Source organism: Halalkalibacter nanhaiisediminis (assembly GCF_007830185.1).
Taxonomy (GTDB): Bacteria; Bacillota; Bacilli; order Bacillales; family Bacillaceae_D; genus Halalkalibacter; species Halalkalibacter nanhaiisediminis.
Map to the genome: position 1 here is coordinate 1 of NZ_VLKZ01000013.1, position 57,608 is coordinate 57,608.

Consider the following 57,608-nt stretch of genomic DNA (forward strand, 5'->3'; position numbering starts at 1 on the left):
ATTAGCTCAAAATGTATCGCTAACGATACTTCTTAATAATTGACGAGATATCATGTATCTCTATTTCGCTTGGCTTTTGTTCAGTTTTCAAAGAACTCGGCGTCGCTCATTGGCGACATTTAATATAATAACACATAGAAAAATCACATGCAATAGTTTTCTTAATAAAATATAAAAATTTCTATTTTATATAAAAAATTTAAATCAACATACGGTCAACCAATTGATTCTAATGATCACTTCTAATTTCAATAGAAGAATTATAAATATAACATGTGTACAATAAAAAAACAATAACAATCGAGCCTCTTTAAACTAACAGATGAAGAAGGAACAAAGTATCACAAGTAAGATATATAGGAGACACCCTTGACTACATATCATGCAATAGAGGTTTAGCATCCGCTAAACCTCTATATGAACATTCATAAAATTCCTTAAGCCCACCACATACCTGTTTGTTTTTCTTCAAAAATTACATTCTTTAATAGTTTTACCGCTTTTCCTAAACCTTCATCAGTAGATGCTAAAATATCTTCATGCTCAATAGACAACACATCATCATAGTTAATAGCACGCAAAGCACTTACGATATCTTTCCACATCTTCTCGTCACTACCATATCCAACAGTCCTGAACGTCCAAGCTCTATCTAACACTTCACTATAGTGCTTTGTATCAAGAACACCATTCTTCTTAATGTTCTCATGATCTAAGTAAGTATCCTTCGCATGGACATGGAAGATTGCATTCTCTCTTCCAAGTAATTTAATTGATTCAACTGGATCAATTCCTTGCCACACTAAATGACTCGGATCATAGTTTGCACCTATCATAGGTCCAACAGCATTCCGTAACTTCAATAATGTCTCTGGATTATACACGACAAATCCAGGATGCATTTCAAAGCCAATTTTGTTAATTCCATGATCTGTTGCAAACTTTGCTTCTTCTTTCCAATACGGGATTACTACTTCATTCCACTGCCACTCTAATACCTCAAGATACTCTGGTGGCCAAGAACACGTTACCCAGTTTGGAAATTTCGCTCCTGGATGATCGCCCGGGCATCCTGCGAATCCATTTACAACTGAAACATCTAACTTAGCAGCTAACTCAACTGTTTTACGCCACGATTCATGAGATTGCCTTGCGATCTCTTTATTCGGATGGAGTGGGTTTCCATGAAAGCTTAAGCCACTGATCGTTAATCCTTTATCTTGAATTATTTGTTTCAGCTTGAAGATTTCATTTTCATTCTCTAGTAAAAAAGCTGGATCACAATGGCTTGTCCCAGGATAAAAACCAGTCCCTAACTCGACAGATTGAATACCAAAGCTCGCTACCTTATCAAGCATCTGTTCAAAAGGGAGGTCTTGAAAAAGTACTGTAAATACACCTATTTTCATCGTAATCCCTCCTCTTTAATATCTACCCAAGATCTTGTACGGTTACTTTCTAGGATCGCTTCAATAATTTGCATAATATGATGACCATCAGCAATCGTAGCAAAATCACCAGCTTGCGTATCATTCTTCGAAACCGCTTCATAGAAGTTTAAGAAGAGATTCTTTAAGCCATCTGGCCAACCTTCTTGATGTCCACCTGGAAAATGCGCCATTTTTGAAGCATTCTCGGATAAAAGGGAAGGATCCTTCACTAATACCTCATTAGCCTTGTCTCTTCTACCTATCCATAATTCATTAGGCTTCTCTTGATCCCAAGCAAGTGTTGCTTGATCAGTTACTAAATCAAAATGAAAATTATTTTTTCTTCCGACACTTACTTGCGACACCGTGAAGACACCTTGGATATTGTCTTCAAATCTTACAAGAACACTGCCATAATCCTCCGTATCAATCGGAACCTCAACCATTTCTGTATCTTCTTTAGCTTGAGAGAAAGTAGTGTTTCCATCCTTTGATTTATATCTCACCTTATGAACGGTTCCAAGATCGGCACAAACACTAACAATTCGTTTTCCTAGAATATGCTCAACCGTATCACACCAATGTGATCCAATATCAGCAATTGCACGTGATTCTCCGTTTAGCTCTTTATCCATTCTCCAGCTATAATCAGTCACATTTGAGCACCAATCTTGAACATATCCGCCATAAACAAGGTTAGCTTTACCGTGTTTTTTTGTACGAATATCTTCTCTCATTTGCGCCACTAATGGATAAAATCGGTAATTAAAACAAATGCCACTTATAACATTGCTCTTTTTCGCAAGTTCCACTAATTCCTCTGATTGCTCACTATTGATTGCAAGTGGTTTCTCCGTCATTAAATGTTTTCCTGCTAAAAGAATCTCTTTATTAAATTGAAAGTGCAAATGATTCGTCGTGCAATTATGAATGACTTCTATATCTGGATCATTGATTAATTCAGTTGCATCAGCATATGCTTTTGGAATATGATGATGAGCTGCAAATTGCTCTGCTTTTTTTAGCTCTCTAGAAGAAACCCCTACTATTTCTATATTGGGTATTCTTCTTAGCGCTTCAATGTGTGAAGAAGCTGAAAATCCAGTTCCTAAAATTCCTACTTTAATTGTACGCATAGTTACCTCCCACTCCATTATTACTTATCGTTTTGCAGCTTTACGTCCAAACGCTACTGCTAGGATAATGATTAAACCACTAACCATCATTTGTTGACTGACATCTAATCCCATAATGATTAAACCGTTGTTAATCGTTCCAATTAGGATCGAACCAAAAATGGTTCCAACTACTGTACCTACACCACCGAATAAACTTGTTCCTCCAAGAATAACCGCAGCAATTACAGAAAGCTCTGCACCTTCACCAAATGTGAAACGCCCCGCTTCCAAGCGACCTGCAAATAACATACCTGCAAAACCAGCCATCATTCCTGAAGCCATTAACGCATACAGTTTTACTCTTGCAGTGTTAATTCCAGAAAATCTTGCCGCACTCTCGTTTCCACCCGCAGCAAGTGTCTGTCTACCAAACGTTGTTTTTCTTAGGACAATATGTCCAATAACAGCAATGAAAATCGTCCAAATGAAAAGCATTGGAATTCCAGCAATTTCTCCTGATCCAAATAAGAAAATAAAATTTTGGTTTAAGATAGGTACTGGAGCCGTTGCTGTAATCCACATTGCAAGACCTTTAACAATCCCCATCGTCCCAAGTGTCACTAAGAAAGATGGTATTAATACTTTTGTAACGAGTAATCCATTAACCAAACCAATAATTGCACCTGTTCCTAGACCTGCAACAATACCACCGAATAGGCCAAATGATTGAATCGCTAGCGCCGCAGTTAATGAAGATAGAGCAGCAATCGAACCAACTGATAAATCAATTTCCCCAGTCGAAATAACAAATGTTACTGCTACAGCCATAATCGAAATCATTGCTGTTTGCCTAACAATATTTAATATGTTGTTTAATGTTAAAAATCCATCTTCATAAAGAGTGATTGAAAATGTAATAAAAACCCCAATGAACGCGATATATACGATATAATTTCTCCAATCAAATGCAGGAGCTTTTGATGTTGTATTAATTGCTTTGGATGGCATGTTCTAAATCCTCCTCTGATTGAATCTCTTCACGTTTCAATTGACTTGTCACTTGTCCATTTCTTAAAGTAATAATGCGATCTGAAACCGCTAACAGTTCTGCTAACTCTGAAGAGATAACAATTATTGATTTTCCTTGATCAGCTAACTCTCGAATGATTTCAATAATCTCTGATTTTGATCCGATATCTACTCCATTTGTTGGTTCATCAAGAATTAAAATATTTGGTTCATTTGCTAACCATTTACCAAGTACAATTTTCTGTTGATTACCACCAGACAATAAATTAGTAGCCTTATAAATACTGTCTGTTTTAATATTCAATTTATCCACAAATCTTTCAGACAACTCAGTTACCTTGCTCTTGTTAATAAATCCAAATTTCGATACTTTTGATAGCACAGGTAAGATCATATTTTCTTTTACTTCCGTCCCCAACACTAATCCTTGAACACGTCGGTCTTCTGGCACTAGTGCTATTCCAGCCTCAATCGCATCTTTTGGCTTTTTAATACTAACAACTTTATTATTAATCACAATTTCTCCTTGGTCAGCTGAATCTACACCGAATAAAGTTCGTGCCAATTCAGTACGTCCACTTCCCATTAATCCAGCAATACCAAGTATTTCACCTTTATTTAGTGAAAGGTTAATTCCATTCACCTTTGAACCAGAATGCAAATTTTTCGTTTCTAACACAACTTCGGGATCTGGTAATTGTCTCGGCTTCCATTGAAAGCTATTTTCCATCGATTTACCTACAATGTGCTGAACAAGTTCTTCCATCGTTAGATCTGAAGAAGGAGACGTTATGACATTTTTTCCGTCCCTAAGAACTGTGATTCGGTCAGAAACCCGGAAAATTTCATCCATTCGGTGAGAAATATAGATGATGGACATTCCTTCTGATTTTAATTTATCAATTAGTTTAAACAACGTTTCCGTTTCATTTTTCGAAAGGGTCGCAGTTGGTTCATCCATAATTAAGAACTTTGCATTTTGTGCGAGCGCTTTAGCAATTTCGGTCATTTGCCAATAACCTACGATTAAATTTTCAATCAATGTATTTGGACTTATGTTTACGTTCAACTGTTTTAGTAAACTTTCCGTTTTTTTATACATGGCACCTTCATCTAATAAGCCATTTTTCTTCTTGATTTCGCGATTCAGAAATACATTTTGCGAAACCGTCATTGACGGTATTACACTAAATTCTTGGAAAATCATGGCCACGCCATTTTCTTGTGCATCTTGAGGTTTTTCAATCTGAACCTCTTTATCCTCAATAACGATCTTTCCTGCGTCTAATTGATAGACACCCGTTAGAATTTTCATAAGCGTAGACTTACCCGCTCCATTCCCACCCATGAGAGCATGAACTTCGCCTTTTTTCAATTCAAAATCTACATTATCAAGTACTGTTATTCCATTAAATGCTTTTGAAATTCCTGACATTTGTAATGCCATCTTATCCATTAAAATCACCCTTTTTTAAAAAGGGGTAAACACGTTACCCCTTTTCATTTTCTGTAAGGATTTGCAACTTATAGCTTGTTTACTTTAACCCACTCGCCTTTTTCTGATGACTCTAAAATCGCGTCACTAATGACACAAATTTGGTAGCCATCATCGAAATTAGGGTATACATCAATATCTTCTACAATCGCTTTTGCAAAATCGTATACCTCAATAATCTTTGTATCACCATAACCAATTCCTAGTGCTGGGATTGGCCATAGACCTTCTCCGTACGGATGAGCTGGACCAGTATAAACCGTTCTAAACCCTCTACGATCTGCTGGATCATCTGCGAAAAATACTTGCAATTCATCACGACGCTCGTAGTTAAACACAATTGATCCTTTTTCACCATGAATTTCAAATGTTAAGAAGTTATTGCGACCAAATGCATTTCTTGTCGCTTCGATGCTACCTACTGCGCCATTATCGAACTTAATAAGCGCCATTAGTTCATCATCAACGTCAACTTCTCCTTTAGGAACGCTTGCATCTGCTTTAACTGTTCCTAATTTGTCAACACCGCCAGTTTGAATTGGTCTTTCTTTTACCCAAGTTTGAGTTGTTGCCATAACATCAGTGATTTCTCCTACTAAATATCTCGCAAAATCAACAACATGTGTTCCAATATCACCTAGTGCACCTGAACCTGCAATTTCCTTATTAAATCTCCATGAAAGAGGAGAGTTTGGATCAGCAGACCAATCTTGAAGATACGTTCCACGGAAGTTTAATACTTTTCCGATAGCTCCCTCTTCAATATATTTCTTCGCAAGAGCTACTGCAGGTGTTCTACGGTAGTTAAATGCCACCATATGCTTAACTCCTGCTTCTTTAACTGCATCTAACATCGTTTTAGCTTCTTGTGCATTACGCGCTAATGGCTTTTCAGAAATAATATGCTTTCCTGCTTTCGCTGCTGCAATCGCGATCTCAGCATGCGAATTATTAGGAGTTACGATATCAACAATATCAATTTCAGGATTATTAATGATGTCCATCCAATTAGACGTGTACTCGTCATAGCCAAGTCTTGCTGCAGCATCTTTCGCTAGTGCATCTGTTACATCTGCTACCATTTTTCTATGTGTTAAAGCTGGAGCTGGCCAGAAATACATTGGCATACCCGCATATGCTAGTGAATGTGCTTTAGCCATAAATCCTGCTCCGATTAATCCTACGTTTAAAGTTTTCATGAAAAATTCCTCCTAAATAGTTACTAATTAGTTATTGTTGATTAGCTACGTCTTGAATTTCTTGAGGTGCTGAAGTTTGATAAACCATTTCCCATGCATCAAGAATATTATCTTGTGTTACTGTTAAAGCTGGAACCGCAACATATGAAGGCGCTTCTTTACCAAGTAAAGCATAGCCAGCTAAAATAGCTTCAGCCGTCCCTTGGTCATAAGGAAGTTGTGCACCTAGACCTTTAATCGGACCACCTCTTGCAATATCTAACCCTACGTTTGTACCTAAATCAATTGTTGTAATGACTAAATCATCTCTACCCGCAGTTCTTGCAGCTGCTAAAATTCCTTCTGTTGGTACATCCCACACCCCGAAAATACCGTCTAAATCAGGGTTTGTCGTTAACATTGCAGATGCTACTTGTAATCCATCATCAGGACCCATGATGCCTCCACGAGCTACAATTTCAATATTTGGATATTTTTCAGCCATAGTTGCTTCAAATGCTTCTGTTCTTTGCTTTGTTACAAAGAAGTCTGCGTCATGATAAACCACACCAACTTTACCTTCACCACCAAGTTGTTCAGCCATGATGTCGGCCGCAGCAACTCCATTACCGTAGTTATCAGCAGATACAACACTTACATAATCTGTACCATGTTCTAAGTTACTTGGAACATTATCCATAAACACTAACTTAACACCTTGTTCTGCAGCTCGCTTATATGCTGAAGCTGTTGAAACAGGATCTGTCGGGATACTTACGATAATGTCAGGATTTCTTGCTAGAACTGATTCAAGGTCTGACACTTGCTTCTCTGCACTAAATTGCGCATCTGTTACAGAAATAACCTCAATGCCCATCTTTTCAAATGCAGCTTGTAAGCCATTAATTTGTGCATTTGACCAGTCATTACCTGCATAGTGCATAACAAGGGCTGCTTTGTAATTTCCTTCACGAATTTTCTCAATATCTTCGACCGTTAATTCAAGTGTTTTTGCTGAAACAGCCTCTTCTCCGTGTGGTCCTTTACTGAGAATTTCTTGATCAGAAGGAATGTCTTGATTAATGGTCATTGGCTCAGTTACTGCTTCTGTTGCTGTTTCTGAACTTTCTGGTGTTGTTTCAGCACCATTTTCCCCATTTGGTGCACTCTCCGAGTTACAAGCAGTTAATACAAGCAGACCCGCCAATAGTGTAGCCGCTAAAATTCTTTTTGATTTTTTCATCTAAATCGTTCCCCCTAGATTTTACTTATCGTATTTTTTTAAGAAGTCAAAGCTTGTTTGTGCCCCTTGTTTTGGATCTTCGTAACTATCTAATTCAACAGTAATCCAACCATCGTAACCAAAGCTTTGAAGCGCTACCATCATTTCATCAAAATTTTGCTTTCCATTTCCTAATGGTAGAAACTCTCCATCTTTGTAATCTTTTAAGTGAACGTATTTTATTCGATCTTTATACATTTTAATGAATTCAATTGGGTCACCGCCACCAGCTTCAATATGGGCAGTGTCAGGACAAAAATCAATCGTTGTAAATTGAGCCAACTTTTCCACTTGTTCAGGTGTTTCACCCAATGAACCTAAGTGTGGATGATAACTTGCTACTAAACCATGTTCTTTAGCAATTTCCATGACTTGATTTAAGGCTTGTCCTAATTTTTCATAGTCGCTTTCTAAAATGCCACTTCCTCGTATCGCACCACCACCGACAACTAAATGTTCAGCACCAAATTCAGCTGCAAGCTTTGCTACTTTTGAAATCTTTGCTAATTCTTCATCAAGGATTTCATCAAAGACGAAGTTCCCACCTGTGTAGACACCGATTAATTTTAATTGTAATGAATCGAGTAAGCTTCGGAATGTTTCTTTATTATTTTCATATTGCATTAAATTCCCATCAAACAATTCAAAGCCAGTGTAACCAACGCTTGAAATATCTTTAAGTGCTTCTTCTGTTGAACCATTTGCCATATAGTAATTGTCTTTGAGCGATGTTACTCCACCTGGATGTCCAACAACCCCACCCCAAGTATTTGTTTGATAACCTAATTTCATTAAGAATCACTCCTTATATATGTTTCATTTATGTTCATTGGTATGCTTTGATAATTGTCGTGAAATATGCATCACCCTTTCACAAAATGAAATCGATTACATTAATAGTTAAAAAATCAATCCTTTTTGATTCAAAAGCTAGATTGTTGAATTAACTTTTCCACCACATGATTCTCTAATAATTAATTCATCTGCAAGGACAAACTGTTTTCTTTTTACCTCTTGACCATCTAATATTTTCAAAAGAAGCTCCATCGCTACGTTACCCATTTCAAATTTCGGTTGAGAAATTGTGGTTAATGCTGGTTCGAAAATTGATGAAACCTTAATATTATCAAAACCAACAATCGCAATGTCCTCCGGAACTTTCAATCCTTGTAATTTAACAGCCTTAATCGCCCCTATTGCCATCTCATCATTTGCAGCAAAGACTGCTGAAGGTCGGTTGTTCAAAGCTAGTAATTTACTCATTTGATTAAATCCAGATTCGTATGTGAAATCTCCTTCTTGAACAAAAACTTCTTCATAAAATAAATCATTTGTTTCAAGTGCTTGCTTATACCCTTTAATGCGATCTCTACTTAAGATGACGTTTGTTGGTCCAGTAATATGAGCAATTCTCGTATGGCCTAATTTAATGAGATGCTCCGTAACTTTCCTCGCACTACTAATATTATCAATTGAGACAATTGGGATATCCGATCCTTCGATATACTCGCAGGCTAACACAACTGGATAGTCTTGAGAAATTTCAAGCAGGGAATCTTTATCCATTCTTGCTGTTAACAAAATCATTCCATCAGCTAGACGTTGCTTTAATATTTCCAAATAACGCTGTTCTTGATCAATGTTATTAGACGTATCACCAAGTAGTACTTGATAGCCCTTTTTATGAGCTACAGATTCAATCCCCCGCAGCACTCTTGAAAAAAAAGGGTTCGCTATATCGGGTACAACAACCATAATGGTTTTCGTTTCATTAGTACGAAATTGCCTAGCTAACATATTAGGCTTGTAATTAAGTTCTTGAATTGCTACCTCTACTTTTTTTCTCGTTTCTGGCTTAACTGTCTCTGGTTTACAAAGAGCTCTTGAAACTGTTGCGACAGAAACACCAGCTTTTTTTGCTACATCACTCATTTTAGCCATGGCATTACCCTCTCCAGTGTAATCGATTACATTATAGAATCAATTAATACCTTAAAATTGAAGTATAGGAATACGTTACCAATCAATTGAAAGGGGAATCTGACAATCTTCGACACCTGAATGTAATCGATTACAATCAGACGCGGTAATAAATCAAATAATATTTTGTAACTGCTTTCATTATATTATATTTAATAAAAAATGCAATGGTTTTTTTAAAAAAAATTATTGCTTTTTAATTCACTATTTAACAACCTTGATATGGCGTTGTTTAGTCAATAATGATTTTATATTGTATGACCTTACCGCACTTCAGAAAGTTATGGTAAGGTCATAAACATTCAACATTCAACTACATATCCCTTAATGTTCCTTCTAAAGGACTCCTACCATTTGAAAGAGAGGAAGCATCGTTGCTAAAAATAGTAGAAACACAACTCCTCCAACCATAATAAAAAACGTTGGTTGAATAACTCGAAGAGCTCTCTGGAATGACTCATCAAGCTCTCGAAACAACATTTCACTATAATGGACAAGATCATTAGCAAGATAGCCTGTTTTTTCACCATTTTCAATGACAAATGATAGCTCTTCTCTATAGTAAATCCTGTCATGAATCAATCTTGCCAATGAATGACCTTGATGCAATTCGTGAGAAAGTTGCGTGCACTCTTGTTGAAAAAATGGTAGATAATCTTGTTCATTAAATAAATGCAGAGCCTGTTGTAAAGTCATCCCTACCCCTAGCATCCTTCCAAGCTGCAAGGAAAAATAGTACGTAATGATCGTTTGGACATATTTACCGAGAAAAGGTAAAGATAATAACTTCAACACCCTCTTATATGGTGACCATGACTTCATCTTGTACCAATAATATAGTAATCCGATGAAAAGGAAAAAGAAAATCATTAAGAAGAAGTAAGGAGAATATTGAAGGAATATCAGCAAGAGCTTTGTTAATAATGGTAATTCAGTCGTTGTCGCGAAAAAGGAACGAAAATGAGGAACAACAAATTGGTACATTAAGACAAGAAGCAGAAGGCAAAACCAAAGGAGCAAGATGGGATAACGGAGAATCTTGACTAATTCTTGTTTCATTTTTTCTCTTTGTTCTAATATAGTACCAGCACGGATGAAACCTTCAGCTAACTCACCTTGTTGCTCATAAAAATAGAGAAATGATTTAAGACTTGGGGGAATATCAAATAAGTGAAAAGCTTCATAGGCAGGGTGTCCTGATTTCAAACTTTCGAGAACATCGGAGATTTGTTTCTTTGTTGGGTTCGATACATGGAGTTGAATAAACGTAAGAGCAGCGTTTAAGGGATATCCTTGTTCTAATAATCGACCAATCCTGACAAAGTGATTCGCTGTTTTCTGTAAGTGCCTATTTTTTCGTCGTTTCAATCTTATTTTTTTATTCATTAATAACCCTCAACATTTCATCATCTGATAAATAACCTAGCGCCCAAGCTTTTTTCGCTGCTGCTTTGAATCCCCATTCTGCTCCCGCTTTTCGACTCACAAATGCTTCACTCAAAGCCTTCCCTTTCAGTACTTCAAACAATGCAGCTCTAGATCTCGTTCGATAACGCTCACAGTGTCGATCACAGAATCCTTGGCAAATCGGACACTTTATCTGAACTAGTTGCTGAGATAAAACCATTTTACAACATTCAGATAAATCTAATTTTGAGACACCTAAGTCAAGCATACGTAAAAGGGCGGCATAACAACTGCTCGCATGAACGGTTGCCAGCACTAGATGACCAGTCAAAGCAGCACGTACCGCAAGGGAAGCGGTAATTTCGTCTCTTATTTCACCAATTAAAATGACGTCTGGGTCATGCCGTAGGCTCGCTTTTAGAACCGTGTCAAAGCTCATTCCTGCCCTCATGTTCACTTCTACTTGTATAATGGTAGGAATCGGTCGTTCGATAGGGTCTTCTATTGTAATAATTGACCTCCCTCCTTCTCTTATGATTTGTTCAATTATTGCATATAAGGTTGTTGATTTACCTGAACCAGTTGGACCAGAAAGAAGACAGAGACCTCGGGGCATTTTACTAACCTCAAATAGCGTATTACGAGAATGCTGAAGGACTGATAAGGAAGGCAACGCTTTAGAAGATAAATGAGGGAGAATTCGAATTGCTAAACTTTCTTTATCTTTTGTGGGTAATGTCGACAAACGCAGAGAAAAAGAAGAAGATTTTGTGAGGTGGATCATTGACGAACTTTGGGGTTTACGACGTTCACCTATATCCATCCCAGACTGGTATTTAAAATGACTAATTAAACGATCAGCTAGACTTGGTAAAAGCTCTTTCCAATGTTCTAGCTTACCATTAAGGCGATATGTCATAAGACACTTATTTGGCATTGGAACAAAGTGAACATCTGTCGCTTTCATCTGAATCACCTCATCAATAATAGACCGACTATATTGTTCAATATCGTACAACTCAACTCTCATCTCCTTACATATTAGTTAAGGGTTGGCTAACTAGAAATTGCAGCCGCCCTTTTATAACTTACCTATTCAACAGAAATAAACAATTTCCTTCTTAAATTTGCATAAATCTTTATATTTAGGTTACAGTATAAATAAGATCGATGGGCTATCGCCAAGCGGTAAGGCAACGGATTTTGATTCCGTCATGCGTTGGTTCGAATCCAGCTAGCCCAGTAACCTTTTAATTAGCCAAGTGGAATTTCCCCATTCCCCTTGGCTTTTTTATTTGTAGAGCATCTCATCTGGATTTCCGTATTCGTTCCTTTGATTTTCTCATTTTAATTAATGTCATAGCAGGCTGCTTTCTAATCCATTGAATAAATTTCTTCATTTGTTCATCCTCTCTTAAACGTTCAATTGTCATCAACCTCTCTGCTAATTCAGCATTTGTGTATAAGGCATGGATTTGTTTATGACAAGGGATACATAATTCCGCAGTAGGAAGATGTGCTCCTCCTTCCTCCCTTGGTGTTAAATGATGTCTCGTGAGTTCGACTTCTACCCTAGCACACAATTCACATTGACCGATTTTATGCTTCACCTTAAATCCCTTCCATCCTAGTTGATAACTAGCCTCTTTTCTTCCTTTCTTCAATTATTGTTGTTTAATTCCTCTTTTTTCTGCAAAAAGAAACACAAATTATAGTCGAAATTTGCTACGATAGGGATTGATGTATGAACGAGAGGAGAACTTTGCATGCAAGTAGCTTACTATCAGGACAAGCTGATCCATCTTCCTACCTGCGAACGTGATAAATGGCAACAATTATATATGGCTAGTATGAGACAAGAGGTCACTTGTATACATTGTCATACTCCTTTGCGTATGGAAATTGGTATACATGCTCCTGCCCAATTCTCTCATTCTCAAATGACACAAGAATGTCAGACTGTAGCTAGCCTTATGGAAAGCAAGCTTCAAATAAAAGAGCAAGCAGATGAAAATCAGAACCATTCCAACAATGACTCTAGTATTCACCTTCCTAAGCGTAGGGCAATATCGGATTCAAGCGTCAGTGAAGACCGAATTTGGAAGGAACCCGAAACAATCAAAGCCATTCCAACTTTCCATGACAAACAGACTCATGAGAATTCTAAAGATCTTAGTGGTTATCGTCTTACACTGAAGGAAAAAGGCATTTATCTTGATGATAATCAATGGTCAGCCGTAACAACAACAGAAGGACCACTCCTTATCCTTGCAGGTGCTGGTAGCGGAAAGACCCGCGTACTCACAACTCGAACAGCCTATATGTTATCTGAGTTGGACTACTCACCTAAGGAAATGATCCTCGTTACCTTTACAGCAAAAGCTGCAAAAGAAATGAAAGATCGTATGCGTATTTATCCAGGACTTGACCCAGCGATTCTTCAACAATTAGTTGTCGGTACATTTCATAGCATTTTTTATAAAATGCTCTTGCACCATGAACCAGAACGCTGGGATGCAGCCAATTTATTAAAACTGGAATGGCAACGTCAGGCGATGTTAAAAGAAGCTGGTCGAGAAATTGATCTCGATGAAAAAGATTTCGCATTTGATCAGGCTCTCACTCAAATTAGTTGGTGGAAAAATCACCTTCTATCACCAGAGCAGGTTAAAGCCAAGGATATTTGGGAAGAGCGTGTTTCCTATTTGTATAAACGGTATGAACAAATGAGACAAGCCAAGCGTTTATTCGACTTTGACGATATGCTGCTTGGTACCCATCGTCTTCTAAGTGAAAATCCACGACTATTGAAACGTTATCAACAACGCTTTTCTTATGTGTCGGTTGATGAATTTCAAGATATTAATAAAGTACAAGTTGAATTGATTACCATGTTAACAGAACCTACAAAGAATTTATGTGTGGTTGGTGATGATGACCAGTCCATATATGCGTTTCGTGGAAGTGACCCATCATATATTCTTTCCTTTAAAGAACGCTATAAGAATACGAAAGTCGTTGTACTGGATGAGAATTATCGCTCTAATCATGAAATCACTTCATCAGCGAACAATGTGATTACAACAAACCGAACTCGTTTTCAAAAAACGCTTCGTGCCCAAACGTCTATTGATCAAGCTCCTCTCCTTTTTTATCCGTATGATGAAGAAGAGGAAGCGACCATGATTGTTACTGACGTGAAAAAACAACTCGAAAATGGGGCATACCCTCGAGAATTTGCTGTCTTATTTCGCACAAACAGTTCAGCTAGAGCATTGCTTGAACGATTTATCTCTTCAAGTATTCCATTCCAGCTTGATGCAGATGGCGAATCCTTTTATCGCCGAAAATCAGTTCGGAAAATCCTTGCCTATCTTCGTTTAGCTATGAATCCTGACGATAGCCAAGCCATGTCCGACTTAGTCGGAGCACTATTTTTAAAGCAACATGTTATTCAAGACATAAAAGCAACGAGTATAATGGAAGATTGTACACTTGTTGAAGCCCTACCACATATTCCTGGACTCCAAGCGTTTCAAACGAAAAAACTCGCTTCATTGCCTGAAAAATTTAATCAGTTAAAAACAATGTCCCCTGTTGAAGCCATCTCTTTTATTGAATCTAGTATGGGATTTAATGATTACGTTAAAAAGCAAGGAAATGAAGGGAACAAAATGGAACGAGGTTCGGATGATGTTCGTGACCTAAAAGTGGCAGCTAATCTCCATACTTCCATTCATGCCTTTTTAGAGCACACAGAACACATGGTTGCAAAATATGATGAGCTGCGTAAACAACGTGGAAACATAGAAGCCGTCCAGCTAATGACAATTCATCGAGCTAAAGGTTTAGAATTTAAACATGTATACATTATTGGCGCGGCAGAGGGCGGTTTACCTCATGATTATGCACTTGACGCTTGGCGTGAAGGCGATGACAAACCACTCGAAGAAGAACGACGTCTCATGTATGTTGCGATGACAAGAGCAGAGGAGAGTTTAAAAGTTTCTACACCAATGATGAGACGTGGAAAAAAAGCATTTCGCTCTCGGTTTGTACGTGAAATGCAACGTTTTGCTCCAAAACAACAACTTAGCCAATCAGAAAGGAGTAGATAACGTGAAGCAAACAGAGATGATTAATAAAACAAAGCAATGGGTAAAAAATCAGTTACTCGAAGAGAAAACTGGTCATGACTGGCAACACATTCGACGTGTGACAAAGCAAGCAGAGGAAATGGCAGAGGTGGAGGGGGCAGATAAGCTAGTTGTTACACTAGCAGCACTTACTCACGATCTTATTGATGATAAAGTCGTCGAAAGTGAAGAGCAAGGACTACAGATGGTGAACCAATGGTTTAGTGAAATTGGCCTATCTGATACAGAACGGAATCATATTATCAACATTATTACATCAATGTCCTTTAAAGGAGGAAACAACAAAGCAATGACAACCCTTGAAGGAAAAATCGTCCAAGATGCCGACAGATTAGATGCCCTTGGTGCAATTGGAATTGCCCGTACATTTATCTATTCTGGGAGTAAAGGACAACCGATGTATGACCCGGCACTATCTGTTCGTGATTCGATGACACTTGAAGAGTATCGAAATGGTCAATCAAGTGCGATTAATCACTTCTACGAAAAGCTTTTAAAGCTAAAGGACCTGATGAATACAGAGGAAGGAAAAAGAATAGCCAGTGTGCGCCACACATTTATGGAAGAATTTCTTGAACAATTTTACGATGAATGGGGAAATGAATAAAACGATGAGCAGTTGCCCTTGTGGGTACTGCTCATTTTTTTAATATCAATTGAGCTACGGATTCACTACTTTAATAGCCGTTACTTCATTTAGATTAAGCTCTATGTTGTGAGGTGGGGCTTCCATTCTTAACATTATTTTTTCATTTTCAATCTTCTCGATTAGCCCAATATACGTCATTCCTTTTACTTGTAACTCTGTATTCGGCTTAATCGTATCAGGCATCGATTGAATGTACGTTATTTTCTCTGAAATGGATCGTTCTTCTACATCGATCTGTTTATTTACGAGATTTACTTTAGCTACTTTTGTCTCCCAAACCTTAACTTTATCTTTTTGCACCTGGTCTCTTGCTTCACGACTAGTGTCGGATTTTGTTTCTTCTCGTCTCCCTACTATTTCTTGCTGCACTTCTTTATCAAGCTCTTTTTTCCGATAAAAGAACTCCTGGTTATCCACTTCTACTTCTGTTTCTTTTGCTTGATGAATATAAAGCAATGGTAGTGTTCGCTTTGGCATTTATATCCCTCTTTCCATAAATAAGTATAGTTATTTTTATTGTTAAACTAATTGATCTATGCTTTTATTTCAATTTATCCTGGCGGCCAAGGGAGCGGTGGCGGCTATTCCGTGGAGGACAGGGAGGTGGCTTTTGGCCTTGGCTCTTTTTGCAAACTGACTGGGGATATAGTTGTGGTTCAAGCTCGGGATTTAGCTCAAGCTCTGAATGGAGAACTGGTCGCTAACATTTCCACCGACGGCCAATACACCCTAGAGGCCGCTAAAGTTCACTACTAAAATAGCACCTTAAATACATGTGATGTTCTAGGAAAATAAAAAGACTAACTCAATTAGGTATAATAAAACCTTTTTGAGTCAGTCTGTTGTTCTCGTTATTATTTAAGACATTGACAAAATATTATAGCCACTGTCAACGTGAAGCATTTCACCTGTAATTCCCCTTGATAAATCACTCATTAAGAATAGTGCTGTATCGCCGACCTCTTCTTGCGTCGTTGTACGACGAAGTGGCGCGCGCTCTTCAATTTCCTTTAATACATCGTTAAAGCCACCAATACCTTTTGCAGCAAGTGTTCGAATCGGGCCTGCAGAAATGGCATTCACCCGAATATTCTCTTTTCCTAAATCATTCGCAAGGTATTTTACACTTGCATCAAGTGAAGCTTTTGCCACACCCATGACGTTGTAGTTACGAACAACTCTTTCGCCCCCTAGATATGTAAGAGTAACAATGCTTCCACCCTCAGTCATAAGTGGACGTGCTGCTTTAGTAACAGCTGTTAAAGAGTACGCACTAATATTATGAGCTAAAAGAAAGCCTTCACGAGTTGTGTTTAAGTACTCTCCTTCTAACTCCTCTTTATTTGCAAAAGCAATACAGTGAGCGATACCGTGAATCACTCCGACCTCATCTTTAATACTTGCAAATGTCTTATCGATTTCAGCATCATCCGTTACATCACAAGGTAAAATCAGATGATCTTTTCTCTCTAGTGTTCCCATTAAATCACGTACATTTTTTTCTAATCTCTCACCAGCATAAGTGAAAATAAGACGAGCACCTGCATTCGCTAAAGACTGAGCAATTCCCCAGGCAATACTTCGCTTATTTGCCACACCCATGACAACGTATGTACGATCAGTTAAAGAAAGTTGTATCATTTGTTCTCCTCCATTACGAGTTGTTATTAATACCAAGTACTAATAATTATAGCATATCTCTTTATTCTTTGTAAGGTTCAACACAAACATCGCTTATCCCTTCTTAGTTGGAATATTACGCTTTTCATATTGGCATGTTGGACATGTATAGATAACATTCTGATTCGATTGTGCCGTTAATAAGTTCGTAATCGGCTGCTCACTACGACACATGGGACAAACAACTAGAACTTCAGACATACGAGTAGCCTCCATTTTTTTTGTTAGTTTCTCCAGTAACATAGTAAAGGATACATAGCTCGTTAGATCATAATTCATTAACATCTCTTTCGTGCTATAAGTCATGCTAAAACCCCAAACAAAAAGCTCCCTTCAACAAACAAGAAGGGAACTTTTCTAGTTACTCGTACGACTTCTTGCTTAAGAATGTTTTTGGTACATCTGTCCCTCTCGTTCCTCGTGAATCAACAGGCTCATTTTCTGGTGGATAGAATATAATGAAGCTTTTTGGTCCAGATTGAGCAAGAATCCGTGGTAAACTTTCTAACTGTGGATGCCAAGCAAGCGTACCTCTTCTTGCACTAAAGACAACAATGACGTCATCTTGACGCAGAAATGGCATATAAGTTTGGTGCCACTCATTCCAAGATTCTAGTCGTGTCATTGTCACTTGAGCCTCTGGTTTAATAGCTTGAAAATCTTTTTCATAGCTAATTGTTTCATCTTTAATAATATAACAAGCAATGGCAGCACCAAGCCGATTAGCTAACTGCTTTACTTTTTGAATTGAGTCATAATAACCAGCTTTATGGTCAAAGCCAAATGGGATAAGAATCACAATTCGTTTTGTAATGTTTAATGGGTGACCAAGCTTTGAAACAATGATCATTTGAGTAGAATTCTCAAGTAGCTTATCGAGTACACCTCCAAAGATTTTTTGAGGTGTTGATAGCTTTCCGTTCCAACCAATAACAGCGGTTGTGATACGTGATTCATCCATTGCACGGATCATTCCTGTTGTAATATTAGAGTCGATTCTCGTAAGCATATGAATAGGAACTTCAGCTCCTGCTGCATAGCTTACAGCATGTTGCAGTAACTTCTCTGCTTCGACAATGCGCGCTTGTGATCCTTCCCTGTTACCTTGAGCAACGGACAATGTGTATAGAGGTTGTGGCGATTGTCCGCGAATAATAAAAGCTAAATCCATAAGTGATTCCATCGTTTTCGGGTTAGCAATCGGTACCATCACTCTCTCAGGTGCCGTTGAAGGCTCATAAGGCTTTTGCGCTTCTTTTAGCGCAATGATTCTTGAAAATTTTTCAACTGTATAAGGGCCAATCATACAAGTAATCAAAATCATAACAATTACGCCATTTACAGTTGCTTGATCAAAAAAGCCAAGGTCATAGCCTACGAGTGTTGCAGCCAACGTAGCTGCAGCTTGTGGAATCGACAAGCCAAAAATTAATTTAATTTCCTCTATTGAATAATGATAAATTTTACCAGCAATCCACGCAGCTAAAAATTTACCAATGATAACAAGTATTACAACTATCGATGCCATTACCCATGCTGAGGGATCAGATAAAAGAATTCGTACATCCATTAACATCCCCACTGATAAAAGGAAAAATGGAATGAAAATTGAATTTCCAATAAACTTAATTCGATTCATTAATGTCCCTTGTTCAAGAATAAAACGATTTAGGGCAAGCCCTGCTAAAAAGGCACCAATAATTGGTTCAAGACCAGCAACCGTTGCAAAATATGCAGAGACAAATAAAACAGTCATAACAAAGATATATTCTAATGATCCTTCACTACTCAATGTCCTAAAGAAGAATTTCGCTACAATTGGAACGATAATAAAGACTCCAGCTACATATAAGCCAAGCGATACAATGAGCATGAACCAAAAATCAGGAGTTAATTCTCCTTGAGTCGATCCCGCAACAATAGCAAGGATCAACAAAGCGAAAGTATCTGTCATAATTGTCCCACCAACAGCTGTGGTGACTGCCTTATTTTTCGAAATACCTAAACGACTCGCAATTGGATATGCGAGTAATGTATGAGAACCGAGTAATGAACCTAACAAAATAGCAGCTCCAATGGAGAATCCATAATAGAAGGTAACGATTATTCCTAAAATGAAAGGAATGGAAAATGAAAGAGTTCCAAACACTAAGCTTCTTGAACGATACTTTTTAAAACCGTCTAAATCAATTTCAAGACCTGCAATAAAAATAATATAGAGCAATCCAACAGTTCCTAGCAGGATAATTGTTGGGTCACGATCAAGTAATCCAAGCCCATTAGGTCCAATAATAACACCTGAAAATATTAGGCCAATAATACCAGGTATCCTTAGCTTCGCCATAATAAGCGGAGCAACTAAAAAAATAATCATTGCGATTGCAAATATTAAAACTGGATCTGTAATGGGTTGAGAGAACAAACAAGTTCACACCTTTATTTATATTTTGCTTACGATTTATTTATCGTAATGAAAAAAATCACAGGATGTCAATTAGTAACCTTGATGTATACCCTTTCAATTTCATTTCTATGTTTTTTTGCCATCATGTATGTAAATTCAAACGTAAATGGCAATGTATCTATAGAGTGATCAATTGCATAAAAAGGCTCCATTCGCTAAAATGTGAATCATCTTAAGAATATTTTTCCAACCTTAATGGAAAGGAGCAAGTGAATGTATGACGAAAATTGATATTATAGGAGACATTCATGGATGTTATGATGAACTTATTGCTTTATTATTATCACTTGGCTATCAAAAGTTCGATAATATATTTGTTCATCCCGAGGGGAGAAAACTAGGTTTTGTCGGTGACTTAACAGATCGCGGACCACGATCATTAGAGGTCATCAACCTTGTTGCATCCTTAGTAGAGAATAATCAAGCTTATTATGTACCAGGAAATCATTGTGACAAGCTGTATCGCTATTTCTTAGGGAGAAACGTACAAATTCGTCACGGCTTAGAAACAACAGTCGCTGAACTACAACAATTATCAAAAAAGGAATATGAAGATATTCGCCATACATTTATGAGCTTAGTTGAACACTCTCCTCATTATCATGTTCTAGATACCGGAAATCTCGTCCTTGCCCATGCTGGTATTCGTTCCGAAGATATAGGAAAAACGACTAAAAAGGTCAAATCCTTTGTCCTTTATGGTGATATTACTGGAGAAACCAATCCAGATGGGACACCTGTACGACGTGATTGGGCAAAGCATCATCAAGGTCAGCAATGGATCGTTTATGGACATACCCCTGTAAAAAAGCCACGCTTTGTTCATCATTCAGTGAACATCGATACAGGTTGTGTGTTCGGGGGAAATCTAACTGCATTACGTTATCCAGAAATGGACACAGTTCAAGTGCCTTCAATGCAGCCTTTTGTTGCAGAGAAGTTTCGGTCTTTTGATGAAGAGTAGAGGGGATTCCCCCTCTACTTACTCCATTGACCACTTTTTGAGATAAGCTCTCATATCTTCAGGCAAACCCTGCTCAAATGTTGTTACTTTACCATTAAACGGATGCTCAAATTCAACTCGGTAACAGTGCAGAGCTTGACGATTCATTTCATCCAGGATTCCACCATACAAATCATCACCTAATAACGGATGTCCCAAGTGCGAAAAATGAACACGAATTTGATGTGTACGCCCAGTCTCTAAATTAATATCGACAAATGTCGCATGCTCTGTTGTTGCCTTTACTTTATAGTGCGTTACAGCACGTTGTCCGCCTTCCCTTACTTCACGAGAAATAATACTGTCCTTACTTCTAGCGATTGGAGCATCGATTGTTCCTTCTTTTTCTGCCACAGCCCCTTCAACTATTGCTTGATAGTATCGTTTTAGCTTTCCAACCTGTTGAAGCTTTGAAAGTCGATCATGGGCAAGCCTATGCTTAGCTACAACTAGTAATCCAGATGTGTCTTTATCTAAGCGATTAACTGCATGAAATGTAGCAGGAATCCCCTTTTCTTTGTAATAACCTAGTACGGCATTTGCAAGTGTATGATGCGGATGTTCACGTGAAGGAATGGTCGCCATTCCTGCTTCTTTGTTCATGACAAGTAGATGTTCGTCTTCATAGACAATATTAATATCTACCTTTTCTGGTTGAACAGCATTACTTACTGTTTCAGCAGGTAGCATAATGATGACTTGATCTCCTTCATGAATCATGGCTCGAACAGTGACCTCTTGACCATTTAAGAAAATCCTTCCACCATTGAACTTTATTTCGGCTAATGCCTTCTTAGAGATCTGACAATGTTCACGTAAAAAAAGCCGAAGCAACTGCTTATCGCAGTCGCTTCCGACAATCCATTTCAGTGTAGCAATCCCATTATTCACGAATAAACGACTCCTTCACTCGCTTCCAAAATGGAAAAGGACGAAATCTAGCAAAGCGAATCTTTTCTTCAGCTACACGGCATTGTAGTGATTTAATACGTTTATGATCTAACGTATAGTGATCAATTGTCACTTGAATATCAACATCATTTAATGGCTTAAGCAAACAAGTATGATGCTGCGGAAGCACAAGAGGAGAACCTACAGTCCTGTATACACGATTATTGATCGATGCCATTTCTGATATTTGAATAGAAGCAAGTGATGGGTGCAATATCGCCCCACCAAGGGCTTTGTTATATGCCGTACTACCAGATGGAGTTGAAATGCATAATCCATCTCCACGGAAAATTTCAAAAACATCTCCCTTAATTTCAACATTACTTACTAGAGAACCTTCAAAACTCTTAATCGTACATTCATTTAAAGCGAGATGACGCTCTGAATTCACGTTACCCTCATGCCTAATCACAACCTCAAGCAATGGATACTCGACAATCTGGTAAGGAGTTTTAGCAATATGTATAACTAGCTTTTCAACTTCATCAGGTACCCAATCGGCATAAAAACCAAGATGCCCTGTATGAATACCTACAAATGCCGTATCTTCAAGACGATCACTATAATCATGAAAGGCTTGCAAGAGTGTCCCATCTCCACCAACGGTGACAACCATTTCTGGAGCCTCTTCGTCGTGCGTTAAACCAAATTCAAGTAAATAACTCTTAATTCGTTGCTGAAGTGTATTTGATACGTCGTCGCCTCGTGATGTGACGGTAAATTTCATGACACCCTTCCCCCTTTTGTTAGAGCTTTCTTCCTTGTTCTTGCTTAGTCGTAATAATTTGCTGGGCTTCTCTTACTTCATCACGAATAATTGACATTTCCTCATCTAGCAAAAATGCAGCCTCAGCTGCTCGTTGAAGCCGCATTTTAATATCTTCTGGTATTTCACCACTATATTTATAATTAAGAGAATGCTCAATTGTTGCCCAGAAATTCATCGCTAATGTTCGTATTTGTAATTCAACTAGGATTTTCTTCTCCCCTTCAATTGTTTGAACAGGATAACAAAGCACGAGATGATAAGAACGATAACCACTTGGCTTTTTATGAACGATATAATCTCGCTCTTCCATAATTTCAAAGTCTTTTCTCAATCGAATTAACTCAAGAACGGTTTCAATATCTTCGACAAATTGAGTAACGATGCGAACACCAGCGAGATCTTGCATATCCTCTTCCAAACGATTGAGTGGAATATTTTTACGCTTTGCTTTATCTAAAATACTTGAAACAGGCTTGACCCTACCTGTTACAAATTCAATTGGAGTATGCTTAGATGATTTTTGATATTGCTCACGAATTCCTTTTAATTTGATTTTCAATTCCTCAACTGCTTGCTTATAGGGTGTTAAGAAGATATCCCAGTTACTCATTCAATCACCGTCCGTTTTATCCTATGTGTGTTGCGCGAAAACCTCTTGCACAGCTTTCTCCATCTCCTCACCATAATTACCGTTACCCTCTATATTTTCCGTTAAAAAAGAGAGTTCCTCACAAATAGATGTCAGCTCTATGACGACTTCTTCGTGTAAAATGAGCTCTAGCTTCTTCGCTTCGGTATATAATTGCTTTAAATCCGACCAAGTTTTTTGTGAGAAGTTTACATAGTAAAATTCTGTATCATCTTCTAATATGTATATAAAGGCAAGATTATCTGAATCAACGAGCATACGCTCTCCCGCTCGAAGTGATTGAGCTAACTCCTTATCGATCACCTCTGATACCGTTGCAATATAATGATCATTTTCTTTCTTTATTGTTTCAACATGTAACTTCTTCATTATGTCCCTCCAACTAATTTAAATCACTTTTCTTTTCCATAAGATGCCCTATTTATTTTAACATATTTTCCTGCTAAATACGTACCATAGCCATTGAGAGATCTTATTCAATATGACATAATAAAGACAAACTTCAAATCAAGCTTTCTACCTTTTAAAATAAAGTAAGAATGATTGTCTAGAGGACGTGACAAAATGGTGCAGGAAATTGAAATAGAAGCGAAATCGATGGTAGCAGAGCAAGGCTATCACATCCTTCTAAAAGGATTCAATCTAAAAGAAACAGATGCTGTTACTCAACATAACCATTACTTTGAAACACCTAACTTTTCATTAAAGGAAAAAGGATCAGCTCTACGCATTCGCGAAAAGAATGCAATCTATACACTAACATTGAAGCAACCACATAATGTCGGTAAGCTCGAAACACATCAAACAATTTCAGAGGCCGAATGGCAAGAAGCTATGGCTAATCATCAGCTACCTTTAGGAAATGTATATAGACAACTTGAATCATTGAACATTCCTATTACACAACTTCAATACGTAGGTTGTCTAATGACTAGTCGAATTGAAATGAACTATAATAATGGTATTCTTTGCTTCGATAAAAGCCATTATTTTGACCAAATTGACTATGAAATTGAGTTTGAAGGAACTAATGAATTGCATGCTCAAAACACCCTATTGACTCTGCTAGCTGAGTACGATTTGAGTCCCTTACCTACTGAAAATAAAGTGCGACGTTTCTTTCGTCGAAAACATGAAATAGTAAAATGATACTTACATTCGTTTGCAATGATAAAATGAAGAGGTGTATATAATGGATCTTTCCTTTCTTAATAACATGAATGGAATTCAATTGCAAAGTAGTTTGTACGCAGCAAATAGGCAACAGCAACCTTCTTTGATCCAGTCCATGTTTTCATCTTTTCTACAGGATCAAATGAACAGTCTCCAACTAGAAACGGCTCCTGTAAGAAATATGGATTTATTTCTTGATCCAACACTTCAACAGAGAATCGTTCAGCTACAAGCAAATGCCAGTTCTACAACAACAAACAGCTATTCATTACAAACAGCGAATCCTGTCGTTGATCAAGTTTGGACAAGCACTCTATCAGATAGAGAGGCGCGCTTTCAACCTTTTATTGAGGCTGCTGCTAAAAAATACAATGTAGATCCGAAATTAATTCATGCTGTTATTAAGCATGAATCAAACTTTAATCCAAATGCAAGAAGCCATGCTGGTGCTGCTGGACTTATGCAGTTGATGCCACGTACTGCTCGAAGTCTTGACGTTCAAAATATGTTTGATCCTCAACAAAATATTAATGGCGGTGCAAAATATTTACGTCAAATGCTAGACCGTTATGATAATAATGTTCAACTTGCTCTGGCTGCATACAACGCTGGTCCAGGTAATGTAGACCGCCATGGTGGCATCCCACCATTTAAAGAGACTCAAGCTTATGTTCCTCGCGTCTATAACACATACATGAACGCATAGCTTTTGATTAAACACTATATAACAAAAGGTCTATTCCTTGGTTGCATGGAAGAACATGCAACACAAGGAATAGACCTTTTTCTTTGTCTTAACGATCCCTTTGACAAAAGAGTATACATGTAACAATTATCAAAGTTGCAATCATCAAATTTGCTGTTCAAGCTAGAGGTTGCTACAATATGAAAAGAGTTCAAGAAAAATTGTGTAAAAATATTGTTAGCCTGGTCCACTCCATTTCTCATATCGCGATCTGGACGACCGAATAGAGGAGAGTTTGTATGACCGATTTAAATCAGACACCTTATGAAGCCTTGGGTGGAGAACCCGTCTTATCTTCATTAGTCGATACATTTTACCAATATGTCTCAAAGCATCCAGATCTCGTTCAACTTTTTCCAAGTGATCTTACGGAGACAGCGAGAAAACAAAAGCAGTTCCTAACACAATTTCTTGGTGGGCCTTCTCTATATTTAGAGGAGCACGGGCATCCAATGCTTCGAGCACGTCATATGCCGTTTGTCATTACACCTATACAAGCTGAGGCATGGCTTGATTGTATGAAAAAAGCAATGGATGATGTTGGAATTGATGGGCTTATACGTGAGTATTTTCTTGAACGTTTAACAATGACTGCCCATCATATGGTAAATCATCCATCATAGAAAGGAGAATGACCATTGAACCAGAAGAATACTCCAACAACTTGTGATAATCAACTTGGCGTTTGTGGTCTTGATCCTAAAGAGAAGTTTGAAGTAAAACGCCATAAACCCATTGAATTATATACATTTATTGATCCACTTTGTGCAGAATGCTGGGCATTTGAGCCTATTTTAAAAAAATTACAAGTTGAATATGGAAAGTACTTTCGTATTCGTACACTTGTTGCAGGACGATTGAAAGCTTGGAATATGTGTAAGGATACCCAAAAAGGACTCGCAGCAAAAAAACAAGAAATCGCCTCAATTTGGGAACAAATCGCTGCTAAATCAAGAATGTCATGCGACGGCGATGTGTGGCTTGAGAATGAGTGGTCTTCTCCTTATTTAGTATCAATTGCTATAAAAGCTGCTGAATTACAAGGTCCTCAAGCAGGCTCACGCTACCTACGAAAATTAAGAGAAGCGTTATTTCTCGAAAAACAAAACATTACAGAAGAGAATGTACTCTTAAAATGTGCAGAGCAAAGCGGGTTGGATTATGAGGAATTTAAAAAAGATTTAACCTCACAAGGAGCAATTAAAGCACTGCAGTGTGACATAACAACAACAAACGAAATGGAAGTTGATATTGTCCCGACCTTTGTGTTTTTCAATGATAATATTGAGGAAGACGGAATTAAAGTCACTGGCGATTATCCTTACCACGTTTATGTGCAAATTCTTGAAGAAATGCTTGGTTTTAAACCAGAACCGGCTCCTTCTCTTTCTATCGAAGAGTTTTTAGCACAGTATCACTTTGTTGCAACGATTGAAGTTGCTGTTGTGTTCGACCTTACCGAAGAAGAAGCCGAACGACGTCTGAAAGCACTGATGCTGCAACAAAAAGTCGAATCTGTACCTGTGAAATATGGTACCTTTTGGCGAAATCTTCATAAGACAGATGAACAACTCGCTAAATAACATCATGTAACAAAAACGTGCCTCCTATTGGCACGTTTTTCTTTTCAACTAGTAAGTATACTTTTTCTTATCTTCCATTATAAACGCCTCTTCTATTAAATAAGGCTGCCTCATAAACTGGTATTAAGCATGTACAAGGGAGGGGATTATTATGAAATACCTAAAGCTGATTTGTGGCATTCTGAGTATGATCATCAGCTTTTATCTGTATATACTTGCGATCATGAATATGTTTCCATTATTTATTGCAGCACCTCTTCTCCTTCTCTCCATTGTCTTTACTCTTTCTCCACTTTCATCTTATAAACGTTTTAAAGGTTTTTAATCGCAAAAGCAAGGAGAGTCAGAAACTACAGTGACTCTCCTTGCTTTTTTATGCTTGATTTTCAAGTAGTTGCTCCATTTCAGTTAACGTCTCCTCAAAAACCGACAGAGCTTCTTCAATTGGCGTTGATGATGTCATATCAACACCAGCATGCTTTAACACTTCAATTGGATAATCTGAGCTTCCTGCTTTTAAGAAATCTAAATAACGTGTTATAGCAGGTTCTCCTTCTTCTAAAATTTGCTTTGATAACGCAGCTGCTGCACTATAACCAGTCGCATACTGATACACATAGAAATTATAGTAGAAATGTGGAATACGTGCCCATTCCAAACCAATTTCTTCATCTATGACAACTTCTTCTCCAAAATATTTTACATTTAAATCATAATAGGTTTTCGAAAGCAACTCTGGTGTTAACGATTCACCATTTGCAGCCTTTTCATGAATCAGCTGTTCAAATTCAGCAAACATCGTTTGGCGAAAAACAGTTCCTCTAAACCCTTCTAAGAAATGATTCAGCAAATATAATTTTTCTTTTGGATCTTCTGTATGCTTCACCATATAATCATTTAGCAAGGCTTCGTTCAAAGTGGATGCGACTTCAGCAACGAAGATCGTATAGTTACCATACAAATAAGGCTGATGCTTACGAGTATAATAACTATGCAAGCTATGACCAAATTCATGTGCAAGAGTAAATAGATTATTCACATTATCTTGCCAGTTCATCAAAATATAAGGTTTCGTTCCATAAGCTCCAGATGAATAAGCTCCGCTACGTTTGCCGACGTTTTCTTCTACATCAACCCAACGATTTTCAAATCCTTCTTTCAAAACGGAGACATAGTCCTCTCCAAGTGGTTCAATACCTTTAATCACGAGCTCCTTTGCCTTCTCGTATGGAATTTCCATCTTCACATCTTTCACTAATGGGGTATACAAATCATACATATGTAATTCTTCAACCCCAAGGACTTTCTTCCGCAGGCGAATATAACGATGTAATAAATCTAAACGATTATTAACCGTTTGAATTAGTTGATCATAAACCACTTCTGGAATATGATTTGTACTTAACGCAGCTTGTCTTGCTGAGTCATACTTACGAACATTGGCATAAAATAAATCCTGTTTCACTTGACCACTAAGTGTAGAGGCAAACGTATTTTTATACTGATCATACGTCTGGTAAACGGCTTTAAAAGCAGCTTCACGTACACTACGGTTGCTACTTTCAAGAAAACGGATAAAACGTCCATGCGTCACTTCCACTTCTTCGCCGTCTTCATCTGTAATGGTTGGAAATTTCATATCTGCATTGTTAAGCATACCAAACGTATTACTTGGGCTACTCGTTACTTCACTCGCTTGCGCCAAAATCGCTTCTTCTGCTTCGGTTAAAATATGAGCGCGCTGCTCATTCAATTCAGCAAACATATGCTTATATACTTTTAAACCATCATGCTCATTAACAAATTGTTCAATCTTCGCTTCATCAATTGATAATAATTCAGGAACAACAAATGAGGCCGCTTGACCAAGTTGTGAAGCTAGGCTTGCTGCACGATCATTTTTGCCTTGATAAAACGAATTTGTCGTGTCTTCGTCATAGCGCATATGAGCATACGCATAAAGCCGTCCAAGCTTCTCTGATAATTCATTTTGCTTTTCAAGTGCCTCATATAAGCTTTGCGCTGAATCAGCTAATTTGCCTTGATAAGCAGTTAGTTCAGGCAATTTTTCTTTAATTTCTTTAAATTCTTCTTCCCACTTTTCATCTGTTTCATAAATAGCTTCTAACTCCCACGTATGTTCAACTGCTATTTCATTACGTTTTTTTAATGCTTTCGCCACGTTACGTGCACCTCCGCCAATCATTCTAATATTTGATTACTATTATACATTCACCTTTTCCCCTTTGACTCCTTTATTATGCCTAGAATCAAAAATTTTATTTTTGGACGGCCATGAATGACAAAGATATTTTCGATCAAACTCAAATGCTTGTTCAATTGAAGATGGAATAACGATATTTCTTTTTCTCTTAAACTGTTCCTTTTCACTGTTTGTCTTTTCTAAATAACCAATTTGAGTAAGCCAAAGAAGAAAACCATCAACTGCTATTGACCAGTCAAGATTATTGAATGTTTTTCTATGTCCAAAAAGACCCCGATGCATATAAGGTTGTAGGCACTTCTTAACAATTTGGGAAGAAAAAGAATGATGAAGAGGCTGATACTGAAGACATTCAAGAATAAGGAAGGTTTGCCACTGATAAGACGGTGATTCAATCAAATAATGATAATTGGTCGGCCATCCAGCTTCAATAGGAAAAAGGCTTGTGGGTATTTGCTTACGATACAGAAGTTGTTGAAGAAACCTATCTGTTTTGGAAGGATACGGAGTAGGATGCTTGTAACGCCAATGTTTTTTTATGCTTAACCATTCATCGATAGGGAGTTCTGTTTGCGCTGGAGCATGTAAGAGATTTTCGAGAGTAAGTGATTGGAGAGGGTGTTCTTGATAATTTGCGAGTATTTTGGTAGCCGAATATGGGGTTAGCTGTTGAAGCAGAGCTAAACTTTTCTGTTTGGGACAATAATAAGTGAGAAAATGGCCATCATTATGAGTTGAACGAGTTGCATACCATTCAAATGTTTTAAGAGAGAAGGTTTTTGGGCCGTAACGCTTTAGTCGGTTTCCACCCAAAATCCATATTGGTGTAATACCTAATTGAAGATATCCATTTGTTCTCTTAGCTAAAAGGTCAGGATCTATAGGTGCACATTGGAACTCAAGTGCATAAAGTGTCTGCTTGTAACGAAGTAAAAGATCGGGGCGCTGACGGATGATTGGAAGATAGACCTCTAAGGCTACCTCTAATTTCTGGCTTTTAAGCCATTCATATAGCTGTTTTTTTCCATTCATATGATAAATGGTCTCTCGTTCAATCATAAAATCGCACTCAAAGTTAGCTTGATGAGCAAAATGCCATTGTTTTTTTGTACCGAGCTTCAACTGAACAGTCCCTTTACACATTTGACAATAAAATGATCGTTTTTTCCTCAGTTCCTTCAATTCATCAAGATGCCAACGATCAACGACTGAGATAATCGTGCCATCTTCAAACATTGCATTAAACATCTATCCACCTCCTATGAATGTTATCTTTATTTATCTTCTTGCCTTATTCTTAAAATCCTGCCTAAATATTAAAAATTTAAAACAAGGTGACTCAAATTGACTTTGAGTCACCCATGATGCATAAATCTATTAAGCATTTACTTCTTTTTTTACGTTTAATAGCTTAAAGAACTCTCTCATAAATGCTGGGAGATCATCCCATGCATGACCAGATACAATGTTGCCTTCAACATGAATCTTTTCTTCAATATAAGTCGCTCCAGCTGCTTCTACCTCAGGACGGCAAGCAGTATACGCTGTCATTTCACGTCCTTGAATATATTCTCTAACCGTCGTTAGAACAAGTTGTCCGTGGCAAATGACTCCCATAGGCTTGTTTTCCTTTAAGAAATGAGCTGCAATTTCTTGAACCTTCTTATTCATACGAATGTATTCAGGTGCGCGCCCTCCAGGAATAATAAGGCTATCATAATCAGCAGGATTAATGTCATCTACTGATACATGTGAATCAATTTTATAAGCCCATTTTTCTGTGAATGTATCCATTTCGGGTAAAAAGTCATGAACAACTGTTTGTAACTTTTTCTTAACAGGTGATGCAATTGTGCAATCAATATCTTCTTCAATACAACGATAATAAGGATAAAATACCTCTAAAGCTTCAACAGCATCTCCAGTAATAATTAGCACATTTTTACTCATAGTCAATCACCTTTCCCTTAGTTAATTTTAGATCAAAAATGGATACCATTTTTGAAAGCGCTACCAACAATATCATTATACTTTCTCAGCAATAGGTTGTAAATCATAACGTGCTTCTAACAAACCTCGACAATAGTGAGCATTGAATTCCATACTTAATCTTGTTCGCTTTACACCTAGTAAATAGTCAGAAAATGAATCTAGCTGTAGGTTTTCACCTTCTGGAGTCGTGATTGCTGTATCACTACTATGATGAAGCAAATTCTTTTTTTCTAAATATTTTTCTCTTAACTCTTCCCCTTCCATAGACAAAGAAAGGCTCATAAGATCATCTAATGAAAGGGTCGTTATCGCTTCTTCAGACACCCCCTCTTTCAATAAATATTTGATTAACTTCTCTTGTCTAGCATAAAACGCTTTTATTAGAAAAGTGTTTCTTAATGCTTCAAGATCACCGCCAGACATGTTTTCGAACGATTCACTAAAGCTCTTCTTGTTCGTAACACCTTTATTGATTTCATCTGAAGTACAATGATCGATTAAGTTCACTTTGACTTCCTTTACCCAATCAAGCTCAGATACATACGTATGAATATCTTCAGCCATAATATAAGCAAAGTTTGGTGAACACCAATACGTCGGTAATCTAAATATAACTTCCACACGATTTTGCTCGATCTTTACATGATCAATAAAACCTAAGTCTGTTAATGGTTGATCGAGCTCAGGGTCGTATACCTTATCTAATTTTTCATACACTTGCTGCTCGTTATTCATGGAATCAAACACCCCTCCCTGAAAGAATCAAAGAATGATAGAAAACCTACGCTCCTTGTACTGAAAGCTCACAGCCACGAAGCTTTTCTTTTTGAGCTTCAATATCAATGTTGTAAAGTCTTGCTGCATTTTCACCTAAAATCTTTTTCTTCACATTCATATCAAGTGTTACACCAGTTTCTTTTTGAAGATCTTCAGGAAGTTCCATTTCGATAAACTTCTCAACTAACCAGCCTGGCTCCCAAATGCCATAATCACTACCGAATAGTATGCGATCTTCATCTAACCAGTAAAGCAACTCACTCATAATCTCAGCAAAGTAACGCGGACGAGCATGAATGAATGGCATTGCAACGGCAAGTCCTCCGTATACATTCTTCTCCTGTGTCGCAATCCAGCAGAAATCTTCTAAACGTGGAAGCCCAACATGCTCAACGATAAAGTTTAAATTTTGGAAAGAGCTTGCTGCATCATCAACATCAGCGACATCAAATGCATCTCGATTAAGCGGCATAACTGTTGGTCCTTTATGAATATGAATATTTTTTATGCCAAGTTCTTCACATTTTTCAAGGTAACGATAAGCCCATGGATCTGATAGTTTGTAACCTTTTGAGTCTTTATACCAATCAGCAGTGTAGAGCTTGACCCCTTGCCAGTTATATTTTTCTTTCATTTCTTCTAATTTTTCCAAACCTCTTTCACCATGTCTCGGGTCTAATGTACCATTACAGATAAATCGGTTAGGGTATTGTTTTGAAATTTGCTCGTTTGCATCAAAATCACCAAAGCCATTTTTATAAAATTCATGCAAGTAAACAGGTTGAAAAATAGCCATGTCACAGTGTCCTTTAACAATGACATCGTTCACTAACGTTTCAGGGCTATACTTCACAAATTTATCTTTTGGCCAGATGTATTCTTTAGGACTCAAGTTCTTGTGATAATCGTAGAAGCAACTAATAAACTGATCCCCATGAATGTTCAACTGATTTTCTTTACTTCCATCCCACAAAGCAATATGAGCATCGATAACAAAGATTTCTTCCCCGCTAGCTGTTCTGTACATTAAAATTCCCCCCTAATACAAAGTGATTGAAATAGCCCAAATAACCAAAAGTATCCCAGTCAAAAGTAACCGCTTACATAAAATTGTATTAAATTACTATTTTATGTTTAATAAGCGTCTGAAGTTTTTTAGTTATTTAAACTTCCTACTTGTATTATAGTTCTTCATACACCTCAAATAATATATATATAGATCTGAAAATTATGCCTTTTTAATCTATTATATTTGTAGAAAAATACAACTACTTATTTGATACTACTATTCCAAAGCAATTACTAAGCACTCCCTTTGCGTTTATCTTGATCTTTATCTACTAGTATACTAGAAACATACATTTCTTAATGACCAAAATTAAATACTACATTTTTATTCATGTTCCTTGACAATACCTAACCATTTCTTACACTAAAAAATAACGCTCAGATTTTAAAAAGCTGAGCGTTATGTGAAATCTTCTTCTATCAGTACTTTGGGGTATCCTATAATAAAGGTGATAATAGCCTAGAGGTTGATTCAATGATCCGATAAAAAATTGAACGGTTTTGAAAAAGCTCAAAATTTATCTGATTTGAATGCTCGAGATCATAAACAAAATCACTGACTAGAGTGGTAACACTTTTTGTTCTATATAAATAAGCATTAACCTCAAAATTCAAATGAAAGCTACGCATATCCATGTTTGAAGTACCAATAGAAGCAATTTCATGGTCGACGATAATTAGTTTGCTATGCATAAAGCCTCGATTGTACTCGTAAACCTTCACACCTGCTTCTAATAATTCTGGAAAATATGAACGAGAAGCATGGAAGACGATTCGCTTATCAGGTCGATTTGGTACGAGAATCCGCACATCAATCCCACTCAATGCAGCAATTTTCAAGGCACTTAAAATATCATCATCAGGAATAAAATAGGGACTAGCAATCCAAATTGATTTTTTTGCGGATGTAATCATCGAAAAGAAAAGTTTTTTGTTCACTTCCCAACGAGTATCTGGTCCACTTGCAATCATTTGCACGCCACCATCCGCCTTCATTGAAGTAAGTACTGGAGATAAGTAACTTGGATTAAGAATTTTTTTACCTGTTTGGTAGTACCAATCTTGTAAGAAAATAAGCTGTAGTGTTCGGACGGCTTCTCCTCTGATATATAAATGTGTATCACGCCAATAACCAAAATATACGTGTTTACCTAAGTATTCATCACCTATATTTAAACCGCCGACAAACCCAACCACTCCATCAATAACCACTATTTTTCTGTGATTACGGTAATTAAGTTTATGATTTAAAAAGGGAAGCTTAACTGGCGAAAAAGCGGCAATCTCTACACCAGCATTCTTTAATTCTTTAATATAGCCCTTTGACAGCTTCCAACTTCCAACCGCATCATAGAGAAAACGAACCTCTACTCCTGCTTTTGCTTTGTCAATCAAGATATCCTTTATCTCTTGCCCAAGACCATCATCCCGAACAATATAGTACTCAAGATGAATATGATGTTCGGCCATTTTTAGGGCTTGTAGAATATGAGCAAATGTTTCCTTCCCATCTGTTAGTACTTTTGACTCGGTCGAAAAAGAAATTGGATTGTGACCAAGACGATGGGCAAGACGGAAAAGAAGCTGTTGATGTCCACCCATTTTTTGAATCTGATCTTCATTTAATTGACGAGTCCCTTCAATCTGTTGAAAGGCTTGCTCATCTTGAATAGCTTTCATGGAAAAAGACCGGTTCTTACGATGATTTTGACCAAATAATAAATAAAAAAAGAAGCCAAATAGTGGGAATGCTGCTAGTACAAGCAACCATGTTAAAGTCTTAGTAGGATGACGGTTTTCAAAAAAGATGACAACCGCAATAAACACTACTGATAAGCTAAACGCCACACTTAATGCTCCAACTACCCAGCCTTCCCAGTAGACACGTGTCATATAGAGAAGACCTATAGCTAAGGCTATGAATGCTATAATATTCAATTGATTCTTCATTGAACACTCCTGGATGTTATGTATTTACTTTTTATTTGTTCCCTTAATCCAAACCCGCTATCAAAAAAGCGAGTTGATTTTTTGATTGAATCAACTCGCTTCTACCGTATTTACTTAGAAAATGATGATCTAATGACAGGAAGCGCATTGGAAGGAACAATTTCTTTGCCATATTCCATAATTCGATAAATGGAAATATCGGACTCAAAGCCGTATTCCAGCATTTGACTCAGCATATCATCTTGCTGATCTTCATTGTATCTTTCATCATTAAATAGAACATATAAATAGTATGTGCCTTCAAAATGATATAACTCATTATGCAAGTCATCAATAAAGAAATTATGACTTAACGCAATAACATCCTCAAAGTCTTGGAAACCTATAACAATCTCAAGCAGTTCGTTTGAAGAATCTAATTCTCCATCCTCTTCACCCTGAGCCATCAGGTCAATAGAATCATGCTCTTTATCCTGTGTTACAGGAATTTCAAGTTTCACATTGCCACCTGAAACCTGGCCTCTTGTTACGACAATTTCTAATCCTTTATCTAATGCATGTACCTGTATCCATAAAGGTCCATCCAACTCAAATTCATCATTATCGCTAGCTTCATTCATCATTTCGAAGAAGAGCTCTTCTCCACGCTCACGATTGTACCAAATTTCATCCCTGTCAAAGCCTCTATCCTCAATATCTTTATACGTTATAAAAAATTTAATGGTTGTATCATTGACGCGTTCTATATCCATGTTCGCTCTCCCTCCTAATCGAGTAATTCGTTCAATGGATTTCGATTTACTTTCTAGTTACGTTATACCCTTTCTACCTCTTAGTCAATCAAAATTGCCTATAATATTTTTCACATATTGATTTACAAGAGTACGATCTCCTTAGAGAGCAACGTAAATAAAAATGAAAGACAAAATCATGATTAGTTTTCATTCTGTTTTGTCTTACTTCTATTTTATGATAAATCCTGTGAAAATGGAAATCTAAAAACTGCTTTTTTCTCATATTTTTCTGAAAATAGGGGTATGTACTTAGACAAGTACCTATTTAAAAGCAATTCTTTGTCATACATCTTAAGAATATTTTCTCCTTAAAACAAATGACATCTAAGTTCTCATCATAATTCCTCACTTCTAACCATATATGTTCTTAGTAAAGAGTCAGACAAGTTATTTATTCTTTAATACAATATTGTTACTGATTATTGTATGAAATGTCAATGATTATTATGAATCATTTTTGCTAAAGGGTGATGAATAAAGTGGATACAGATTTTCTGATTTCTCTCTTTACAATCATTGGAGTAGATATCATATTAGGTGGAGATAATGCCATTGTTGTAGCTCTAGCTTGTCGAAACCTTCCAATAGAGATTCGTAATCGGGCCATTCTACTTGGACTTGGCCTAGCATTAGTCATTCGAATGGGATTAACAATTATTGCTGTACATTTATTAGAAATCCCTTTTTTGCTTGCGATCGGTGGGGCGCTTTTAATCTACATTTCTTACAGCTTGCTGTTAGAGCAAACAGACGATCGAGATATTCAAGGGGGAACGAGTCTATGGAGTGCAATTAAAGCGATCATCATTGCTGATTTTGTAATGGGCTTCGATAATGTTATAGCTGTAGCTGGTGCAGCTCATGGTAACTCAACTCTCGTGATGATTGGATTATTTGTTTCCGTCCCTGTCATTATTTGGGGGAGTAAGCTTATTTTAAAAGGATTTGATCGCTTTCCCATCATCATTTATTTAGGAGCAGGAATACTTGCCTTTACAGCCTCAAGGATGATCACTCATGAAGAAATGCTGGCACCATTATTTAGTCAGCATCCCTTTCTCACTTTAGCCTTTCAAGTTATCATTATTTTAGCTGTAATGATCATTGGTAGCTATAAGAAAAGGATTCACTCGTTTCACTCTTAAATATCCATCTTTAAATACAAAGTGTTATATAAAAAACCCTTATCCAATGTTTTGGAAAAGGGTTTTTTGTTTTAAAATGTTTGACTCCATTTTAGGCAAACACTAATTAATTTACTAATCGCTGTGCTTCTTGTAATTCGAATGTTCTAACCTTACGTGGCAAGAAGCGTCGAATTTCAGCATCATTATATCCTACTTGCAGGCGCTTTTCGTCGAAAATAATTGGACGACGAAGCAAACCAGGGTTATCACTTATAATTTGAAACAAAGTTTGTAATGGGAGTGATTCTAACTCTACATTAAGCTCTTGAAAAACTTTCGAACGTGTTGAGATAATTTCATCCGTCCCATCCTCTGTCATTCTTACTACTTCCTTTACCTCTTCTACCGTTAATGGAGACGCAAAAATATTACGTTCCTCAAACGGAATATTGTATTCCTCTAACCAAGCTTTCGCTTTTCGGCATGAAGTGCAACTAGGTGAAGTTAATAATGTTACCATAGTACTGACCTCTCCTTTCAAGTTTGAGATCTATTACGAACTTAGATGTCATTATTGTCGAATATAGTCTCATTATACATCTTTGTTTAACTTTTGTATATAATAAGTTAGAGTGTTTTTATACAAATATTGAACACAAGCAAACATCAGCTAACATCGACTAGATGTTCAGTGAAACTATTTACTTTGTACCCTTACACTTGACATCTTAAACTTATTATACAGAAAATCTCTTTCTAAACATATATGTTTATTTAGTTGTTTAGTGACAAAACCACATTCCCTTCTCTCACCTGTCACAAATTCGTCATATTTTTATTGGAATACTCTCTTTAAATCAATTATTTCAGTGTTTTAGAAGCAACTCGAAAATAAAAAACCCCTATACGCTTCATAAAGCGAATAGGGGTTTTTGTTTAAGCTGTCGTACGGTTGGTTAAAGGATTTTGTTTCGTCTGTTCTTTCCAATTTTTTAAGTTCTTCTTAAGAAAGTCCTTTAACATCTCACGTTTCTTTTTTCGTTTAATATCTTTCTTTTTCATTGCAACCACCCTCATCATTTTTGATGAACGGCTCAATGCTTACACGGTCTTTTGGTCTTCTTTTTTCTCTTCATAGGTCAGAACTTGATCAACATCCTCATATGAAACACCGTAAAGTTCTTGATCCTTGTAGGTATGAATATGTTTGTAGGTGTGCTTCATTTTTTCGAAGATGCTCTGCTCTGATTCATCATTCGGTGACCAGAAAAGGATTTCTAATTCATTCACTTCATTTGTAGCAAGTGAGCGTCTACGATAGCCAATAGACTGTGCGTGCCTGAACCCTTCTCGACTGTAAAAGCGTTGACGCTTTTCTGTATCCGTGTCATCGTAATCCACTGGCTCGACTTCAAGAATAATTGGCTTCTGCTTATCCTTTAACTGATTAAGGAGCTTTTTTCCCAACCCTTGACCTCTGGCATCTTTTGAGACAAAGAGATAATCAACAAAGACAAAATCATCTGTCTCTACATACATCATAACATGATTTGGCCCTTCATCCTTATGGTAAATTTCAGCTTTTTCCATTAATAATAGTTCCATATGCTCTTTCGATTTCATTTCTTCAATCGGAAAATATTTATTTAGTTTTTCATACCAGTTCACGGGCATGACCTCCGTTCATATCTTTTTCTTTATTATATTCCTTTATCTTCATGGCTTAAACGCGATCATTTCAGCAGATTGTGGAAAATAATACCTTGCTGACCGGTTAATGACGCTTATGAACTATTCTCATACAAATACACAATGTTTTACAAGGTTTGACCTAACTGTACTCCTTTACCACGGCACTGCATAAAGAGTTTGATCTACACTTGTATGCGAAAGGAGCTACTGCATATGCAGTAGCTCCCTCAACTTACGGTTTATAGTTCACACCTGGAGTATAACGATTTGTCGCGTTCCAAAGTAAAAATTCATCAATTCCTTCTTCATTCAGAGCTCGTATTTGAGCTTCGACTTCTTCTTTACCATAGCTTATATAGTTTCCTGACCCTAGCCAACTTGCTGTGAAATCTTGAATCCAGGGTCTTGATACAGGCGGATTTTCTAGCGCGCCTAACACTTCATTTTCGACTTTGGCATATTCCTTCGTCAATTCATAAGGATATAAATCAGGCTTATCAATTCCAAAATAAGGAGTCCAATGACTTGGATAGATCATCGATGAAATAACATCAACGTTTTCTGATATTTTTGAAAAGTTTTGACCGATACCTGGTGCCTCGGAAATGGTTGCAGAATAACCAAATATATCAACTGACACATCTACATCATAATTTGACAGACGCTCCCTAGCATAAGCGACAAAATCTGTAACAGCTGTTACCCGTTTTTGAACATTGTCGCCGTCCTCACTCTGATAGTCACCCACACTATAATGTAATATTTCATCTCGACGCTCAAAGCCTTCAGGAAACCGGACGTAATCAAATTGAATTTCTTTAAATCCCATCTTTGCAGCTTCTTCAGCAATGTCAATGTTATAATCCCATACTTCTTTTAAGAAAGGATTAACAAATGCTTCTCCTCGGCCATTCTTCCAAACTTCACCATTTTCAACAAATGATAATTCTGGACGATTTTCAGCTAGAACTGAATCCTTAAAAACAACAATACGCGCAATTGGATAGATTGCATGCTCTTCTAACGTTTGCATCATTGCCTTAGGATCGCCAATAAAGTTTTGAGAAATATCAAAAAACGGAGAATCTTCTTCAGGACGATATGTCAAATAACCATGATCATCTTTAATATCAATAACCATTGCATTTAACTCTGTTGTGTTAAGTAACTCAAGTAATGTTAAAAATCGCTGTCCACCAGCAGAGTTCCCAGTTACATATACGCCTCGCACGCCATCTTCTGGATATGAAAATGAGTAACCCGAATCATATACAAATCGAGCCACACCACTTGGCAAGTCTACAATCGTCTTTGCAACGACCTTATGCTGGTGATCTCGTGCTTTTATTTGCCCTTCGGCTTCTTCTGCTTGTACCGAAGCAAAATAGATAAAACTAACAAAACAAAGCATGAGCACAAGAAATATTTTTCCCTTCATGACCTCACTACCTTTCTTTTAGTTTCGTGTTTCCAATCGAATTCTATATGCTAATCTTCATCTTTAGCATCCCAATCTTCTGGAATTGGATCTTCTTCTTCTGCTGCTAGTTGTCTACGTTTCTTATCAATTTGTTCTTTGTGCCATGCAAACTGCTCAATATTTACCAAAAACTGCCCTCCGTCAAAAACAGCTTTCACATGGCCTAACTGAATCTGTTGTTCTATGTATTCAGAAGGTAATCCTAAATAATCTGCTAATTCCAAAATTGTTACATACATGTTTTATCCTCCTATCAAAGTATAACGTCTGTCGACAAAGCTTGTCATTAATCTTCTGAAATTTATCCTGCTTTTTCGGGTCTCTTTCGCTATTTGAGTCTTACCTAACACCAAAAAAGTACAAGAACATTGAAAAGAGTACTTTCCCAAAAGGTTATTAAAAAAACAGCCAGAGATTATGCTCTCTGGCTGTTTTTTTAAGATAGTGGCAAGACATACAACAAAATCAAAAAGAAATGAAGCGTACTTCCTGCAAGTACGAATGTATGCCAAACCGCATGATGAAACTTAAACCCGCGCCAAACGTAGAAGATTGTTCCAAGTGTATAGCAAAGTCCACCAGCAACAAGAAATGCAATACCTGCAGTAGGCAAATTTTCCATCATAGGTTTAATCGCAAAGATTGCAAGCCATCCCATCGCAATATAAAAAACCGTAGAAAGAAACAAGAACTTTTTTACAAAAAATACTTTAAAAACAATTCCTACTGTAGCAAGACCCCAAACAATACCAAATAGTGTCCACCCTAATGTTCCTTGGACGACAATAAATAAAAGTGGTGTATAGCTCCCTGCAATATATAAATAAATAGCCGAGTGATCAAAAATTTCAAACAAATTTTTAATTTTACCCTCTGGCAAGCTATGAAGCATTGTCGAAGAGAAATAAAGCAGCAGCATTGTGACTCCGTAAATTGTAAAGCTAACAATATGCAACGCTGATCCATGTAAACTAGAAAAAACAATTAACAATACAAGCGCAGCAATGCTAAGCACTACCCCAATACCATGAGTAATTGCATTTGCTACTTCTTCACCTTTTGAAAATGTATGTGTGGCCGCCATATCATACCCCTTTCACCTTTTCCTTCTACCTATTATAACAAAGAATGACCATGAATACCGAACTCATCTTATTTTCTCGACATTTGATTAGTTCATTCTGTTGCAATAAAATGTTTAACTCTATATAATAGAAAAAATACACATTTTTAGTGAGGTATTGATTATACTCATAAAAAGGAGGAATGTTCAATGAGACATGTAAAGCTTTTACAATTGTTTGACCATCCTATTACACAAAAGTATGTTAAACGTTCGGGCATGGCTCATGCAGTAGCTTGTGCCTATCATGCATACCGCTTAGCTAAAAAACATGGTGTTGACCCTGACCGAGCAACAAAGGCGGCATTCCTTCATGATATCGGACATTACACATGGTACCGCGACGGTCAATGGGATTATGATTTATATAAAGAAAATGATATCCACGCAATCAAAGGCGCAGAGCGAGCTCATAAATTATTAATTAGACTTGGGGAACATCCACGAACAGCTAAAGAAATCTCACTTGCCATTTTACTACACACTGACTCCTATTTACCAGAAGGCCAACTAAACCTGAATCCTCTTCAGTATGTCGTTGCCCTTGCGGATGAAGCGGATGAAGAACCAGGTGGTGAACATCACTATCGAACACTATCTGCTGAAAGAGCAAGAAAGATGCTCGAAGCCCTTGATAAAAAAGTCGATGAATCCATGCAACAAATGATTATAGAACAAACAATTTAGTCCTTACTACTATTACTAGCCTGAGAAAGAGTACGTCTTGAACGTACTTTTTTTTGTACTTCTCTTTCTTTTGATTGACGTCTCTACAGCTAACATGCTACATTTAGTCCATCATAATTAAATACCCTTAAAAAGGGGAGTAGCGACCTTTTGGTCAATGAGTCGTCATGACAGTGGCACGCCCCACTCGGTTCATTGAGCTTTGAAGTTATATAGCTGGTTAAACTATTTAATAGCTTCAAAGTACGCAAGACCTTTTTATGAGAGTCCTTCGGTTTTGATTAAATCAGACTTTCATAAAAGGGTCTTTTTTGTTTGTTTATTGAAGGAGGATGTTCATATGGTTTTTGTTTGGTTTCTTTTAGCAGCATTATTAACAGTTATTGCAGCAATCAAATTATCTACTTATGCAGATACAATTGGAGAAAAGACTTCGCTTGGTGGCATGATGGTTGGAACCATTTTCCTTGCTGGAGCAACCTCACTTCCTGAAGTGACAACAAGTATCTCTGCCATTATCTTAGATAGTCCTGATATAGCAGTTGGTAATGTTTTTGGTAGTAATATGTTTAACTTATTAATTCTTGCAAGCTTTGACCTATACTATCGCAGGCAGCAGATTTTTGCTATTGCAGAGCGCACTCATTTTTATACAGCAAGTGTCGGTCTTTTATTAGCGATCGTTTCGTTCATCGCATTAACAATACGAATTGATTACTCCATCCTTGGTATTGGTATTGATGTATGGGTTCTAATGACTATTTATGGATTAGGTATTTGGATGATTTCTTTCTTATCCAAAAAGCACCCTCAACAGCCTGAGGCAAAAACAGAAGAATCTGTGTATAACTTATCAGCCATTTCACTAAAAACAGCAATTATTGGCTTTATCCTTGCGGCACTAGTGATTATGGGAGCAGGAACACTTTTAACAATTACAGGTGACAAAATTGCGGTTATAACTGGATTAGGGGCAAGTTTTGTTGGTAGCTTTCTTATTGCTGCAACCACATCATTACCTGAGGCTGTATCTGTCCTTGTTGCCTTACAGCTACGTAACCGTAACCTAGCCCTTGGCTCAATTTTAGGTAGTAATTTATTCAACATTCTAATACTCGGTGCTTCAGATGTTTTTTATCGAGATGGCTCTATTATTTCAGCAGTTTCTGATGTTCATCAAATTACGGCAGCTGGAGTCAGTATTCTTTCAGTGGTTATCCTTTATGCACTTTTGCGTAAACCACAAGATTCATTAGTTCGTTACACATTACCATCACTTGCGGTCATTGTTTTATACTTTGTCTCTTCCTATTTGATCTTTATTCAATAAAGAAATCCCTGCCTAAGACAAAACGGGCAGGGATTCTCTTATTTTCTTAGTAAAATCAAATCTTCCATCATCCCGTATGACATCTCTCCATTAATCCGCTGAACAATGATACCTTGTTCATCAATCACAATCGTAGTAGGAATGCCAATAATTTGATAACGATCCATCACTTCTCCTTCTTCATCAAGTAATGGGTCAAAATATGCCCGGTAGTGATCGAGAAAAGGTTTAATTTCTGCCTTACTCTGTTCTTGACTCATTAAATTGATGGCTAAAAAAACAGCCCCTTGCTCTCGTAAACGTTTGTCCATTTCAACAATAACAGGCATTTCTTCTTGGCATGGATGACACCATGTTGCAAAAAAATTCAATACCACTTGCTGCCCTTTAAAATCATCTAGTTTGACTTGCTTGCCTTGCAACGTTGACAACTCAATTGGCAGGGCAACTTGTCCTACTTGAACACCAGGTGAAACCGACTCAGCAACTGCTTCTTCTACTTGCTCAAACAAACTTATTGATTGGCTATACATAAGTCCTACACTGCATAATAGGATAATCAGGATCCTTCTGTAGAGTGCTTGACTTTTCATTCGATTGACCTACCCCCCTTAAAAGTTGCTATAATGTAATTTATGTCTATCATGATAAAATCATGCGAAAGGAGAACGATCAAATGACTAAAATTCAATTTTCACAAGTCGTCGCAGTGATCTCATTAATTATCTTTGTCGTTATCTCATATCAACAAGGATATAGAAATGACTTTATCTTTTATCCATTAGTCAGTATCAACCTCATTCTTTGGATCCTGCGAATGCGTGAACGACGCTCGAAGGGACATTCTGTCGAAGAGTGATTTAACGGTTAGACACTAGCTAATCACTAATGACTAGTAACTGTTTGTGATAAAGGTATCTCCCTCCTGTAAGAGGCGTTTTAAACATGGTATGATAAGTACTATATAGATTGATGTACATAAGTGAAAGGATGAACATAATGAAAACAGTATTTTCTGGTATCCAACCTAGTGGTACCTTAACTCTCGGGAATTATTTAGGCGCAATGAAGCATTTTGTTGACATGCAAGATGATTATAATTGTTATTTCTGTATTGTAGATCAGCATGCCATAACGGTCCCTCAAGACCGAATTAAGCTACGTGAGAATATTCGCAGCTTGGCCGCTCTATATTTGGCAGTCGGAATTGATCAAGAGAAGGCTACTTTATTTATCCAATCAGAGGTTCCAGCCCACGCTCAACTTGGCTGGATGATGCAATGTGTATCTTACATTGGAGAACTTGAACGGATGACACAGTTTAAAGATAAATCTCATGGCAAAGAAGCAGTATCATCCGCACTACTCACATATCCTCCACTTATGGCCGCAGATATCCTTCTTTATAAAACGGATATTGTACCAGTTGGAGATGATCAAAAGCAGCATTTAGAATTAACTCGTGACCTTGCCGAACGATTTAATAAAAAATATAATGATATTTTCACGATTCCTGAAGTTAGGATTCCTAAGGTTGGCGCGCGAATTATGTCATTAAATGATCCATCAAAGAAAATGAGTAAATCAAACCCTAATCCGAAAAGCTACATCTCAATGCTTGATGATGCGGCAACAATTACGAAAAAAATTAAAAGCGCCGTTACTGATACGGATGGCATTATTCGTTTTGATCGCGATGAAAAGCCTGCTGTTTCAAATCTACTTTCTATTTATTCACTTTGCTCTGGTACACCAATTGCAGAGCTTGAGGCGCGGTACGCTGGGAAAGGTTACGGAGACTTTAAGACCGACCTTGCAGAAGTTGTTGTCAATACACTTCTTCCTATTCAAGAACGCTATAATCAATTAATTGAATCCGAAGAGCTTGATGATATTCTTGACCATGGTGCCAAGAAAGCAAACCATGTTGCAAGTCGCATGATGGAAAAAGCGGAACGAGCTATGGGTTTAGGTAGAAAAAGTCGAAAATAACGTGTTATCAACGATTAAAAAAGGACAGCTCATCGCTGTCCTTTCTTTACATCAATACCCGTTATTTTTCTTCCAAACAAATCCAACTAAAAAGGAAAGTCCAAGTGATCCGACAACTAGTACGATTGCTAGAATTTGCATAACGGCATGGGCAAATCCATCCATTGTTTCCATCTATGTTCCCCTCCTATAGCAATAAAGTCTTCCTTTTTATTATAGGAGAGTTCAGAAACATTGTAAATGTCGGAATCACAAGATTCATTGCTTGCTCACAAACACTTCTGTTATTTTACACCAGCACCTTGTTCGAGCTCCCATAATTTCTCAAAGAAAGCTTTTCCTTTTACCATTGCCTCACATAAATGATGATGTCTGCTTGTCCATCCTTCTCGAATTTCTTCATATAATTGATGCCAAGCTTCTTCCCTTCCTAACATTTGAATTCTCATATAATCTTGCGGACTCCATTCTGTATACCAGTAACGTACTGCAGCATCTGTACCCGTTGTATATAATTGGTCAAGAGCCATGTAAAGCAGCTGCTTTAATTGACGTTCTTTTCTCGTTAATCCGTTCATTTCTTTTGGACTAGGCGATAAAAGATGATATACTTTGTCCATTTCCCCATTAAAATCAAACATCTTCAGCTCTTGCTCTTTTAAATGATCATACACAATTTGCTCCTGCCTTGGCGTTAGACGGCTTTTCCGAATAGGTGTTTTATATCCCATTGTATCAATCGCAATGATTCGACTAGCATCTGAGGCTATAAAACAATAATCAAGCTGAATGCGTGACATATTTTTGCGCAAATAGCTTTGTTGATGAACTTCCGCTAACAAATCCTCAGGTAAATCTGATAAGTCATTTTCAATATAATCGAAAAGATTTGAACTAACGAAGATGAGAATAGCTTGATCAAGAACCTCAATTCGATCGTCGCTGCGCCATTCATGAAAATCACACACATTATAGCCGTTTTCCTCCCCTTCAAACCAATTGACCCATACATCTCGGATATAGACCATAGATAGCCCCCTCCTTACTGTGAATCGATTTTGTATCAACAGTATAGGCAGGGAGCAACCAGTTTATTCCATGCTTTTATAATTCATTCCAGAATAATTATTTTGGTTTTTGTTTGCGGTGTTTACGAGAATATGGATAGGTTAGCGATCCAATGATCAAAGCAACACCTACTAAAAATAGATAAAATTCAATTCGTTCAATTAAAAAGGCTAAATACATTGTAAATTGATAACCTGTCGTTAAAAGATTTAAGTAAGCAAGAATACTAACGCCACCAATGACAGCTAAAGTAAACCCTATCAAGACGAGAAATATACGAATCACCTTCCACTCCTCCCATTTTAATGGTGCATCCCTTTTTTTATTCCCTATCAATTCGTACCCTTTTTCTCAAAAAAGATTGAACGCTCAAATAATGCTTCAGCAGATTCATCCAGCAATGTGATCGTTTTATCTGTATCTTTTGCAGCAGAATGAACCAATTGATAGCCAATATAATAACCAAGCCATAGCGGTACCTTTACTTGCTCATTTCCATATAAATAGACCTGATGTTTTTTCCGATCTTTTAAGAACAAATTCGGTCTAATCCATCTGTTAAACCAATCATGAATCCATCTTTGATCGTAATAACTCGTCCATGCTGCATTCACATCTGTTCCAATTTCTTCTTTGACCGCAAGCTCAGCTAAACCTTCCATAACCATTGATTCAAGAAGGGGCATTGATTTTTCCGTTAACTTTGTGTGCATGAGACGACAGCTATGATGATATTCATGGGTTACTAATGCTTGAAGCTCTCTTTTCGTAAGCCTTGAATGAATGAAGAGTATGATAGCTTTAGGTAATGTAATGCCCATTTTCCCACCTAATTCTTTCATTAGAAAAGAATGACGTTTTTCAACGGGAAGCAAATATAGTTTGACATCTGGACCCGTCCATTTTTTTTGTAAATAAGTCAGTTGCTTTTGAGTCTCTATCCATGCAGAACGGTCCATTAACTGCTCTACTTCAAGATCAATTGAGACGTCTGGTCGAACAAGTCCAGCCTGAAAAAGGAATTGTTGAAGTGCCCTTGTATTTTTCGTTTCGAAAATATCACTGAGAGGTTCAATCATGACCTGTCTATGCAAGCTCATTTTTTCAGATAGGGAATCTACTTTTCGCCATTTTTGACAATAGATACGCAACCATTTATCCGTTCTCACTACCCCCATCCACATCACTCCTTATCATTACTATATGAACAGGTCGACTAAAATGAACCAATTTCTGCGGAAATAGTGTTATTTCAACTTTTCAAAATACCCATGTTTATGTGAAAATAAGTGAAGGAAATGAAAATCGGTGAGGAGGACCATCAATATGCCTAATCAAGAGAGCAACAACAAAAACTCTACTATCAATTAATTGAACATATTGCCGCTTCTATTACAGAAGCTAATGAACAAGCAGCGCATCAAGGAATTGAAACGCGACTCCCAGTCTTACATTTATATAAAGAGCAGACCGAACAAATTGAAGACATTCAGAACTATTTTAGACAAGTTGGCATGCCTATTGAGCAAACAACGGAAGCTGACGTATTAACCATGGCCTTGAAGCATTTCCATCAGTTTATTTGTCACTTACAAAATGATAAATAAATGCACCCAGCTTCTTTGTAGATAAAGCTTGGGTGCATTTATATGGAAGACTAATTAATCATTTCAACAAATGATCGAGCATTGTTCACCATTATTTTACTGATTGAAACGTAATTCGTTTAAGTTGTTTATCCCAACTAAGTGATGCCTGAAACGATTTTCCTTCCTTTTTAAAACCATCTAGTACTTCCGTTTGTCCGTCCGTTAGTATTGCTTTTATATCTTTTTGTCTAAGTTTCTTCCCTAAGAGAGTTTTTGAGATCGTAAAAGAACAATGATGTGTTTTATATTGATTACATCCAAAAAACGTCCCGCGATCTAAAATAGTCCCCCCACAATTAGGACAAGTTCCTATAGATGACACTCTACGTTTATTTTGTCCCTTTCTTGTCTTACGTTGCATAGATGTAAGATCACGATCACTAAAGTCCCAATTGTTAGCTTGTGATTTGGCTTCATCAATTAGATGATCAACCAACTTTCTTGTTTGTTCCATGAAAGAAACAGAGGAAGCTTCCCCTTTTCCAATTTCCCGTAAACGTTGCTCCCATTTTGCCGTCATTTCAGCTGATGTCAGGATGCTTGAACCTAGCGCATCAATAAGCAATCTTCCCTTTTCTGTTGGGGAAACAATATTTTTTGTTACTGTCATGTAACCTCTATCTTTTAAAACGGTTAAAATGCCTGCTCGTGTTGCTTCTGTCCCAAGACCCTGTGATTCCATTAATACTTTTTCCAGCTCCGAATCGGTTAATTGTTTTCCTGCCGTTTTCATTACCGTAATAAGCTGTCCTTCAGTGTAGCGTTTAGGAGGCTGAGTCACCGACTCACGAGTTTGAACACTTTTTACGATTCCTTGTTCTTCTACTTCAAGTGCAGGTAAGTCTTGGTCATCATTTTTTTGATCATTTGTATAAATAATACGTCTCCAGCCCTCCTGTTTAATAACTTTTCCTTTTGATTGAAAAGTTGCACGACCATCAACAAGTGTCTCTACTTTTGTCAGATGAACGATAGCATCTTTTTCATGGGCTGCGAGTAACGAACGTGCAATCAAATCATAAATTTTTTGTTCATCATTTGATAACTTTTCAACGTTAGGTACTTGTTCAGTTGGAATAATCGCATAATGATCGGTTACTTTTTTATCATTCACATAGCGTTTATTATGAAGTAATGAAGCTGTTGGTAATGGGGCAAACTGCTTATAATCAGGTTTTGTTAATAATGTTTCCACAATAGCTGGAAACATGTTCGCCTCTCCTTTTGTTACAAAAGAAGAGTCAGTCCTTGGATAAGAAATATACCCCTTTACATAAAGTTTTTGTGCAATATCCAATGTCTGCTTTGGCGAAAAGCGAAAACGCTGGTTTGCAAGTGTTTGTAAACTAGAAAGTGTAAAAAAATATGGAGGCTTATAATGCTTTTCCTCCTTTTCAATATTTGATACAGCCGCCTGCTTTCCCTTACAAAAAAGCGCAACCTTTTCTGCTTGTTCAGCTGACTTTAATCTTGTTTGCTCATCTTTATGCCAAATGCCTTCATATTCTTTTCCATTCATTAAGAATATCGCTTTCACTTCCCAAAAGGGTTCTGGCTTAAAAGCTTCAATCTCCTTTTCGCGTTTAACAATTAAAGCTAAAGTCGGAGTCTGAACACGACCAGTTGAAAAAACATCATTGATCCCTTTCTGCTTAAACAAAAGTGTGTATGCTCTTGAAGCATTCATCCCAACAAGCCAGTCAGCACATGATCTGCTCAATGCCTCATAATAAAGCGGACGCGTCTCTTCCTCTGTACGCAGTTGCCTAAAACCAGTCTCTACCGCATTGGCGGTTAAAGAAGATAACCACAAGCGTTTTAGCGGTTTATTAATTTGGCATTGTTGCAAGATAAGTCGAACAATTAATTCTCCTTCACGTCCTGCATCCCCTGCCATTATAATTTCCTTGACACTCGATTGATTGGCCAGTTTCTTAATCATTTGAAATTGCTTTGTCTTTCCACGTGTTACTTGATGTTTAAATTTCTCTGGTACAATCGGCAATGTTTCAAGTTTCCATGCTTTCCACCTCTGATCGTACTGCTCAGGAGGTACCAGCTCACATAAGTGACCGATTGCCCACGTGACATATGCCCCGTTTGGAAACATAGACGAAGGCTTTATTTCAATATAACCTGTTCCTTTAATAGAGGGAAAGGGAGCAGCGAGCTTAGCTCCTTGATCAGGCTTTTCAGCTATGATTAATACAGATCCCATGTATTAGTCAACCTCTTTCACTTTGGAATAACAAAACATCTCACAAAAGAAAAACCTTCCATCTCTTATCTGGAAGGTTACATAACCTAATTAATTCTAGTATATCATTTTCTATCTAACCTGCTCATTTAAAATAAGCAGGTTTTTCAAGATTAAGCATGTTCAGTGAAATTTTACCACCTTATCACAATTGTTACATTACCTCTCTACCAGCTTCCTGTTGGGTAAAGAAAAAGATAAAGACTATAAGGGGAAGAGCTAATAAAAAGATTCCACTTTTTGAAGGTTTAATAGTCTGGATATCGGTTAGAGCCATCTCATCCCTTCCTCTCTTAATGAATTGACTAAATGATCATCAACTTTAAAATGCTTATTGACAATCCTTTGAAAAAATCGATAATCCCTTTCTAATTCTGGTATAGTTGGGGAAGGGATTTCAGCACCTGTAATTGGTCCAGAAACATCGATAGTAAACCTTGCAGGCGAAATAAAAATACCCGTAATAAAAAGGTCTTTTTTTAGCAATAAGGTAGCTAGGATAATATCGATAATATCAATCAAGGCCGTAGCAAGTTGATTCCCCTCTTCACCTACAAGACGAGTCTCTCCAGTCAACGGTCCTCCTAATGCCATACTAAACCCACTAGCTCCTATAAAAACACCCTTAATCGTAATTTGACCTGTTAATAATAACGCTGCAGTGACAACGTTAAGATGTATTTGAATAGAACGTATGATTTTAATATCAGCTTCAGCTTTCCTTTTTCTGTTCACTGCCGCCACACCCTCTTAGCATATTCTATTCAGAACTATAGAAATTGTTATTAATCAAAAAAAAATTGTATATTACCATCATTTTGAAATGAAGTTTGTTATTCTTCTCTTGTTTTTAACAAGCCTTCATGTTTACAACATTCTTAGTTCGGGAATTAAGAGTGTATGAATGAAGGAGGGGATTGTAAACATGGCACTAAAAAACGAGCAGCTTCACACATTGAAAGATACATTACTGACAATGAAAAAAGGTTTAGAAAAAAAGAAAGCAAGTGAACACGGAACGACATCAGATGATAATCAAAGTGAACTATCGAGTGGAATCGATAATCATCCAGCAGAAGAGGCTTCTAATTACGAAGAACAAATGAAACAACAAACGTTTAAACAAGCTGATCAAGAGAGATTAAATGAAATTAATGATTCACTTGAACAAATTGAAAAAGGGGAATATGGTATATGCGTAGATACTGGCGACGAGATTTCCTTTGAAAGATTAGAAGCCGTACCTTATGCCAAGCGAACAGTCGAAGCTCAACAAGCATTCGAGGAAAATCACCTTAGCGATCAAACGAATGAACAAGAACATGAGGATACGATAAGTAGCTTAGCTGATTCTGATACAGTTAGACATAAACATACGAATACAACAACGCGCCTCCAAGAAGAACAAGACGCATTTTAGAAAAAAACGACTTTATCTATAATCTGATAAAGTCGTTTTTCATTATTCTATTCTTGATCAATCAACTTCACAAGCATATGAGCAAGCATATGACGTTCTTCTTTTTCTCCAACTTTCCATAATTCTTGAAGAAGTTTTTCTTCACGATTTTTTGGCTCAACATGTTCCGCTAAATAATTCGCTATTTTTTCTGCCACAATTGCCAGCTGTTCATCATTCAAGCCAATCTTTTTTGCGATTCCAATACGATCATCTAAATACCTTTTAAAGCCATCAAAACTAGCTACGATCTCGTCAATATTTTCATGATCCATTCGCTTAATTGTATCCTCAACTCTATCAATGTGTAAGTCTCCCTGTTTTTCAACAACATGATTTTTTTCTGACATTTTATCTCCTCCTCTGTACGCTTTGTATTTATAATGGTAACCTCAGAGTGTGAATGTTAAACGTCTAACATGATTGAAAGTAGGTTTTCTTTTATAAAGATCGAACAAATGATGAAGTAAAACGATTTGGAGGAAAAAGCATGGGAAAAGGATTAGAAGGAAAGAAAATTGCACTTGCTGCTTCACGTAAAACAGACGAAATGGCAACAATCATTGAAAAGCAAGGTGGCGAGACCATTGTACGACCTTTACAAGGAACCGTTTTTTTAGCCGAGAAAGAAGTTGAACCTGAATTACGTCAATTCGTTGAAGAAAAAGCCGATTGGGTCATTTTCACAACTGGTATTGGGACAGAATCACTACTCAAAGTTGCTGAAGTAATTGGTATTTATGATGAATATGTCAAAGTCATTCAACAAGCACAAGTAGCTACTAGAGGATATAAAACAGTGGCGGCGTTAAAGAAAATTAATGTGACACCTGTGGCGGTTGATGAAGACGGGACGACAGCAGGTTTAATTAATGCATTAAAAGATATTGACTTTTCAGGAAAGCGCGTAATGGTACAACTACATGGTGTGACCATTCCAACACTTATTACCTTCCTTGAAAAAAAAGGGGCAACCGTCATTCAATTATTACCTTATCAGCATACACCTCCTGAAACAGAGACGCTTGAGCAATTATATAATGAAGTAATAAATCAACAAGTAGATGCAGTATGTTTTACAACAGCTATACAAGCACGTTCATTTTTTCAATACGCAAAGGAATACGGAAATCTAACAAAGTCTCTTAACACTTTTGAGCAAAACGTTGTGGCTGTTGCCGTAGGGAAAGTAACGGCAGAAGCATTACATGAAGAAGGCGTCAAACGAATCATTAGCCCTGATAAGGAAAGAATGGGCGCGATGATTATTGAGCTTTCTAAATATTATCAAAATCAAATGAACGAAGAAAACTAGGTCTTAAAAGATAAAATAGACAACGGGAGAAACTTCTTTGATCGAAGTTTCTCCCGTTCATTTTTTGATCCTATTCATTCACTACATACTCGTCAAAAAATCGTTGAAAGCCTTCATTGCTTGCAGCGCCTTCTACTCTTTCTACCTCCACTCCGTTTTCAAAGTGTACAACAGTTGGAGTTGACTCAATATTGTACTCATTCCTGCCTTCTTCAAATTCGAGCAAATTGTATTGAACCAAATCAATTCCATTCTCCTCAGCTAACGGTACAAGCCTTGGCGTAGCTTCCTGACAGAACTGACAAGTCGGACTATAGAAATAAACCGTCACATCTTCTTCATTTGCTAGTCTTTCTGCTAACTCATCTGGAAGAATAACATTTTGATAGTTTGGATCGTCTAGTAAATTTACTGTAGCGGCATTTAATCGATCTTTTCCATACGGGTTCCCTTCTGCTTTCTGTGTTTGTTGAATATTCGTAACAACAGTAAGAGCAATAAAAAGTAATACGACAACACCGCCAAAAATAAGCACTTTTTTCATTTAGTTGTTTTCCTCCTTAGTAAGTCTCAGCACAACGAGACTACAAATTAAAATAATCACAAAAGCAGTCAATGCAAGAAATGGAATGGTTACAAAACCAAACCAATTAATGTATTGACCAGTACAAGAAATTTGCCCACAAGCAGGCGCAGCTTCTGTAAAAAAATCTACCTTTTGAATCGCATAATGATAGGCTGATAAACACATGCCTATAAAGGATAAAACAGCCGAATAAAGAACAGATTTCGGATCTTTCTTTATAATCCCAATTGCTAATATAAGAACAAGAGGATACATGAAAATACGTTGGTACCAACAAAGAGTACATGGCTCATATAGTCTCACTTCAGAAAAAAACAGTGACCCAAGCGTGGCAACTAAAGATGTCAACCATGCCACGATGGTAATGTTTTCAATCTTTTTTTGCAATGTTCCGACCTCATTTTCATTTATTTAATCCAGCTTTGATTATACAGAAAGTGACATTTCGAATCTACTCATAATCATTTTCCTTTTAAGTAGATTTTGTTACATTTTCGTGTTTGGATTCAACATAAGCTGTTTACAATGATTTTACATAAAATTAATTTAATACCTAAAAATCCTTAATATCTATGGGCTATCCTAAAAAAGAATCAATTGAATAGAGAGGAGTTTTTATTTATGTTTAAAAAAATGAGAAAGCTAATCCCACTTGTATTAGCCACTGTATTAGTGTTCCCAGTATGGACACCTAACGTGAGTGCGGCAGAGAAAGGTTCTGCGAAAAATGTCATTTTATTAATTCCAGACGGTATGGGTGCTAGTTATTTAACGGCTTCAAGAATTTTTAAAGGAGAAGAATTAGGTTTTGAACGTTACTTAAAAGGTATGCTCAAAACAGATTCAGCTAATACAAGTGTGACAGACTCCGCTGCAGCTGGTACAGCGATGGCAACTGGTTATAAAACAGATAATGGAAAAATTTCTATTAGCCCAAATGGAGCCGAGCCCGATTCCATCCTTGATGCTGCAAGAAACAAGGACAAAGCAACTGGGTTGGTTGCCACTTCACGTATTACCCATGCAACACCTGCTGTATTCGTTGCTCATGATGCTTCTCGAGGCAATGAAGTAGCACTAGCACAACAGTATATTGGGAATGTTGATGTTATTTTAGGTGGCGGTCGTGACATGTTTACACATGAAGATGATGGAGGTAAGCAACCTGAGCTAGATTTAGTTACCGAAGCAGAAAATGCTGGTTACGAATATATTACAAATAAATCAGAAATGGCAAATATTCAAGGTGATAAAGTACTCGGCTTATTTGCTGATGAAGCTCTTACATATGAAATGGATCGTGTAGATCCCACACAACCAAGTCTTTCGGAAATGACTAGTACAGCAATTGATATTTTAAATAAAGATGAAGACGGCTTTTTCTTAATGGTAGAAGGCTCACAAATTGACTGGGCTGGTCATGCTAATGATCCAGCAGCTGCCATCACTGACACACTTGAGTTTGAAAAAGCAGTAAATGAAGCAGTAGAATTTGCAAGAGAAGATGATGAAACATTAGTTGTCGTCGTAGGCGACCATGAAACAGGTGGCATGGTTATTGGAACAACTGCTGGTGGCTACGCTGACAACATTTCAATCTTAAAAAATGTAACAGCAAGTAACAATATAGTCGCTAGTGAATTAGAAGAAAACGCACGTACCATTTCTCTTTCTAATGGTGTAGAAGTAGATGGAGACTACTACATGCATATTCGTGATATTGTTAATCAATTAGGAGCAACATTTAACTATAATTCAAAAAGTAAAAAAGCTGTTATTAAATACGGTATGGAATCTGTCACAATTGATTTAGGAAAAAAAGAAATGGACAAAGGTCAACCATTTGATATGTATTTTGATAAAGAAAAGAAACAAAATTACTTAAATGTTGAATCATTAGTTAAGCTTTTCGGTTATAACTTAGCTATCAGTTCAACAAAAAATGAACCTAAAAATACAAAAGGATATTTAGTTGATATTAATGAGATTGTTTCTCCTTTTTGGGGATTTGATTTAACAGAAGAAGATGAAAACATGATCGCTTCTGTTAACTGGAATAATCAAACAAATGTGATTAATGTATTAGGTACAGTGATCTCAAATCATGCTTACATTAGCTGGGGAACTCGTAATCATTCTGGTGTGGAGGTTCCTTTATACGCTTATGGTCAAGGAGCCGATGAATTTGTTGGTTTACTCGATAACACTGATCTCCCACGTATTATCACTTACTTAATGGGAACAGAGTTATTTGCTGATGAAGAAACTTTCATGAATCAACTAGAAGAAAGAAGAACTAACTAATCTAATGATATGATGCTTAATACCACTCAATTATTAAAAGCAGATAAACCCAGCTGTTCTTACTGGGTTTATCTGCTTCTCTTATTCCTTATACATAATATGTATTACATCCATTGTTTAGGATATTGCCTTCCTTTAAATAAATTGTTATACACTATTGAATCATCTTTTCCTCTTTCATTTCTTTATTTATCCCCCTAGCACCGTCCCCTTACAAGACAATTTTGTGAGTTTTTTAGAAAATTTCACATAAAATCATTTTACGGTAAAATGCTATGTATTTTAAACCTTTATTCCATCTCTTACACTTATTTTCCCAATAGGATTAAAAGTAATTAATTAACATTACTGTATATTTTACATGAGTTTTATAAAAAAACCTTATCGCCTGTTAGGTGTTCATGTACAATAGAGAGAATGAATCTTGAAAAGATATAAAGGAGAACAATATGGTAACTATAAAACAGGCTACTCCCCTATCGGCTTATACAGTATTTAGCCGTGAAGAATGGGCAAAATTATCAGAAACAACTACAGATCTGCTCTCGGCTTCTGAACGTACAAAGCTAGAAGGGATTTATGATTCCATTTCTGCTGAAGAGGTATCCGAAATTTACTTGCCATTATCGCAATTGTTGTACATGCACATGACTCATTCAGTCAACTTACATCAACATGTCAACCATTTTCTTCAAAAGAAAACAAAGAAGGTTCCTTTTGTCATTGGGGTTGCTGGCAGTGTTTCTGTTGGTAAAAGTACGACAGCAAGGTTAATTCAAGCATTAGCCAAACGATGGCCAAACAGCCCAAATGTCGCCTTAGTCACAACAGACGGATTTCTTTATCCAAATGCTGTTTTGGAAGAACGCGGCTTAATGAAACGAAAAGGGTTCCCAGAAAGTTATGATATTAACCGATTAATTCACTTTCTCTATCAACTTAAATCTGGTTGCGCTTACATAGAAGCTCCTGTTTATTCCCATTTAACCTATGATATTTTATCCGATACGGTTCAGAAAATTGAAGAGCCTGATGTCGTGATCGTTGAAGGCATTAATGTTTTGCAAGTAAATAAAAAAGACCGTCGTATTCCCCATGTCTTTGTCTCAGACTTCTTCGATTTTTCTATTTATGTAGATGCAGAAGAAGACGATATTCTAACATGGTACATTGAACGATTTAAGCTGCTTCGTAATACAGCCTTTCAGCAGCCCGAATCATTTTTCCATCGCTATCGCCATTTATCCGATTCGGAGGCTGTCGAATTTGCTACAGATATTTGGACAACGATAAATGGAATTAATCTTGAAAAAAATATTCGTCCAACGCGCCACCGTGCTGATTTAATTTTAAAGAAAGAAGCAGGTCATAGAGTAAGCGAAGTGCGTATAAAAAAAATGTGAGTTAACTGACTAAATCAAACAAGAAGACACGCTTGGATTGAAATCCTAGCGTGTCTTAGTCTTGCCATATCTCATAAAAGCCTAAGAATGATCTGAGTTACGAATCCAAAAACCTACAAGTGTTATGATTTTAGTACGTTGCCGATTATAACCTCTTCTAGAAAATCAGCAACTCCACCTTCTTCATCAGACTTTGTCATGACATTGGCATACCTTTTGAGATTATATTGATAAGGTCTACATTTTCACCTCACAAAATCAAAACCACCAGTGTGAACTGGTGGTTTGTTCTGCGGCTGAAAGCCTCTCTTACCGGCCTTGGCCTTAAAGGCCCACTGAAAGGGTTTCCCGTCTGCACCACATTCACTCACTAATTCTAAAGAATTTCCTTATTTCTTCTTATTTTTCTCACCAGTAAAAGGGTCATGTTCTTCGAATAATGTTAACTGATCACCCATGTAGTCTTCTCTCAGCTGATTCTTAATATATTCTTGTATTTGTTTCTTATTTCTGCCTACTGTATCGACATAGAATCCCCGGCACCAGAACTTCCGGTTCCCATATCGATACTTCAAATTGGCATGTCGAT

At 37.1% G+C, this 57,608-nt stretch carries 60 protein-coding genes and 1 tRNA gene; 18 read left to right on the forward strand and 43 right to left on the reverse strand.

The genetic code is table 11. The features are described from left to right. Positions 1–437: 437 nt before the first annotated feature. From IQ10_RS16565 to comGA, 10 genes are all read right to left on the reverse strand, one after another. Positions 438–1,409, reverse strand: coding sequence for a sugar phosphate isomerase/epimerase family protein (locus IQ10_RS16565; protein ID WP_144451584.1), 972 nt, complete (start codon positions 1,407–1,409; stop codon positions 438–440). After that, positions 1,406–2,566 (reverse strand): Gfo/Idh/MocA family protein, encoded by a 1,161-nt coding sequence (locus IQ10_RS16570; protein WP_144451585.1) that lies wholly within the window; start codon positions 2,564–2,566, stop codon positions 1,406–1,408. Before IQ10_RS16570 ends, IQ10_RS16565 begins: the two co-directional genes overlap by 4 nt. A 24-nt stretch (positions 2,567–2,590) precedes the next feature. Further along, entirely contained in the window at positions 2,591–3,556 is a 966-nt protein-coding gene (locus tag IQ10_RS16575) for an ABC transporter permease (protein ID WP_144451586.1), read from the reverse strand. Further along, positions 3,537–5,033 carry a sugar ABC transporter ATP-binding protein gene (locus tag IQ10_RS16580; protein WP_144451587.1) on the reverse strand — a complete coding sequence of 499 codons (1,497 nt, stop codon included), beginning with the start codon at positions 5,031–5,033 and terminating at the stop codon, positions 3,537–3,539. The genes IQ10_RS16575 and IQ10_RS16580 overlap by 20 nt, the downstream gene beginning before the upstream one ends. Before the next feature lie 68 nt (positions 5,034–5,101). Continuing rightward, positions 5,102–6,271 carry a levoglucosan dehydrogenase gene (locus IQ10_RS16585; RefSeq protein ID WP_144451588.1) on the reverse strand — a complete coding sequence of 390 codons (1,170 nt, stop codon included), beginning with the start codon at positions 6,269–6,271 and terminating at the stop codon, positions 5,102–5,104. Positions 6,272–6,302: 31 nt separating this feature from the next. Continuing rightward, complete coding sequence (locus IQ10_RS16590) at positions 6,303–7,493, reverse strand: substrate-binding domain-containing protein (protein WP_144451589.1); 1,191 nt, start codon at positions 7,491–7,493, stop codon at positions 6,303–6,305. A 21-nt stretch (positions 7,494–7,514) separates the two neighbouring features. Further along, a complete protein-coding gene (locus tag IQ10_RS16595) occupies positions 7,515–8,324 on the reverse strand; it encodes a sugar phosphate isomerase/epimerase family protein (protein WP_144451590.1) in 810 nt (269 codons plus the stop codon). Between the two features lie 138 nt (positions 8,325–8,462). Beyond that, entirely contained in the window at positions 8,463–9,473 is a 1,011-nt protein-coding gene (locus tag IQ10_RS16600) for a LacI family DNA-binding transcriptional regulator (protein ID WP_144451591.1), read from the reverse strand. A 375-nt stretch (positions 9,474–9,848) separates the two neighbouring features. Beyond that, entirely contained in the window at positions 9,849–10,898 is a 1,050-nt protein-coding gene (gene comGB, locus IQ10_RS16605) for a competence type IV pilus assembly protein ComGB (RefSeq protein WP_144451592.1), read from the reverse strand. Then, a complete protein-coding gene (gene comGA / locus IQ10_RS16610; protein ID WP_158640068.1) occupies positions 10,891–11,937 on the reverse strand; it encodes a competence type IV pilus ATPase ComGA in 1,047 nt (348 codons plus the stop codon). Before comGA ends, comGB begins: the two co-directional genes overlap by 8 nt. Positions 11,938–12,090: 153 nt before the next feature. Between comGA and IQ10_RS16615 the strand changes: the two genes are divergently transcribed. Further along, positions 12,091–12,162 (forward strand) — tRNA-Gln (locus IQ10_RS16615). A gap of 64 nt (positions 12,163–12,226) precedes the next feature. On the opposite strand, the gene hlpB is transcribed toward IQ10_RS16615, so the two are convergent. Continuing rightward, complete coding sequence (gene hlpB / locus IQ10_RS16620; RefSeq protein ID WP_144451594.1) at positions 12,227–12,529, reverse strand: HNH nuclease-like protein HlpB; 303 nt, start codon at positions 12,527–12,529, stop codon at positions 12,227–12,229. A gap of 156 nt (positions 12,530–12,685) precedes the next feature. On the opposite strand from hlpB, the gene IQ10_RS16625 reads away from it, so the two are divergent. Together IQ10_RS16625 and IQ10_RS16630 are read left to right on the forward strand one after the other, a co-directional pair. Continuing rightward, positions 12,686–15,037, forward strand: a complete 2,352-nt coding sequence (locus tag IQ10_RS16625; RefSeq protein WP_144451595.1) for an ATP-dependent helicase — start codon at positions 12,686–12,688, stop codon at positions 15,035–15,037. A gap of 1 nt (position 15,038) precedes the next feature. Further along, entirely contained in the window at positions 15,039–15,683 is a 645-nt protein-coding gene (locus IQ10_RS16630; RefSeq protein ID WP_144451596.1) for an HD domain-containing protein, read from the forward strand. Between the two features lie 54 nt (positions 15,684–15,737). Here IQ10_RS16630 and IQ10_RS16635 read toward each other — a convergent pair whose 3' ends face one another. The 4 genes from IQ10_RS16635 to IQ10_RS16645 all read right to left on the reverse strand — a co-directional run bounded on the left by IQ10_RS16635 (position 15,738) and on the right by IQ10_RS16645 (position 19,827). Beyond that, positions 15,738–16,202, reverse strand: a complete 465-nt coding sequence (locus tag IQ10_RS16635; protein WP_144451597.1) for a CotO family spore coat protein — start codon at positions 16,200–16,202, stop codon at positions 15,738–15,740. A 381-nt stretch (positions 16,203–16,583) separates the two neighbouring features. Beyond that, positions 16,584–17,366: an enoyl-ACP reductase FabI gene (gene fabI, locus IQ10_RS16640; protein ID WP_144451598.1), complete on the reverse strand. Its 783-nt coding sequence runs from the start codon at positions 17,364–17,366 to the stop codon at positions 16,584–16,586. A gap of 93 nt (positions 17,367–17,459) precedes the next feature. Next, positions 17,460–17,606, reverse strand: coding sequence for a hypothetical protein (locus tag IQ10_RS18215; protein ID WP_199757444.1), 147 nt, complete (start codon positions 17,604–17,606; stop codon positions 17,460–17,462). A 160-nt stretch (positions 17,607–17,766) separates the two neighbouring features. Then, the gene (locus tag IQ10_RS16645) at positions 17,767–19,827 is read right to left on the reverse strand and encodes a cation:proton antiporter (protein WP_144451599.1); all 2,061 of its coding nucleotides are present in this window, start codon (positions 19,825–19,827) and stop codon (positions 17,767–17,769) included. A gap of 259 nt (positions 19,828–20,086) precedes the next feature. On the opposite strand from IQ10_RS16645, the gene prpE reads away from it, so the two are divergent. Beyond that, positions 20,087–20,833, forward strand: a complete 747-nt coding sequence (gene prpE, locus IQ10_RS16650) for a bis(5'-nucleosyl)-tetraphosphatase PrpE (RefSeq protein ID WP_144451600.1) — start codon at positions 20,087–20,089, stop codon at positions 20,831–20,833. A gap of 18 nt (positions 20,834–20,851) precedes the next feature. On the opposite strand, the gene IQ10_RS16655 is transcribed toward prpE, so the two are convergent. Genes IQ10_RS16655 through IQ10_RS16670 form a run of 4 tightly spaced genes read right to left on the reverse strand, consistent with a single transcriptional unit; the run spans position 20,852 to position 23,610 of the window. Then, positions 20,852–21,763 (reverse strand): RluA family pseudouridine synthase, encoded by a 912-nt coding sequence (locus IQ10_RS16655; RefSeq protein WP_144451601.1) that lies wholly within the window; start codon positions 21,761–21,763, stop codon positions 20,852–20,854. Continuing rightward, the gene (locus IQ10_RS16660) at positions 21,756–22,550 is read right to left on the reverse strand and encodes an NAD kinase (protein WP_144451602.1); all 795 of its coding nucleotides are present in this window, start codon (positions 22,548–22,550) and stop codon (positions 21,756–21,758) included. Before IQ10_RS16660 ends, IQ10_RS16655 begins: the two co-directional genes overlap by 8 nt. A gap of 19 nt (positions 22,551–22,569) precedes the next feature. Next, positions 22,570–23,202: a GTP diphosphokinase gene (yjbM, locus tag IQ10_RS16665; protein WP_144451603.1), complete on the reverse strand. Its 633-nt coding sequence runs from the start codon at positions 23,200–23,202 to the stop codon at positions 22,570–22,572. Between the two features lie 21 nt (positions 23,203–23,223). Next, positions 23,224–23,610, reverse strand: coding sequence for a UPF0738 family protein (locus tag IQ10_RS16670; RefSeq protein ID WP_144451604.1), 387 nt, complete (start codon positions 23,608–23,610; stop codon positions 23,224–23,226). A 195-nt stretch (positions 23,611–23,805) separates the two neighbouring features. Between IQ10_RS16670 and IQ10_RS16675 the strand changes: the two genes are divergently transcribed. From IQ10_RS16675 to IQ10_RS18220, 5 genes are all read left to right on the forward strand, one after another. Beyond that, a complete protein-coding gene (locus IQ10_RS16675; RefSeq protein WP_144451605.1) occupies positions 23,806–24,390 on the forward strand; it encodes a CYTH domain-containing protein in 585 nt (194 codons plus the stop codon). A gap of 43 nt (positions 24,391–24,433) precedes the next feature. Continuing rightward, on the forward strand, positions 24,434–25,120 hold the full coding sequence (locus tag IQ10_RS16680) for a lytic transglycosylase domain-containing protein (RefSeq protein WP_144451606.1): 687 nt from the start codon (positions 24,434–24,436) through the stop codon (positions 25,118–25,120). Positions 25,121–25,398: 278 nt separating this feature from the next. Continuing rightward, the gene (locus IQ10_RS16685) at positions 25,399–25,782 is read left to right on the forward strand and encodes a globin domain-containing protein (protein ID WP_144451607.1); all 384 of its coding nucleotides are present in this window, start codon (positions 25,399–25,401) and stop codon (positions 25,780–25,782) included. 15 nt (positions 25,783–25,797) lie between these two features. After that, on the forward strand, positions 25,798–26,742 hold the full coding sequence (locus tag IQ10_RS16690; RefSeq protein WP_144451608.1) for a ClpXP adapter SpxH family protein: 945 nt from the start codon (positions 25,798–25,800) through the stop codon (positions 26,740–26,742). Between the two features lie 151 nt (positions 26,743–26,893). After that, on the forward strand, positions 26,894–27,067 hold the full coding sequence (locus IQ10_RS18220) for a hypothetical protein (RefSeq protein WP_199757445.1): 174 nt from the start codon (positions 26,894–26,896) through the stop codon (positions 27,065–27,067). A 48-nt stretch (positions 27,068–27,115) separates the two neighbouring features. Here IQ10_RS18220 and pepF read toward each other — a convergent pair whose 3' ends face one another. The 7 genes from pepF to mecA form a co-directional block, all read right to left on the reverse strand. Continuing rightward, positions 27,116–28,924 carry an oligoendopeptidase F gene (gene pepF / locus IQ10_RS16695; RefSeq protein WP_242009867.1) on the reverse strand — a complete coding sequence of 603 codons (1,809 nt, stop codon included), beginning with the start codon at positions 28,922–28,924 and terminating at the stop codon, positions 27,116–27,118. Positions 28,925–28,966: 42 nt separating this feature from the next. Next, positions 28,967–30,214, reverse strand: coding sequence for a competence protein CoiA (locus IQ10_RS16700; protein WP_144451610.1), 1,248 nt, complete (start codon positions 30,212–30,214; stop codon positions 28,967–28,969). 129 nt (positions 30,215–30,343) lie between these two features. After that, positions 30,344–30,916, reverse strand: a complete 573-nt coding sequence (locus tag IQ10_RS16705; protein WP_144451611.1) for a DJ-1/PfpI family protein — start codon at positions 30,914–30,916, stop codon at positions 30,344–30,346. A gap of 75 nt (positions 30,917–30,991) precedes the next feature. Beyond that, a complete protein-coding gene (locus tag IQ10_RS16710; protein ID WP_144451612.1) occupies positions 30,992–31,693 on the reverse strand; it encodes a metal-sulfur cluster assembly factor in 702 nt (233 codons plus the stop codon). Between the two features lie 46 nt (positions 31,694–31,739). After that, a complete protein-coding gene (locus tag IQ10_RS16715) occupies positions 31,740–32,762 on the reverse strand; it encodes an amidohydrolase family protein (protein ID WP_144451613.1) in 1,023 nt (340 codons plus the stop codon). A 479-nt stretch (positions 32,763–33,241) separates the two neighbouring features. Continuing rightward, positions 33,242–34,753 (reverse strand): cardiolipin synthase, encoded by a 1,512-nt coding sequence (gene cls, locus IQ10_RS16720; RefSeq protein ID WP_144451614.1) that lies wholly within the window; start codon positions 34,751–34,753, stop codon positions 33,242–33,244. 110 nt (positions 34,754–34,863) lie between these two features. After that, a complete protein-coding gene (gene mecA, locus IQ10_RS16725; RefSeq protein WP_144451615.1) occupies positions 34,864–35,505 on the reverse strand; it encodes an adaptor protein MecA in 642 nt (213 codons plus the stop codon). A gap of 521 nt (positions 35,506–36,026) precedes the next feature. Here mecA and IQ10_RS16730 point away from each other — a divergent pair. Continuing rightward, positions 36,027–36,692, forward strand: coding sequence for a TerC family protein (locus IQ10_RS16730; RefSeq protein WP_144451616.1), 666 nt, complete (start codon positions 36,027–36,029; stop codon positions 36,690–36,692). 106 nt (positions 36,693–36,798) lie between these two features. Here IQ10_RS16730 and spxA read toward each other — a convergent pair whose 3' ends face one another. The 6 genes from spxA to trhA all read right to left on the reverse strand — a co-directional run bounded on the left by spxA (position 36,799) and on the right by trhA (position 40,930). Next, positions 36,799–37,194: a transcriptional regulator SpxA gene (gene spxA / locus IQ10_RS16735; RefSeq protein WP_144451617.1), complete on the reverse strand. Its 396-nt coding sequence runs from the start codon at positions 37,192–37,194 to the stop codon at positions 36,799–36,801. Between the two features lie 416 nt (positions 37,195–37,610). Further along, positions 37,611–37,736 (reverse strand): hypothetical protein, encoded by a 126-nt coding sequence (locus IQ10_RS18640; protein WP_277878089.1) that lies wholly within the window; start codon positions 37,734–37,736, stop codon positions 37,611–37,613. A 39-nt stretch (positions 37,737–37,775) separates the two neighbouring features. Further along, on the reverse strand, positions 37,776–38,342 hold the full coding sequence (locus tag IQ10_RS16740) for a GNAT family N-acetyltransferase (RefSeq protein WP_144451618.1): 567 nt from the start codon (positions 38,340–38,342) through the stop codon (positions 37,776–37,778). Positions 38,343–38,598: 256 nt separating this feature from the next. Continuing rightward, positions 38,599–39,804, reverse strand: a complete 1,206-nt coding sequence (locus IQ10_RS16745) for a putative glycoside hydrolase (protein ID WP_199757446.1) — start codon at positions 39,802–39,804, stop codon at positions 38,599–38,601. Positions 39,805–39,854: 50 nt separating this feature from the next. After that, positions 39,855–40,085: an excisionase family DNA-binding protein gene (locus IQ10_RS16750; RefSeq protein ID WP_144451619.1), complete on the reverse strand. Its 231-nt coding sequence runs from the start codon at positions 40,083–40,085 to the stop codon at positions 39,855–39,857. A gap of 197 nt (positions 40,086–40,282) precedes the next feature. Then, positions 40,283–40,930 (reverse strand): PAQR family membrane homeostasis protein TrhA, encoded by a 648-nt coding sequence (trhA, locus tag IQ10_RS16755; protein ID WP_144451620.1) that lies wholly within the window; start codon positions 40,928–40,930, stop codon positions 40,283–40,285. Positions 40,931–41,119: 189 nt separating this feature from the next. Between trhA and IQ10_RS16760 the strand changes: the two genes are divergently transcribed. Continuing rightward, positions 41,120–41,656, forward strand: coding sequence for an HD domain-containing protein (locus IQ10_RS16760; RefSeq protein ID WP_144451621.1), 537 nt, complete (start codon positions 41,120–41,122; stop codon positions 41,654–41,656). Between the two features lie 340 nt (positions 41,657–41,996). Continuing rightward, positions 41,997–42,986 (forward strand): sodium:calcium antiporter, encoded by a 990-nt coding sequence (locus IQ10_RS16765; RefSeq protein WP_144451622.1) that lies wholly within the window; start codon positions 41,997–41,999, stop codon positions 42,984–42,986. 38 nt (positions 42,987–43,024) lie between these two features. Here the strand turns inward: IQ10_RS16765 and IQ10_RS16770 are convergent, their stop codons facing one another. Next, positions 43,025–43,579 carry a TlpA disulfide reductase family protein gene (locus tag IQ10_RS16770; protein ID WP_144451623.1) on the reverse strand — a complete coding sequence of 185 codons (555 nt, stop codon included), beginning with the start codon at positions 43,577–43,579 and terminating at the stop codon, positions 43,025–43,027. An 83-nt stretch (positions 43,580–43,662) separates the two neighbouring features. Here IQ10_RS16770 and IQ10_RS16775 point away from each other — a divergent pair, with 83 nt between their 5' ends. Together IQ10_RS16775 and trpS are read left to right on the forward strand one after the other, a co-directional pair. Beyond that, positions 43,663–43,845: a hypothetical protein gene (locus IQ10_RS16775; protein WP_144451624.1), complete on the forward strand. Its 183-nt coding sequence runs from the start codon at positions 43,663–43,665 to the stop codon at positions 43,843–43,845. 140 nt (positions 43,846–43,985) lie between these two features. Further along, positions 43,986–44,978 carry a tryptophan--tRNA ligase gene (gene trpS, locus IQ10_RS16780; protein WP_144451625.1) on the forward strand — a complete coding sequence of 331 codons (993 nt, stop codon included), beginning with the start codon at positions 43,986–43,988 and terminating at the stop codon, positions 44,976–44,978. 51 nt (positions 44,979–45,029) lie between these two features. On the opposite strand, the gene IQ10_RS18645 is transcribed toward trpS, so the two are convergent. From IQ10_RS18645 to IQ10_RS16805, 6 genes are all read right to left on the reverse strand, one after another. Further along, positions 45,030–45,152 carry a hypothetical protein gene (locus IQ10_RS18645; protein ID WP_277878091.1) on the reverse strand — a complete coding sequence of 41 codons (123 nt, stop codon included), beginning with the start codon at positions 45,150–45,152 and terminating at the stop codon, positions 45,030–45,032. Positions 45,153–45,262: 110 nt separating this feature from the next. After that, a complete protein-coding gene (locus IQ10_RS16785) occupies positions 45,263–46,006 on the reverse strand; it encodes a YjbA family protein (RefSeq protein WP_144451626.1) in 744 nt (247 codons plus the stop codon). 97 nt (positions 46,007–46,103) lie between these two features. After that, entirely contained in the window at positions 46,104–46,331 is a 228-nt protein-coding gene (locus tag IQ10_RS16790) for a YuzI family membrane protein (protein ID WP_144451627.1), read from the reverse strand. A 47-nt stretch (positions 46,332–46,378) separates the two neighbouring features. Beyond that, complete coding sequence (locus IQ10_RS16795; protein WP_158640069.1) at positions 46,379–47,224, reverse strand: DUF2268 domain-containing putative Zn-dependent protease; 846 nt, start codon at positions 47,222–47,224, stop codon at positions 46,379–46,381. A 520-nt stretch (positions 47,225–47,744) separates the two neighbouring features. Further along, the gene (locus tag IQ10_RS16800; RefSeq protein ID WP_144451629.1) at positions 47,745–49,913 is read right to left on the reverse strand and encodes a DNA topoisomerase III; all 2,169 of its coding nucleotides are present in this window, start codon (positions 49,911–49,913) and stop codon (positions 47,745–47,747) included. A 306-nt stretch (positions 49,914–50,219) separates the two neighbouring features. Continuing rightward, on the reverse strand, positions 50,220–50,687 hold the full coding sequence (locus IQ10_RS16805) for a hypothetical protein (protein ID WP_144451630.1): 468 nt from the start codon (positions 50,685–50,687) through the stop codon (positions 50,220–50,222). A gap of 190 nt (positions 50,688–50,877) precedes the next feature. Here IQ10_RS16805 and IQ10_RS16810 point away from each other — a divergent pair, with 190 nt between their 5' ends. Then, positions 50,878–51,372: a TraR/DksA family transcriptional regulator gene (locus IQ10_RS16810; protein ID WP_158640070.1), complete on the forward strand. Its 495-nt coding sequence runs from the start codon at positions 50,878–50,880 to the stop codon at positions 51,370–51,372. A 47-nt stretch (positions 51,373–51,419) separates the two neighbouring features. Here the strand turns inward: IQ10_RS16810 and IQ10_RS16815 are convergent, their stop codons facing one another. Next, the gene (locus IQ10_RS16815) at positions 51,420–51,761 is read right to left on the reverse strand and encodes a DUF3243 domain-containing protein (RefSeq protein WP_144451632.1); all 342 of its coding nucleotides are present in this window, start codon (positions 51,759–51,761) and stop codon (positions 51,420–51,422) included. A 140-nt stretch (positions 51,762–51,901) separates the two neighbouring features. Here IQ10_RS16815 and IQ10_RS16820 point away from each other — a divergent pair, with 140 nt between their 5' ends. Further along, a complete protein-coding gene (locus IQ10_RS16820; RefSeq protein ID WP_144451633.1) occupies positions 51,902–52,726 on the forward strand; it encodes a uroporphyrinogen-III synthase in 825 nt (274 codons plus the stop codon). A 70-nt stretch (positions 52,727–52,796) separates the two neighbouring features. Here IQ10_RS16820 and IQ10_RS16825 read toward each other — a convergent pair whose 3' ends face one another. Both IQ10_RS16825 and IQ10_RS16830 read right to left on the reverse strand, forming a co-directional pair. Continuing rightward, positions 52,797–53,270, reverse strand: a complete 474-nt coding sequence (locus IQ10_RS16825; protein ID WP_144451634.1) for a thioredoxin family protein — start codon at positions 53,268–53,270, stop codon at positions 52,797–52,799. Next, entirely contained in the window at positions 53,271–53,699 is a 429-nt protein-coding gene (locus tag IQ10_RS16830; RefSeq protein ID WP_144451635.1) for a disulfide oxidoreductase, read from the reverse strand. 234 nt (positions 53,700–53,933) lie between these two features. Here IQ10_RS16830 and IQ10_RS16835 point away from each other — a divergent pair, with 234 nt between their 5' ends. After that, positions 53,934–55,616, forward strand: a complete 1,683-nt coding sequence (locus IQ10_RS16835) for an alkaline phosphatase (RefSeq protein ID WP_144451636.1) — start codon at positions 53,934–53,936, stop codon at positions 55,614–55,616. A gap of 449 nt (positions 55,617–56,065) precedes the next feature. Then, complete coding sequence (gene coaA, locus IQ10_RS16840) at positions 56,066–57,019, forward strand: type I pantothenate kinase (RefSeq protein ID WP_144451637.1); 954 nt, start codon at positions 56,066–56,068, stop codon at positions 57,017–57,019. A gap of 389 nt (positions 57,020–57,408) precedes the next feature. Here the strand turns inward: coaA and IQ10_RS16845 are convergent. Further along, positions 57,409–57,608: transposase (locus tag IQ10_RS16845; RefSeq protein WP_199757447.1), on the reverse strand; the 200-nt coding region annotated here is incomplete at its 5' end.

What these genes read in the sequence shown, in the direction of transcription:
- IQ10_RS16565 (WP_144451584.1), bottom strand. Translation starts at nt 1,409, where the DNA reads ATGAAAATAGGTGTATTTACAGTACTTTTTCAAGACCTCCCTTTTGAA.
- IQ10_RS16570 (WP_144451585.1), bottom strand. Translation starts at nt 2,566, where the DNA reads ATGCGTACAATTAAAGTAGGAATTTTAGGAACTGGATTTTCAGCTTCT.
- IQ10_RS16575 (WP_144451586.1), bottom strand. Translation starts at nt 3,556, where the DNA reads ATGCCATCCAAAGCAATTAATACAACATCAAAAGCTCCTGCATTTGAT.
- IQ10_RS16580 (WP_144451587.1), bottom strand. Translation starts at nt 5,033, where the DNA reads ATGGATAAGATGGCATTACAAATGTCAGGAATTTCAAAAGCATTTAAT.
- IQ10_RS16585 (WP_144451588.1), bottom strand. Translation starts at nt 6,271, where the DNA reads ATGAAAACTTTAAACGTAGGATTAATCGGAGCAGGATTTATGGCTAAA.
- IQ10_RS16590 (WP_144451589.1), bottom strand. Translation starts at nt 7,493, where the DNA reads ATGAAAAAATCAAAAAGAATTTTAGCGGCTACACTATTGGCGGGTCTG.
- IQ10_RS16595 (WP_144451590.1), bottom strand. Translation starts at nt 8,324, where the DNA reads ATGAAATTAGGTTATCAAACAAATACTTGGGGTGGGGTTGTTGGACAT.
- IQ10_RS16600 (WP_144451591.1), bottom strand. Translation starts at nt 9,473, where the DNA reads ATGGCTAAAATGAGTGATGTAGCAAAAAAAGCTGGTGTTTCTGTCGCA.
- comGB (WP_144451592.1), bottom strand. Translation starts at nt 10,898, where the DNA reads ATGAATAAAAAAATAAGATTGAAACGACGAAAAAATAGGCACTTACAG.
- IQ10_RS16625 (WP_144451595.1), top strand. Translation starts at nt 12,686, where the DNA reads ATGCAAGTAGCTTACTATCAGGACAAGCTGATCCATCTTCCTACCTGC.
- IQ10_RS16635 (WP_144451597.1), bottom strand. Translation starts at nt 16,202, where the DNA reads ATGCCAAAGCGAACACTACCATTGCTTTATATTCATCAAGCAAAAGAA.
- fabI (WP_144451598.1), bottom strand. Translation starts at nt 17,366, where the DNA reads ATGATACAACTTTCTTTAACTGATCGTACATACGTTGTCATGGGTGTG.
- IQ10_RS18215 (WP_199757444.1), bottom strand. Translation starts at nt 17,606, where the DNA reads ATGTCTGAAGTTCTAGTTGTTTGTCCCATGTGTCGTAGTGAGCAGCCG.
- prpE (WP_144451600.1), top strand. Translation starts at nt 20,087, where the DNA reads ATGACGAAAATTGATATTATAGGAGACATTCATGGATGTTATGATGAA.
- IQ10_RS16660 (WP_144451602.1), bottom strand. Translation starts at nt 22,550, where the DNA reads ATGAAATTTACCGTCACATCACGAGGCGACGACGTATCAAATACACTT.
- yjbM (WP_144451603.1), bottom strand. Translation starts at nt 23,202, where the DNA reads ATGAGTAACTGGGATATCTTCTTAACACCCTATAAGCAAGCAGTTGAG.
- IQ10_RS16670 (WP_144451604.1), bottom strand. Translation starts at nt 23,610, where the DNA reads ATGAAGAAGTTACATGTTGAAACAATAAAGAAAGAAAATGATCATTAT.
- IQ10_RS16675 (WP_144451605.1), top strand. Translation starts at nt 23,806, where the DNA reads ATGGTGCAGGAAATTGAAATAGAAGCGAAATCGATGGTAGCAGAGCAA.
- IQ10_RS16680 (WP_144451606.1), top strand. Translation starts at nt 24,434, where the DNA reads ATGGATCTTTCCTTTCTTAATAACATGAATGGAATTCAATTGCAAAGT.
- IQ10_RS16685 (WP_144451607.1), top strand. Translation starts at nt 25,399, where the DNA reads ATGACCGATTTAAATCAGACACCTTATGAAGCCTTGGGTGGAGAACCC.
- IQ10_RS18220 (WP_199757445.1), top strand. Translation starts at nt 26,894, where the DNA reads ATGAAATACCTAAAGCTGATTTGTGGCATTCTGAGTATGATCATCAGC.
- IQ10_RS16700 (WP_144451610.1), bottom strand. Translation starts at nt 30,214, where the DNA reads ATGTTTAATGCAATGTTTGAAGATGGCACGATTATCTCAGTCGTTGAT.
- IQ10_RS16705 (WP_144451611.1), bottom strand. Translation starts at nt 30,916, where the DNA reads ATGAGTAAAAATGTGCTAATTATTACTGGAGATGCTGTTGAAGCTTTA.
- IQ10_RS16710 (WP_144451612.1), bottom strand. Translation starts at nt 31,693, where the DNA reads ATGAATAACGAGCAGCAAGTGTATGAAAAATTAGATAAGGTATACGAC.
- IQ10_RS16715 (WP_144451613.1), bottom strand. Translation starts at nt 32,762, where the DNA reads ATGTACAGAACAGCTAGCGGGGAAGAAATCTTTGTTATCGATGCTCAT.
- cls (WP_144451614.1), bottom strand. Translation starts at nt 34,753, where the DNA reads ATGAAGAATCAATTGAATATTATAGCATTCATAGCCTTAGCTATAGGT.
- mecA (WP_144451615.1), bottom strand. Translation starts at nt 35,505, where the DNA reads ATGGATATAGAACGCGTCAATGATACAACCATTAAATTTTTTATAACG.
- spxA (WP_144451617.1), bottom strand. Translation starts at nt 37,194, where the DNA reads ATGGTAACATTATTAACTTCACCTAGTTGCACTTCATGCCGAAAAGCG.
- IQ10_RS18640 (WP_277878089.1), bottom strand. Translation starts at nt 37,736, where the DNA reads ATGAAAAAGAAAGATATTAAACGAAAAAAGAAACGTGAGATGTTAAAG.
- IQ10_RS16745 (WP_199757446.1), bottom strand. Translation starts at nt 39,804, where the DNA reads ATGAAGGGAAAAATATTTCTTGTGCTCATGCTTTGTTTTGTTAGTTTT.
- IQ10_RS16750 (WP_144451619.1), bottom strand. Translation starts at nt 40,085, where the DNA reads ATGTATGTAACAATTTTGGAATTAGCAGATTATTTAGGATTACCTTCT.
- trhA (WP_144451620.1), bottom strand. Translation starts at nt 40,930, where the DNA reads ATGGCGGCCACACATACATTTTCAAAAGGTGAAGAAGTAGCAAATGCA.
- IQ10_RS16760 (WP_144451621.1), top strand. Translation starts at nt 41,120, where the DNA reads ATGAGACATGTAAAGCTTTTACAATTGTTTGACCATCCTATTACACAA.
- IQ10_RS16765 (WP_144451622.1), top strand. Translation starts at nt 41,997, where the DNA reads ATGGTTTTTGTTTGGTTTCTTTTAGCAGCATTATTAACAGTTATTGCA.
- IQ10_RS16770 (WP_144451623.1), bottom strand. Translation starts at nt 43,579, where the DNA reads ATGAAAAGTCAAGCACTCTACAGAAGGATCCTGATTATCCTATTATGC.
- IQ10_RS16775 (WP_144451624.1), top strand. Translation starts at nt 43,663, where the DNA reads ATGACTAAAATTCAATTTTCACAAGTCGTCGCAGTGATCTCATTAATT.
- trpS (WP_144451625.1), top strand. Translation starts at nt 43,986, where the DNA reads ATGAAAACAGTATTTTCTGGTATCCAACCTAGTGGTACCTTAACTCTC.
- IQ10_RS18645 (WP_277878091.1), bottom strand. Translation starts at nt 45,152, where the DNA reads ATGGAAACAATGGATGGATTTGCCCATGCCGTTATGCAAATTCTAGCA.
- IQ10_RS16785 (WP_144451626.1), bottom strand. Translation starts at nt 46,006, where the DNA reads ATGGTCTATATCCGAGATGTATGGGTCAATTGGTTTGAAGGGGAGGAA.
- IQ10_RS16795 (WP_158640069.1), bottom strand. Translation starts at nt 47,224, where the DNA reads ATGGGGGTAGTGAGAACGGATAAATGGTTGCGTATCTATTGTCAAAAA.
- IQ10_RS16800 (WP_144451629.1), bottom strand. Translation starts at nt 49,913, where the DNA reads ATGGGATCTGTATTAATCATAGCTGAAAAGCCTGATCAAGGAGCTAAG.
- IQ10_RS16810 (WP_158640070.1), top strand. Translation starts at nt 50,878, where the DNA reads ATGGCACTAAAAAACGAGCAGCTTCACACATTGAAAGATACATTACTG.
- IQ10_RS16815 (WP_144451632.1), bottom strand. Translation starts at nt 51,761, where the DNA reads ATGTCAGAAAAAAATCATGTTGTTGAAAAACAGGGAGACTTACACATT.
- IQ10_RS16820 (WP_144451633.1), top strand. Translation starts at nt 51,902, where the DNA reads ATGGGAAAAGGATTAGAAGGAAAGAAAATTGCACTTGCTGCTTCACGT.
- IQ10_RS16825 (WP_144451634.1), bottom strand. Translation starts at nt 53,270, where the DNA reads ATGAAAAAAGTGCTTATTTTTGGCGGTGTTGTCGTATTACTTTTTATT.
- IQ10_RS16835 (WP_144451636.1), top strand. Translation starts at nt 53,934, where the DNA reads ATGTTTAAAAAAATGAGAAAGCTAATCCCACTTGTATTAGCCACTGTA.
- coaA (WP_144451637.1), top strand. Translation starts at nt 56,066, where the DNA reads ATGGTAACTATAAAACAGGCTACTCCCCTATCGGCTTATACAGTATTT.